General features: G+C 52.5%; 55 protein-coding genes and 3 tRNA genes (2 of these 58 running past the window's edge). 30 read left to right on the top strand and 28 right to left on the bottom strand.

Annotation, left to right across the window (positions count from 1 at the left end; all coding sequences use genetic code 11):
* Both McpCs1_RS06785 and trmY read right to left on the bottom strand, forming a co-directional pair.
* On the bottom strand, positions 1–559 hold the 5' end (the start) of the coding sequence (locus tag McpCs1_RS06785) for a tRNA pseudouridine(54/55) synthase Pus10 (protein WP_338096579.1). 674 nt of this gene lie to the left of the window's left edge; 559 of the gene's 1,233 nt are visible here — the first part of the coding sequence; its start codon is at positions 557–559; its stop codon lies off the left edge, out of view.
* Positions 560–564: 5 nt separating this feature from the next.
* A complete protein-coding gene (gene trmY / locus McpCs1_RS06780; protein ID WP_338096503.1) occupies positions 565–1,134 on the bottom strand; it encodes a tRNA (pseudouridine(54)-N(1))-methyltransferase TrmY in 570 nt (189 codons plus the stop codon).
* 528 nt (positions 1,135–1,662) lie between these two features.
* On the opposite strand from trmY, the gene McpCs1_RS06775 reads away from it, so the two are divergent.
* The 6 genes from McpCs1_RS06775 (at position 1,663) to mcrA (ending at position 7,977) form a co-directional block, all read left to right on the top strand.
* Positions 1,663–2,568, top strand: coding sequence for a hypothetical protein (locus tag McpCs1_RS06775; protein ID WP_338096501.1), 906 nt, complete (start codon positions 1,663–1,665; stop codon positions 2,566–2,568).
* A 474-nt stretch (positions 2,569–3,042) separates the two neighbouring features.
* A complete protein-coding gene (mcrB, locus tag McpCs1_RS06770; protein WP_338096500.1) occupies positions 3,043–4,350 on the top strand; it encodes a coenzyme-B sulfoethylthiotransferase subunit beta in 1,308 nt (435 codons plus the stop codon).
* Positions 4,351–4,390: 40 nt separating this feature from the next.
* Complete coding sequence (gene mcrD, locus McpCs1_RS06765; RefSeq protein ID WP_338096499.1) at positions 4,391–4,864, top strand: methyl-coenzyme M reductase operon protein D; 474 nt, start codon at positions 4,391–4,393, stop codon at positions 4,862–4,864.
* A 3-nt stretch (positions 4,865–4,867) separates the two neighbouring features.
* Positions 4,868–5,491 (top strand): methyl-coenzyme M reductase I operon protein C, encoded by a 624-nt coding sequence (mcrC, locus tag McpCs1_RS06760; RefSeq protein WP_338096498.1) that lies wholly within the window; start codon positions 4,868–4,870, stop codon positions 5,489–5,491.
* 11 nt (positions 5,492–5,502) lie between these two features.
* Complete coding sequence (gene mcrG / locus McpCs1_RS06755) at positions 5,503–6,267, top strand: coenzyme-B sulfoethylthiotransferase subunit gamma (RefSeq protein ID WP_338096497.1); 765 nt, start codon at positions 5,503–5,505, stop codon at positions 6,265–6,267.
* Positions 6,268–6,270: 3 nt separating this feature from the next.
* Entirely contained in the window at positions 6,271–7,977 is a 1,707-nt protein-coding gene (gene mcrA / locus McpCs1_RS06750) for a coenzyme-B sulfoethylthiotransferase subunit alpha (protein WP_338096496.1), read from the top strand.
* On the opposite strand, the gene McpCs1_RS06745 is transcribed toward mcrA, so the two are convergent.
* Positions 7,961–8,257: a hypothetical protein gene (locus McpCs1_RS06745; RefSeq protein WP_338096495.1), complete on the bottom strand. Its 297-nt coding sequence runs from the start codon at positions 8,255–8,257 to the stop codon at positions 7,961–7,963. The genes mcrA and McpCs1_RS06745 overlap by 17 nt on opposite strands.
* A 482-nt stretch (positions 8,258–8,739) precedes the next feature.
* On the opposite strand from McpCs1_RS06745, the gene mtrE reads away from it, so the two are divergent.
* From mtrE to McpCs1_RS06690, 11 genes are all read left to right on the top strand, one after another.
* Positions 8,740–9,636: a tetrahydromethanopterin S-methyltransferase subunit E gene (gene mtrE, locus McpCs1_RS06740; protein ID WP_338096494.1), complete on the top strand. Its 897-nt coding sequence runs from the start codon at positions 8,740–8,742 to the stop codon at positions 9,634–9,636.
* 3 nt (positions 9,637–9,639) lie between these two features.
* Positions 9,640–10,500, top strand: coding sequence for a tetrahydromethanopterin S-methyltransferase subunit D (gene mtrD, locus McpCs1_RS06735; protein WP_338096493.1), 861 nt, complete (start codon positions 9,640–9,642; stop codon positions 10,498–10,500).
* Between the two features lie 10 nt (positions 10,501–10,510).
* A complete protein-coding gene (mtrC, locus tag McpCs1_RS06730) occupies positions 10,511–11,368 on the top strand; it encodes a tetrahydromethanopterin S-methyltransferase subunit MtrC (protein ID WP_338096492.1) in 858 nt (285 codons plus the stop codon).
* Between the two features lie 18 nt (positions 11,369–11,386).
* On the top strand, positions 11,387–11,680 hold the full coding sequence (gene mtrB, locus McpCs1_RS06725; RefSeq protein WP_338096491.1) for a tetrahydromethanopterin S-methyltransferase subunit MtrB: 294 nt from the start codon (positions 11,387–11,389) through the stop codon (positions 11,678–11,680).
* Between the two features lie 5 nt (positions 11,681–11,685).
* Entirely contained in the window at positions 11,686–12,420 is a 735-nt protein-coding gene (gene mtrA / locus McpCs1_RS06720; RefSeq protein ID WP_338096490.1) for a tetrahydromethanopterin S-methyltransferase subunit A, read from the top strand.
* A gap of 2 nt (positions 12,421–12,422) precedes the next feature.
* On the top strand, positions 12,423–12,614 hold the full coding sequence (locus McpCs1_RS06715; RefSeq protein ID WP_338094452.1) for a tetrahydromethanopterin S-methyltransferase subunit F: 192 nt from the start codon (positions 12,423–12,425) through the stop codon (positions 12,612–12,614).
* 11 nt (positions 12,615–12,625) lie between these two features.
* A complete protein-coding gene (gene mtrA, locus McpCs1_RS06710) occupies positions 12,626–13,360 on the top strand; it encodes a tetrahydromethanopterin S-methyltransferase subunit A (RefSeq protein WP_338096489.1) in 735 nt (244 codons plus the stop codon).
* A 14-nt stretch (positions 13,361–13,374) separates the two neighbouring features.
* Positions 13,375–14,394, top strand: a complete 1,020-nt coding sequence (mtrH, locus tag McpCs1_RS06705; protein ID WP_338096488.1) for a tetrahydromethanopterin S-methyltransferase subunit H — start codon at positions 13,375–13,377, stop codon at positions 14,392–14,394.
* Positions 14,395–14,597: 203 nt separating this feature from the next.
* The gene (locus tag McpCs1_RS06700) at positions 14,598–16,757 is read left to right on the top strand and encodes a tetratricopeptide repeat protein (protein ID WP_338096487.1); all 2,160 of its coding nucleotides are present in this window, start codon (positions 14,598–14,600) and stop codon (positions 16,755–16,757) included.
* A 6-nt stretch (positions 16,758–16,763) separates the two neighbouring features.
* Positions 16,764–18,878, top strand: a complete 2,115-nt coding sequence (locus tag McpCs1_RS06695; protein ID WP_338096486.1) for a type 1 periplasmic-binding domain-containing protein — start codon at positions 16,764–16,766, stop codon at positions 18,876–18,878.
* A gap of 661 nt (positions 18,879–19,539) precedes the next feature.
* Positions 19,540–21,972, top strand: a complete 2,433-nt coding sequence (locus McpCs1_RS06690; protein WP_338096485.1) for a heavy metal translocating P-type ATPase — start codon at positions 19,540–19,542, stop codon at positions 21,970–21,972.
* Between the two features lie 436 nt (positions 21,973–22,408).
* Here the strand turns inward: McpCs1_RS06690 and McpCs1_RS06685 are convergent, their stop codons facing one another.
* The 3 genes from McpCs1_RS06685 to McpCs1_RS06675 are packed head-to-tail and all read right to left on the bottom strand — an operon-like array spanning position 22,409 to position 24,372.
* Positions 22,409–23,011, bottom strand: a complete 603-nt coding sequence (locus McpCs1_RS06685) for a DUF2115 family protein (RefSeq protein WP_338096484.1) — start codon at positions 23,009–23,011, stop codon at positions 22,409–22,411.
* A complete protein-coding gene (locus tag McpCs1_RS06680) occupies positions 23,008–23,682 on the bottom strand; it encodes a PEGA domain-containing protein (RefSeq protein ID WP_338096483.1) in 675 nt (224 codons plus the stop codon). The genes McpCs1_RS06685 and McpCs1_RS06680 overlap by 4 nt, the downstream gene beginning before the upstream one ends.
* Positions 23,683–23,712: 30 nt before the next feature.
* Positions 23,713–24,372, bottom strand: a complete 660-nt coding sequence (locus McpCs1_RS06675) for a PEGA domain-containing protein (protein ID WP_338096482.1) — start codon at positions 24,370–24,372, stop codon at positions 23,713–23,715.
* A 101-nt stretch (positions 24,373–24,473) separates the two neighbouring features.
* Here McpCs1_RS06675 and McpCs1_RS06670 point away from each other — a divergent pair, with 101 nt between their 5' ends.
* From McpCs1_RS06670 to McpCs1_RS06660, 3 genes are all read left to right on the top strand, one after another.
* Positions 24,474–25,427, top strand: a complete 954-nt coding sequence (locus tag McpCs1_RS06670; protein ID WP_338096481.1) for a DUF475 domain-containing protein — start codon at positions 24,474–24,476, stop codon at positions 25,425–25,427.
* A gap of 294 nt (positions 25,428–25,721) precedes the next feature.
* Positions 25,722–26,153 carry an FKBP-type peptidyl-prolyl cis-trans isomerase gene (locus McpCs1_RS06665; RefSeq protein WP_338096480.1) on the top strand — a complete coding sequence of 144 codons (432 nt, stop codon included), beginning with the start codon at positions 25,722–25,724 and terminating at the stop codon, positions 26,151–26,153.
* Positions 26,150–26,986 (top strand): DNA-methyltransferase, encoded by an 837-nt coding sequence (locus McpCs1_RS06660; protein ID WP_338096479.1) that lies wholly within the window; start codon positions 26,150–26,152, stop codon positions 26,984–26,986. Before McpCs1_RS06665 ends, McpCs1_RS06660 begins: the two co-directional genes overlap by 4 nt.
* Before the next feature lie 371 nt (positions 26,987–27,357).
* Here the strand turns inward: McpCs1_RS06660 and McpCs1_RS06655 are convergent, their stop codons facing one another.
* Positions 27,358–29,502, bottom strand: a complete 2,145-nt coding sequence (locus tag McpCs1_RS06655; protein ID WP_338096478.1) for a DEAD/DEAH box helicase — start codon at positions 29,500–29,502, stop codon at positions 27,358–27,360.
* On the bottom strand, positions 29,489–29,899 hold the full coding sequence (locus tag McpCs1_RS06650) for a thioredoxin family protein (RefSeq protein ID WP_338096477.1): 411 nt from the start codon (positions 29,897–29,899) through the stop codon (positions 29,489–29,491). The genes McpCs1_RS06655 and McpCs1_RS06650 overlap by 14 nt, the downstream gene beginning before the upstream one ends.
* Before the next feature lie 641 nt (positions 29,900–30,540).
* Here McpCs1_RS06650 and McpCs1_RS06645 point away from each other — a divergent pair.
* From McpCs1_RS06645 to McpCs1_RS06625, 5 genes are all read left to right on the top strand, one after another.
* Positions 30,541–30,615 (top strand) — tRNA-Met (locus McpCs1_RS06645).
* A 69-nt stretch (positions 30,616–30,684) separates the two neighbouring features.
* Positions 30,685–31,908 (top strand): 2,3-bisphosphoglycerate-independent phosphoglycerate mutase, encoded by a 1,224-nt coding sequence (locus McpCs1_RS06640; RefSeq protein WP_338096476.1) that lies wholly within the window; start codon positions 30,685–30,687, stop codon positions 31,906–31,908.
* Between the two features lie 30 nt (positions 31,909–31,938).
* Complete coding sequence (locus McpCs1_RS06635; protein ID WP_338096475.1) at positions 31,939–32,928, top strand: polymer-forming cytoskeletal protein; 990 nt, start codon at positions 31,939–31,941, stop codon at positions 32,926–32,928.
* A complete protein-coding gene (locus McpCs1_RS06630; protein WP_338096474.1) occupies positions 32,925–33,764 on the top strand; it encodes a hypothetical protein in 840 nt (279 codons plus the stop codon). Before McpCs1_RS06635 ends, McpCs1_RS06630 begins: the two co-directional genes overlap by 4 nt.
* A 157-nt stretch (positions 33,765–33,921) precedes the next feature.
* Entirely contained in the window at positions 33,922–37,620 is a 3,699-nt protein-coding gene (locus McpCs1_RS06625; RefSeq protein WP_338096473.1) for a phosphoribosylformylglycinamidine synthase, read from the top strand.
* Positions 37,621–38,000: 380 nt separating this feature from the next.
* Here the strand turns inward: McpCs1_RS06625 and McpCs1_RS06620 are convergent.
* From McpCs1_RS06620 to htpX, 3 genes are all read right to left on the bottom strand, one after another.
* A tRNA-Val gene (locus McpCs1_RS06620) sits at positions 38,001–38,072 on the bottom strand.
* A gap of 24 nt (positions 38,073–38,096) precedes the next feature.
* Positions 38,097–38,167: transfer RNA gene (locus McpCs1_RS06615), tRNA-Gly, on the bottom strand.
* Between the two features lie 73 nt (positions 38,168–38,240).
* Positions 38,241–39,161, bottom strand: a complete 921-nt coding sequence (gene htpX, locus McpCs1_RS06610) for a zinc metalloprotease HtpX (RefSeq protein ID WP_338096472.1) — start codon at positions 39,159–39,161, stop codon at positions 38,241–38,243.
* Positions 39,162–39,256: 95 nt separating this feature from the next.
* Between htpX and McpCs1_RS06605 the strand changes: the two genes are divergently transcribed.
* Positions 39,257–39,931 carry a putative phosphothreonine lyase domain-containing protein gene (locus McpCs1_RS06605; protein WP_338096471.1) on the top strand — a complete coding sequence of 225 codons (675 nt, stop codon included), beginning with the start codon at positions 39,257–39,259 and terminating at the stop codon, positions 39,929–39,931.
* 326 nt (positions 39,932–40,257) lie between these two features.
* Here the strand turns inward: McpCs1_RS06605 and McpCs1_RS06600 are convergent, their stop codons facing one another.
* The 10 genes from McpCs1_RS06600 to McpCs1_RS06555 all read right to left on the bottom strand — a co-directional run bounded on the left by McpCs1_RS06600 (position 40,258) and on the right by McpCs1_RS06555 (position 46,033).
* Positions 40,258–40,401 (bottom strand): 50S ribosomal protein L40e, encoded by a 144-nt coding sequence (locus McpCs1_RS06600; RefSeq protein ID WP_338096470.1) that lies wholly within the window; start codon positions 40,399–40,401, stop codon positions 40,258–40,260.
* 64 nt (positions 40,402–40,465) lie between these two features.
* Positions 40,466–41,008, bottom strand: coding sequence for an XTP/dITP diphosphatase (locus McpCs1_RS06595; RefSeq protein WP_338096469.1), 543 nt, complete (start codon positions 41,006–41,008; stop codon positions 40,466–40,468).
* Positions 41,005–42,582, bottom strand: a complete 1,578-nt coding sequence (locus tag McpCs1_RS06590) for a bifunctional N(6)-L-threonylcarbamoyladenine synthase/serine/threonine protein kinase (protein ID WP_338096468.1) — start codon at positions 42,580–42,582, stop codon at positions 41,005–41,007. Before McpCs1_RS06590 ends, McpCs1_RS06595 begins: the two co-directional genes overlap by 4 nt.
* An 11-nt stretch (positions 42,583–42,593) precedes the next feature.
* A complete protein-coding gene (locus McpCs1_RS06585; protein WP_338096467.1) occupies positions 42,594–42,779 on the bottom strand; it encodes a 30S ribosomal protein S27ae in 186 nt (61 codons plus the stop codon).
* A 4-nt stretch (positions 42,780–42,783) separates the two neighbouring features.
* Positions 42,784–43,077: a 30S ribosomal protein S24e gene (locus McpCs1_RS06580; RefSeq protein ID WP_338096466.1), complete on the bottom strand. Its 294-nt coding sequence runs from the start codon at positions 43,075–43,077 to the stop codon at positions 42,784–42,786.
* 49 nt (positions 43,078–43,126) lie between these two features.
* Positions 43,127–43,528: a GTP-dependent dephospho-CoA kinase family protein gene (locus McpCs1_RS06575; RefSeq protein ID WP_338096465.1), complete on the bottom strand. Its 402-nt coding sequence runs from the start codon at positions 43,526–43,528 to the stop codon at positions 43,127–43,129.
* An 83-nt stretch (positions 43,529–43,611) separates the two neighbouring features.
* Positions 43,612–43,827: a transcription elongation factor subunit Spt4 gene (gene spt4, locus McpCs1_RS06570; RefSeq protein WP_338096464.1), complete on the bottom strand. Its 216-nt coding sequence runs from the start codon at positions 43,825–43,827 to the stop codon at positions 43,612–43,614.
* Positions 43,827–44,399, bottom strand: coding sequence for a DNA-directed RNA polymerase (locus tag McpCs1_RS06565; protein ID WP_338096463.1), 573 nt, complete (start codon positions 44,397–44,399; stop codon positions 43,827–43,829). Before McpCs1_RS06565 ends, spt4 begins: the two co-directional genes overlap by 1 nt.
* A 21-nt stretch (positions 44,400–44,420) precedes the next feature.
* Positions 44,421–44,834: a type II toxin-antitoxin system VapC family toxin gene (locus McpCs1_RS06560; protein WP_338096462.1), complete on the bottom strand. Its 414-nt coding sequence runs from the start codon at positions 44,832–44,834 to the stop codon at positions 44,421–44,423.
* On the bottom strand, positions 44,798–46,033 hold the full coding sequence (locus McpCs1_RS06555) for a translation initiation factor IF-2 subunit gamma (RefSeq protein ID WP_338096461.1): 1,236 nt from the start codon (positions 46,031–46,033) through the stop codon (positions 44,798–44,800). The genes McpCs1_RS06560 and McpCs1_RS06555 overlap by 37 nt, the downstream gene beginning before the upstream one ends.
* Before the next feature lie 175 nt (positions 46,034–46,208).
* Here McpCs1_RS06555 and nikR point away from each other — a divergent pair, with 175 nt between their 5' ends.
* Complete coding sequence (nikR, locus tag McpCs1_RS06550) at positions 46,209–46,628, top strand: nickel-responsive transcriptional regulator NikR (RefSeq protein WP_338096460.1); 420 nt, start codon at positions 46,209–46,211, stop codon at positions 46,626–46,628.
* A gap of 39 nt (positions 46,629–46,667) precedes the next feature.
* Here the strand turns inward: nikR and McpCs1_RS06545 are convergent, their stop codons facing one another.
* Positions 46,668–46,949, bottom strand: coding sequence for a DUF2098 domain-containing protein (locus McpCs1_RS06545; RefSeq protein ID WP_338096459.1), 282 nt, complete (start codon positions 46,947–46,949; stop codon positions 46,668–46,670).
* A 62-nt stretch (positions 46,950–47,011) separates the two neighbouring features.
* Positions 47,012–49,609 (bottom strand): oligosaccharyl transferase, archaeosortase A system-associated, encoded by a 2,598-nt coding sequence (locus McpCs1_RS06540; RefSeq protein WP_338096458.1) that lies wholly within the window; start codon positions 49,607–49,609, stop codon positions 47,012–47,014.
* 107 nt (positions 49,610–49,716) lie between these two features.
* Here McpCs1_RS06540 and McpCs1_RS06535 point away from each other — a divergent pair, with 107 nt between their 5' ends.
* Complete coding sequence (locus McpCs1_RS06535) at positions 49,717–50,844, top strand: glycosyltransferase family 2 protein (RefSeq protein ID WP_338096457.1); 1,128 nt, start codon at positions 49,717–49,719, stop codon at positions 50,842–50,844.
* A gap of 6 nt (positions 50,845–50,850) precedes the next feature.
* Here McpCs1_RS06535 and McpCs1_RS06530 read toward each other — a convergent pair whose 3' ends face one another.
* The 5 genes from McpCs1_RS06530 to McpCs1_RS06510 are packed head-to-tail and all read right to left on the bottom strand — an operon-like array spanning position 50,851 to position 55,256.
* Entirely contained in the window at positions 50,851–52,230 is a 1,380-nt protein-coding gene (locus tag McpCs1_RS06530; protein WP_338096456.1) for a mannose-1-phosphate guanylyltransferase/mannose-6-phosphate isomerase, read from the bottom strand.
* Positions 52,231–52,287: 57 nt separating this feature from the next.
* A complete protein-coding gene (locus McpCs1_RS06525) occupies positions 52,288–52,878 on the bottom strand; it encodes a molybdopterin-binding domain-containing protein (RefSeq protein WP_338096455.1) in 591 nt (196 codons plus the stop codon).
* Entirely contained in the window at positions 52,875–53,465 is a 591-nt protein-coding gene (locus tag McpCs1_RS06520; protein ID WP_338096454.1) for a cyclase family protein, read from the bottom strand. The genes McpCs1_RS06525 and McpCs1_RS06520 overlap by 4 nt, the downstream gene beginning before the upstream one ends.
* The gene (locus McpCs1_RS06515) at positions 53,431–54,540 is read right to left on the bottom strand and encodes a SufB/SufD family protein (RefSeq protein WP_338096453.1); all 1,110 of its coding nucleotides are present in this window, start codon (positions 54,538–54,540) and stop codon (positions 53,431–53,433) included. The genes McpCs1_RS06520 and McpCs1_RS06515 overlap by 35 nt, the downstream gene beginning before the upstream one ends.
* Positions 54,528–55,256: an ABC transporter ATP-binding protein gene (locus McpCs1_RS06510; RefSeq protein WP_338096452.1), complete on the bottom strand. Its 729-nt coding sequence runs from the start codon at positions 55,254–55,256 to the stop codon at positions 54,528–54,530. The genes McpCs1_RS06515 and McpCs1_RS06510 overlap by 13 nt, the downstream gene beginning before the upstream one ends.
* A gap of 130 nt (positions 55,257–55,386) precedes the next feature.
* Between McpCs1_RS06510 and McpCs1_RS06505 the strand changes: the two genes are divergently transcribed.
* Both McpCs1_RS06505 and McpCs1_RS06500 read left to right on the top strand, forming a co-directional pair.
* Positions 55,387–55,542: a hypothetical protein gene (locus tag McpCs1_RS06505; protein WP_338096451.1), complete on the top strand. Its 156-nt coding sequence runs from the start codon at positions 55,387–55,389 to the stop codon at positions 55,540–55,542.
* Between the two features lie 27 nt (positions 55,543–55,569).
* Positions 55,570–56,100: the 5' portion of a ribonuclease H-like domain-containing protein gene (locus McpCs1_RS06500; protein WP_338096450.1), read on the top strand. The gene runs 420 nt beyond the window's last position; the window shows 531 of its 951 coding nt (coding positions 1–531); it begins with the start codon at positions 55,570–55,572; its stop codon lies beyond the right edge, outside the window.

Here is a 56,100-nt window from a genome sequence, read left to right as displayed (position 1 = left end):
CGCGGCATGCGCGGCAGTCCCAGTGTGTCTGGGGAATTCCCCGTTCGAGTTTGAGGTATCTGCCGTAAAAGTAGACTGATGCGATCTGAAGTTCCACGCAGTCGTCTGCGATGTTGAGCACTGCGGTTACTTCGGGATTTTTCGGGTCTCCTTTCTTTCCGGTGAGAGCGGATACTGCTTTTCCGACCTCGCGGTTCATCTCAGACTTCAGCGGTTCTGGTTTTTCAAGAGAGAGGTCAGACCAGATCATCTCTTCAGACTCGGTCATCATGGGGGGAACGCGTGTTCCGATCACAAAGGTTTCGTAGTCGATGTCTTTGAGGGCCACCGCAACTTTTTCCGCCCAGTAGGGAATCTGATCAAAGAGATCATTGCAGATCCAGCAGGTTCCTTTTTCGTAGGGGACGAACGGAATGTTGTAGGCAAGTGCGTGCGCGATGCGCAGCGCGTTGCCGCGCTGTTCGTTGGTGAGACCGAACGATCGTTTTGCAAATAATCTTCCCAGACAGTGATCACAGATGTCTCCGTACTCAAGGATGTTGTGAACGGTTTCCAAAATTTCCGTCACTGTTTCTGCCTCCGGTCGAACTCATTCAGGATGACGGTGATGGTATGGTCTGCATGCAGCACGCGGGGACCTACCGAGTAGCGCGGAAGGTCTGCAAGAAGTGCCTCTTCTTCTTCGGTGAAGTTCATGTGATCACTCAGAATATAATTCTCCGGCAGTGTTTCTGCATCCCTGATGTCTTCGCCGTTTTCATCAAGCACGGCAAACGAAAAATCTGCCAGAAGTTCTGCGAGTCCGCTGCTGCGGATTGCAATGCCGTCGGCAGCTTTTTTGAACTCAGGCTCTGCTGCGGTGGTGAGTCCTTTTTTGATGAGTGCTCCGGCGCTTCTCTCGTCAGGGTTCAGGGACCGGATGGTGTCTCCTGAGAAGCTGAGTGTTTTTGGAATGTCTCCTCCTTTGAGAATAAGATAACATTCGGTATCGCGGCGGAGATCATGGCTGAGGAAGAAGGATGCGTTGACGCAGCGGCAGAGGACGTCCATTCTTCCTGCGGCTCCCGGCATATCATTTAAGGAAAAGTCGGGAGTTGTTACGGCCTTGTGGCCGACAATTGCAAACCGGGGCATGTGAGATCATCTATTGGTAGTTGATTAGCATAAGGAGTTCGCCTGTCTTGGATTTGTATCTTTAATCCTGGTAGCCCACGGAAAAACAGAACACACGGAAATTTCACAGAAAAACATCACGGAGCAGACGAGAACATCACGGAACTCTCATTCGAAAAATATTTTTTTTATCTTTTAGAAAATAATTTTTGAAACTTTTTTTTGCAAAAATATTTTACGAACAGAATCACCAAAAAAATTTCACAGAAAAAACACCACGGAACTTTCATTCAAAAAAATATTTTCGCACTCTTACAAAATTAATCTTTAAAATTTTTTTTGAAAAGTTCCGTGATGTTCACGTCTGCTCCGTGATGTTTTTCCGTGTCTGCTCAGTGTGTTCCTGCGAAGCAGTAAGCAGGCCGAAGGCATGCGTTCCGCTTTTCCGTGGGCTGCTCACGACCGAAGCCCGGTCCATCCCCTCCACTTTGTTCTTTCCGTAAACAATCTATGTAATGAAAACTCATATCCTCGTATTTGAGGAAAATCATGCTATCCAAACGTACACTTCTCATACTGCTGATCGGCATTGTCGCCGTCAGCCTCATCGCAGCTCCTGCGGCTGCCCGCCCTGTAACTTCGGGCACCACCATCTTCGTCTACGAAGACGGCCTTGACTTCACCGGTGATCTTTTCACTATTACACAGCTCCAGTACACCCAGAACAACAATGTCTTAAACACCATTCCGGTACAGGATCCGGCAAACTTCAATCTCCTTGCAGCCTCGGTTGGCACCTACACAGGATCATGGAATGCAGTTGATGCAAGCGGAACTCAGCTTGGCATCGTCATGATCTATTATCCTGAAATTTCCATCGACATCGTCCTTGCAAAAGATGGGTACTCCTCTGTTCAGGAGTACGGATTTGTCGACACCGAGTACTACAAAGTCAAAATCAACGCCCCGCAGGTAGGACCGAGTGGTGTCGGGGCGACTGCCAACGTTGTCTTCAAAGGAATTGACGGCGCAGAGACCACCTATGCCTCAGGCAACAGCTTCGCCGACATTCCAATAGACAGCGCTCAGGTCCTGACCACGCAGTCGTTCCGGCCCGAAGATCTCCGCCAGACCACCACCATCTATGCTGAGTGGAACACCCCTGCATCCTTCCACAACTATGCATCAAAATCCAACTCCATCACCATGAACTATGATGATGTCGGAAACTCAGGAACCCACATCACCTTCAACCCCACCGTGACAAAAACCATAGCTCCGGTAACCACCAGAGAAACTCATATCCCCACCACTGTTCGGACAACTGTTCCGACAACTGAACCAACACTCATCCCCACCACGGAAACCCCGACCCCTGCCCCAACCCAGTCGTCCATTCCATTCGCACTTGCCCCGCTCGCAATCCTTGCTGGAGTACTTCTCCTCCGGAAATAATCTCTTTTTTCCTGTGCGCGGTAATCTGTCCACAGATTGTATCGGCGCATGCGGAATTATCATTTGTCTCGGTCTTAAACGCACGAAGTATTACTCAGTGCCGACTTCCGTCACACTTGGCCAAATCTTTCGCGAAAAATCAGGAGTTATATTTACCAATTTCTAAACTCCTGCCGCCATACACCAAACGAAGCAATTCCCCTGAATATCTCTCATCAAAGAGAATACTTATATCCCGACACAAAGAAACATTTCAATGTCCCGAGAGGGGGACGTGTGAACATTTTCGGAAAGCTTAGGCAATCCATCAGAAACTGTTTGCGCAATGTGCCAAAACGACCGTCACTGACAGTATCAGCAACTTCTATTAGCGACTCTCAGAATTTTCAGTGAAAGTAACGGAAAACCAATGCACCAAATGCAGCAATGCATCTGATGCAAAGCCAATGAACAACATTATTCAGAGGAAACATTATGGCAAAATACAAGGATGTCATTGATCTCTATGATGACAACGGCAAGCTCCTGAAGAGCAACGTTGCACTCGAGAAGATCAGCCCGCTGGTCAACCCGGCAGTAAAGAAGATCATCGACGACACCAAGAGAACCGTCGCAGTCAACCTCGGCGGTATGCAGGATGCACTCAAGACCGGAAAGATCGGCAAACACCAGCAGATCCTCGGCCGTGAGCTCAACCTTGACATCGTCGGCAACGTCGATGCAATCGAAGCAAAGATTAAGGAGTACGTCTCTGTCACCGCAGGCGACGACACCGAAGTCAAGCGCTTCAACGGCGGAAAACTTCTCTTAGTCAAAGTTCCGTCCTCCCGTATTGCAGCAGCCGCAACCTACGACGCAGCACTTACCTCCGTCGCAGCAGCAACCACCTATGCAGTTGTCGAGCAGTTCAACGTTGACATGTTCAACGCAAACACCGTCAAAGCAGCAGCATTCGGTTCCTACCCGGTTACCATGGATATGGCAGGTGGAGCATGTTCTATGATCATGTCCATCCCGCAGAACAACGAGTCCCTCGGTTACGCACTCCGTAACATTCCGGCAAACCAGTCTGTTATGATGACCCACCGCAATGCAATGCAGGGTGCAGCACTCGCAGCAACCTTCGAGCAGGCAGGTCAGTTTGAGATGGGTAACGCAATCGGCCCATTCGAGCGTGCACAGCTTCTTCTCTTCGCCTACCAGGGTCTCAATGCAAACAACATCGTCTACGACCTTGTCAAGAAAAACGGCCAGACCGGAACTGTTGGTACCGTCGTCCAGTCTCTTGTCGAGCGTGCAATTGAAGACAAAGTCATCACCCAGGGTGCTGGCAGTGCAACCTTCAAAGCATACGAGACCAAAGACCCGATGCTGTGGAATGCATACGCATCCGCAGGAACTCTTGCAGCAACCATGGTCAACTGTGGTGCAGGACGTTTCGCACAGGCAGTCTCTTCGACTCTGCTCTACTTCAACGACCTTCTTGAGCACGAAACCGGACTTCCGGGATCTGACTTCGGAAGAACCATGGGTGTTGCAGTCGGTTTCTCCTTCTTCAGCCACTCTATCTATGGTGGAGGCGGACCGGGTATCTTCAACGGCAACCACGTCGTGACCCGTCACGCCGCAGGTGTCGGTATGCCCTGTATCGTTGCAGCTTGTGCACTTGATGCAGGAACTCAGATGTTCTCCCCAGAAGGAACCTCCAAAGTATATGGTGACACCTTCGGTCAGATCGACGAGTTCGCAAACCCGATCCAGGCAATTGCAAAGGCAGTATAAGCCTGGCAATCTTACTACCACCAGAGAGGTGGATGACAGAATGACAGAAGCAACATATCCCCAACTGAGAATCGTACCAACCCGATTCCTGAACCCGGAAACTACCGAGAAACTTCTTGGTGAACTCTGTGGAATAGACGGTATTCGAAGACTTGTACTGAACGGTCCGAACCTTCCCGCACTCATTCCTTATGGTCCTGCACGTGGCATGCCGAACGAAACAAGCTACAGGCGCTCCATACTGGTCTGCGGAGAAGAGTTCGTCCTCCACATACATGTTGGAACAATCCTCGTCGAACTGGAGTCAAAGGAGGTAATTTCCCAGGTGAAATTGGTATGCGATGAAGTGTTTGCCGACAAATTCCCGTACGGAATTTCCGAAGGTACCTATATGCGTTCCAATATGACGACTACTGATTATGCCAAATATGGTATTATCGAGGACGAGCGCATTCTTGGAATGTCCGATCCAAAGAGCAAGCAACGCCCGATCATCCTTCAGGGGAATAGATAACCTATGCCTCTTGGACGTGTTACACAATTAGTCGACTGCAGACAGAGTATGGGTATGGGCAAGGGAGGCTCTCTTGCTCAGAGGGGAACCATCTCTGAATGTAAAAATCCTGATGTCATTATCGTGGGAATGTCTCCCGGCAGGAGGCACATAACAAAACCCGTCTGCGATATCACGTCAGCACTGCGGCAGCAGGGGATCGAATACAGCGTAAGTACCTTGGTGCTGAACGCGGGCAGCGGAGTCCCACCAGACGCAGAAATCGGCGGTGTAGCGCTTGGTTCCAATTTTGGTATATTAGAGCGTGAAATTGAACAAATCGAACGCCACAAAGTGGCAGTTCTTCACCACGGCAACATCCGTTCGCACGTGGTCCACAAATCCCGGAAGATCTTACAGGAATGCAACGTCAACGCCGTTGTTGTCTGTCAGGCACCGGTTGATTATGAGGACCTCGCAAAGGAAGGCGTCAAAACCGCATACGTCATGCCTAAGCCTGAGAAGATCAGAACGAAAGGAACAGTTATGGGGATTGTGACCGGCATTACCCGGGGTCAGACTCCGAGTCGTGTCGCAATGTCTGATGTCATTCATGAAGTACTACGAATTATCAAATCAAACAACTAGGTGAACAAACTATGGCATACAAACCACAGTATGGACCGGGAACGTCCAAAGTTGCAGAAAACCGCCGCAACCAGATGAACCCGACCGTGAAGCTCGAAAAGATTCGCAGCGTCACTGATGAGGACCTTGTCCTTATTATGGGACACCGTGCACCAGGACAGGCATACCCGTCCGCACACCCACCACTCGCAGAGCAGGGAGAACCTGACTGCCCGATCAGAAAGATCGTGAAGCCGACCGAGGGAGCCAAAGCTGGTGACCGCGTCCGCTACATCCAGTTCGCAGACTCGATGCTGAATGCACCGTGTCAGCCGTACCAGAGAACGTACCTTGAGATGTACCGCTACCGTGGTATTGACCCGGGAACACTCTCTGGCCGTCAGATTGTTGAGTGCCGTGAGCGTGACCTTGAAGGATACGCACGCGAGCTCGTTGAGACCAACCTCTTCGACCCAGCAACCTGTGGTATCCGCGGTGCAACTGTTCACGGTCACTCCCTGCGTCTCGCAGAGAACGGCATGATGTTCGATATGCTCCAGCGCTGTATCCTCGACGCAGACGGTATCGTCAAATACGTTAAGGATCAGGTTGGTGTCCCACTTGACCGCAAAGTTGCCGTCGGCAAGCCGATGGACGCAAAGTGGCTCAAGGACAACACTACTATGTTCAACTCTCTCGTCGGCACTGCATTCCGCAGTGACGCAGAGTACGTCAAATACGTCCAGCGCATCCACGCACTTCGTACCAAGTACGGATTCATGCCCAAGGAGGCCTAAACTATGGCAAAAGTAGAGAAGACTCAGAAACTTTTCCTTGATGCACTCAAGCAGAAGTTCCCCAAGCAGGACGTCGAGTCCACCACCACTGAATTCTATAAGTTCAACGGTGTTCGTCAGTCCGCACGTAAGCTGGAGTTCATGAAAGAGAACGAGGCCATCGTCGCAAAACGTGGAATCTCCATGTACGACCCCGAACGCTGCCACCTTGGTGGTATCCCGATGGGTCAGCGTCAGCTCATGACCTACGAAGTCTCCGGAACCGGAACCTTCGTTGAGGGTGATGACCTGCACTTCGTTAACAATGCAGCAATGCAGCAGTTCTGGGATGATATCCGCAGAACCGTTATCGTGTCCATGGATATGGCACACGCAACCCTGCAGAAGCGTCTTGGCAAGGAAGTTACTCCGGAAACTATCTCCGAGTACCTCCACATCGTCAACCACGCAATGCCAGGAGGAGCAGTCGTTCAGGAACACATGGTTGAGACCCACCCGGCTTTAACCGATGACTGTTACGTCCGTGTCTTCACTGGTGACCAGGAACTCGCAGACTCTATCGAGTCCCAGTTCGTTATTGATGTCGAGAAACTCTTCCCGAAGAAACAGGCAGAGGCACTTCAGGCAGCAGTAGGCAAATCCCTGTGGCAGTGTGTCCACATGCCGACCATTGTTGGCCGTACCTGCGATGGCGGAACCACCTCCCGCTGGTCTGCAATGCAGATTGGTATGTCCTTCATTGCAGCATACCGCATGTGCGCTGGTGAAGCAGCAGTCGCAGACCTGTCCTTCGCAGCAAAGCACGCTGGTGTCATCAACATGGCATCCCACCTGCCGGCACGCCGTGCACGTGGACCGAACGAGCCAGGAGGAATTCTCTTCGGCAACTTCGCCGATATGATCCAGGCAGACCGCCTGAACCCGAATGACCCCGCAAAGTCAACCCTTGAGGTTGTCGGTGCAGGTGCAGTCCTCTTCGATCAGATCTGGCTCGGCTCGTATATGTCTGGTGGTGTCGGTTTCACTCAGTATGCAACAGCAGCATACACCGATAACATCCTCGACGACTTCGTCTACCACGGTATGGACTACATCCACGACAAGTACAAGATCGACTGGAAGAACCCGAACCCGTCAGACAAAGTCAAAGCAACTCAGGAAGTTGTCAACGACATCGGTACTGAAGTCAACCTTTACGGTATGGAACAGTACGAACAGTTCCCGACCATGCTTGAAGACCACTTCGGTGGATCCCAGCGTGCATCCGTTCTTGCAGCAGCATGTGGTACAACCACCTCTATTGCAACCGGTAACTCTAACGCTGGTCTCAACGCCTGGTACCTGTCCATGCTTATGCACAAGGATGGATGGTCCAGACTTGGATTCTTCGGCTACGACCTTCAGGACCAGTGCGGTTCCGCAAACTCTCTCTCCATGAGACCCGACGAGGGTTGTATTGGTGAGTTCCGTGGACCGAACTACCCGAACTATGCAATGAACGTCGGTCACCAGGGCGAGTATGCAGCAATTGCAGCAGCAGCTCACCTCGGCCGCGGCGATGCATGGGCACTGTCCCCGCTTATCAAGATCTGTTTCGCAGATCCGGCACTTACGTTCGACTTTGCAAACCCGAGAAAAGAGTTCGCAAAGGGAGCTATCCGCGAGTTCATGCCAGCAGGCGAGCGCTCGCTTATCATCCCGGCACAGTAATTCTGTTCCATGGGTGGTTAAACCCAATTTTTTTCTTTTTCGCTTTCAAAATTTTTGAAAAATTTTCTTTTGCTGATTTTTTTTTCAGATTGAATTCATGTATTTCAGATAGGGTGGCGAAGGCTGTACAGGTATCAGTGCAGCTGATTGGGGTGCTCTCTCCCTTCTCATCCGCGCAGAGAACATTCCCTCCTTTCGAAAAAAATCCCTGACCTATATCAATACATATCCTGTTTTTTCTCCTGACCTCTGCCGCATGCTTTCTTTTCTCTGACGACAAAGGTATTATGCCGGTGCATTTGCGCCAATAAAATTGAGATGAAGTAATGCTTACTTGTGTTATGAATATTTATTGTTTATAATGCAAATTACATTGGCAATTCCGGCAAAAAAACAGGAATAATCTTTGATCAAAGAACGCCTCTTCGACGATTTTCGTATACATTAATATACCTCATGGGGCAAACAAGTTACTGTCCACACTTTGTACTCCATTCTTTAGAGTGGTAACGTTAATCGAACATTCACGCTTATCTCACGTGTGGGTAAAATCGTGAATTGTCCATGAGTCAAAATACGACTCCTGTGACGTCTGCACGGATCTATTTCGTGCGGCTACTTGAGACGCATCCTTCGTTTCAGTTCCACACTGAAACACAACGTTCGTTTCCGAACTGTCGGAAACGTCAGCCTGATGCCTGTGGGGTGTCAGGTTTTGCACGAAAAAAGTTCGTGCACGCTAAACTCAAGGGAGAATCTTACATGCAAGAAATTATCATCGGCATTGGAGTAACTGCCCTTGCGGGAGCTCTCGCAGCGGTTGCAGGTGCAGCCGAGGATACTGAGTCTAACATCGGTTCACAGGGTGACCCGAACTCTCAGGTCCAGCTTGCACCTCAGATGGGTTATACTCACCGTATATACAACAAAGCAATATCCGGTGAACCCCCAGCATACACGCTGTGGGTAACCCTTGCTTGCGGTGTTGCATGGGCATTCATTATGATGAATGTTAATGCAGTACTGGCAATCATCTTCGGCGCAGTTCTCGCAACCTTCGTGCAGGGTATCTATGCTACCACTGCATACCTTGGAAGAACCGCAAGTCTTTCCAAGTTCGGACAGCCGGTCTTTATTGATGTCTTAAAATCAGTAACGACTGTAACCATGGGTCACGCATTCGTTGCAATCTTCACTACGGTAACCGCTTGTTACCTGATGTCAACAGTGCTTCACCACCCGTTCGCACTTCCGCTTCTCGGCGTGGTATGGGGTCTCGCTCTTGGTGCAGCAGGTTCTGCAACCGGAAACCCGTACTATGGTAAGGAGCGTCAGTACCAGAACCAGAAGTTCGGTGCTGGTGTGCCAATCTCTGCATCCGGTAACATCGTTCGTTACGCAGAAGCCGGTCAGAGAAGCTCTATCGACAACGGTTTCTTCACCGCAAAACTCGGCGGACCAGCATCTGGTCTCTGCTTTGGTTTAATTGTGTTCTTTGAACTGTGGCGTACCGTTCTCTTTGAGCCTATCGCAAACGGATGGGGAGCAGTAGTTGCAGGTGTTGTTATCATCCTCATCTTCATGATCATCGATCGCTATGTTGAGGTATGGGCACGCAAGAACTACGGACCCTACACCGCGGCAGCTACGGAGGCCTAAATTATGAGCGCAATCGCAGCAAAACCGGCAGGCAATGCAGGAGCATTCCAGCCTGTCGCATCCGTAATCGCAATTATCCTTGCAATCGTCTTCATTGGCGTCGCCTACCTCCTTGGTAACATGGGAATTTTCTCCGGCGGTGCAATGGTACCGATGATGACCCTGGTTGGTATCATCGTTGGTGCAGCACTGATTGCATTTGGTGTCCACTTCGTTCCAGTCGGCGGTGCGCCGGCAGCAATGGGACAGTCTCCGGGTATCGCAACCGGTGTCGCAATGCTTGCGACCGGTGCAGGTCTCGCAGGACTGTTCGGAGGAGCATGGGCAGCAAGTTTAGGCTTTGGAGTCGCTCTCGCCGGTGGTGCAATCGGCGGCGGTTTAATGATGGCAGTCACCTGTTTAATGGTGAACATCTCCTATGTCTACGGCATGGGTATCCCCGCAGCATCCGGTAAGGTCGCAAAAGACCCGATCACCGGTGACTCTCAGGCTGAGTATAAATCCCAGGGAACCGAAGGTCACGGACTTCCGTTTATCTCTTACGTTGGCGGTGTCATTGGCGGTCTCTTCGGCGGTCTTGGCGGAACACTCATCTACGTTCAGCTTCTGAACTTCTACAACGCAAGTTTCGCAGCTGTCGGAATCGTCGGCGAAGACGCCCCGGTTCTCGCAGTAGGCCTTGCAGGCATCTTTGCAATCGGTATGTTCCTTGTTATCGCAGTACTTTCTGCATACAACATTACCGGAACCATTGAAGGCCCGCACGACCCGAAGTTCAAACGTTTCCCCCGTGCAATCGTCGCAGCAATCTGTGCAAGCGGTATCTGCGGACTCGTTGCAATGCTGGTGGTGGCAGTACTCTGAGGTGTAAAAAATGTCAGTAAAAGTTGAAGCATCACACGATGGCATTCCACACAACAAGGTTATGGCAATGGGCCTGATCCTTGCACTGGTCTCCCTTTACATCGCAGTCGCCGGAGCTTATGCAGGATATGATTACCTTGCATTCTTTGGCGGAATCGCAGCTGTTGGCGCCCTGATCTGGGGTAACAGCACCATCAAGAAACTCTGCAGCTATGGTATCGGTACCGGAGTTCCGTCCGCGGGTATGCTCGCATTCGGTTCTGGTGTTCTTGCAATGCTGTTTGCAGCAAAACTTGCTGTAATCAACGTGTTCCTCGTACCAATCGCAGGATTAATCATCGCTCTGATCGTCGGTCTCGTCCTTGGATGGATCTCTAACTCTGTCCTGAACATGAAGATCCCGGTCATGACCCGCAGTATCGCAGAACTTGCAGCAGTCGGCTGTGTCGCCCTTATGGGTCTCACCGTTGTTGCAACCGGCCACGTTGCCTTCTCTGAGATCACGGCGTTCAACCTTGATATCTTCGGTATCACGGTGAGCTTCTACGATGTGTCCTACATTGGTGCAGGTCTCATTGCAGTCTCATTCATGCTTGGTGCAATCGCACTGCAGCACCCCTTCAATGCCTGTCTTGGTCCAGGCGAGAAGCAGGACAGAACCAACATGCTCGCTATTGAGTGTGGATTCCTTTCCATGATTGTTATGGCAGTCATTTCCTTTGCATTCGTTTCTCTCGTTGCAGCCTGGATCTCTCTCGTCATTGCACTTATCGGATGGTTTGTGTCCTACAAGAAATACTTCGCCTTATCCAAGCGTGATGCAGCAGCATGGCTCGACGCAAAGCCGTTCAGCGATGCGGAGGAATAAGCTTTAGGAGGAATCAAAATGGGATATATATTAGTATTACCTGAATTTGGCCTCGTAGCTGACCCTATCGCAGGCATTGTCACGACCGCAGGTATCTCTTACCAGCCGGTTATTGACCAGGTTGCTGAACTTGAAAAGATTGCAGATGATCTGGTTGGAATGCTCTCCGGAGAAGGAAGCTTCCTCAACAGCTACCCCGGACGTGAGAAGACTCTCCTGTACGCAGGAACCGTCACTTCACTCTGGTATGGTCTCGCTGTTGGACTGTTCATCGCCGGTCTCGTCGCAATCGCGTTACTTGTTGGGATGTGAGATACATGGCAGATAAGAAATCACCAGCAAGCGGATGGCCAATTGTCCAGGGTGACTACCACACCGGTGACGCAAACAGCCCAGTGGCTGTTATCACTATGGGTTCCCACCTTGACGAGTCGGCAATCTGCGCTGCAGGAGCTGCCCTCGCAGGATCCTGTAAGACCGAAAATCTCGGTATTGAAAAGATTGTCGCCAACATCATCTCAAATCCGAACATTCGTTTCGTTCTCCTCTGCGGTACTGAAGTGAAAGGTCACCTCAGTGGTCAGAGTATCGAAGCAATGCACAAGAACGGTGTTGAGGGCGGTAAGATTGTCGGTTCCGGCGGAGCAATTCCGTTCCTTGAGAACCTGACGGCAGAACACATCAAGCGGTTCCAGGAACAGGTTGAGATCGTTAACATTATGGAGAGCGAAGACGTTGGTCAGATCTCTGCAAAGATTAACGAGCTCAAAGCAAAAGATCCGGGAGCATTCGGTGCTGACCCGATCGTCATCCAGATCTCTGATGATGACGGCGGATCCGCCGGAGGCGCAGAAGCCGGCGAGGAAGAACCTCTGACCGGTGAGATGGCACTCATCACTGCCCGCATGAAATTTATCCAGATGATGGTTACCGACATCGGTTACCGCACCAGATTCTCTTCCGGTCTCTACGGAGGTAAAATTGAGGGTCTGATGATTGGTCTTATCGTGTCCTTCGTCATCCTCGGTGCTCTCTTCTATGGAGTGATGTAAAAATGGCAGGTTCAATTATCAGAATGGCTGCCATCGATAAGATGGTAGATGACATCAGATACAAGGGACAGATTCTTGCCCGTACCCACAAAGTCGAGTCCGCAATTATGGACTCCGGTCTTGTCGGATTCGGTGCAGGTCTTGTTCTTGCCCTTGTTATGATCCTTGTCCCGGTACTGGTGCTGATGCCCTGAGGTGAAGAAGAATGGCAGATAAGAAATCACCAGCAAGCGGATGGCCAATTGTCCAGGGTGACTACCACACCGGTGACGCAAACAGCCCAGTGGCTGTTATCACCATGGGTTCCCACCTCGACGAGACGGCAATCTGTGCTGCAGGAGCTGCCCTCGCAGGATCCTGTAAGACCGAAAACCTCGGTATTGAAAAGATTGTCGCCAACATCATCTCAAACCCGAACATTCGTTTCGTTCTCCTCTGCGGTACTGAAGTGAAAGGTCACCTCAGTGGTCAGAGTATCGATGCGATGCACAAAAACGGTGTTGAGGGCGGTAAGATTGTCGGTTCCGGCGGAGCAATTCCGTTCCTTGAGAACCTGACGGCAGAACACATTAAGCGGTTCCAGGAGCAGGTTGAGATCGTTAACATTATGGAGAGCGAAGACGTTGGTCAGATCTCTGCAAAGATTAACGAGCTCAAAACAAGGGATCCCGGAGCATTCGGTGCTGACCCGATCGTCATTCAGATCTCTGATGATGCAGGGGGAAGCGGTGCAGGCTCTACGGTTGCCAGTGCAAACCCGCAGTTCCTTGAGATTGAAAAGCGTCTTGACGCGATCGAGAAGAAGGTCGAGTTCACTGATGCTGAAATCGCAATGCGTGTCGGAAGAAAAATCGGCCGTGACATCGGTATCCTCTACGGTCTCGTAGCAGGATGTATCGCCTTTATGGTGATTATGATGTTCCTCCCGAGGATAATGTAAATTGAGGTGCCAATATGTTCAAGTTCGAAAAGGAACAGCAGGTCTTTGACTTTAACGGAACTAAAATTGGTGGACAGCCCGGAGAGTACCCGCGTGTTCTCGGCGCTTCCATCTTCTACAACAAACACGAGTGTGTTCTTGATGACCACACTGGTAAGATCGACAAGGCGAAAGCAGAAGCACTCTGGAACCGCTGTCAGGAACTGACGGACGAGACTGGAAACCACTTCTTCCTTCAGATCATTGCCGAGCACGGAGAGGCTTTCGAGTCTTACTTCCAGTGGTTCGACAGCATCGACAACAAGACGGCATTCCTGATGGACTCTTCTGCACCGGCAGCACTTGCCCATGCAACGAAGTACGTTACGGAAGTCGGCCTTGCAGACCGTGCAATCTACAACTCCATCAATGGATCCATTGCACCGGAGAACATTCAGGCACTTGCAGAGTCCGACGTTGACTCCGCAATTGTTCTTGCGTTCAACCCGGGAGATGGTTCTGTTGCCGGTCGTGAGAAGGTTCTCTCCGAGGGTGGCGTTGCAGGTCAGTCCAAGGGTATGATTCAGATTGCAGAAGAGTGCGGTATTAAACGCCCGATTCTCGACACTGCAGCAACTCCGCTCGGTCTCGGCTCTGCCGGTTCCTTCCGTGAGATTCTTGCATGCAAGGCAATCCACGGTCTGCCGACCGGTGGTGCATACCACAACATGACGGTGTCCTGGACCTGGCTGAAACGCTGGAGAAAGAACATTCACGAGCAGTACAAGGGTAAGGATGTCCTTGCAGAGCAGATGTTCCACCACCACTATGGTGGTATCGAGGGTATCCGCCAGATTGCATGGTCTTCCCCTGACATTGGCTGTAACATTATGGCAATGACCCTTGGTGCAGACCTTATCATGTTCGGCCCGATTGAGAACATGGAAGGTATCGCAACCGCGGCAGCCTTCTCTGACATCGTTCTGTCCGAGGCCTTAAAGGAACTCGGCGGCGAAGTCGCAGACCACAACGGCCCGCTGTTCAAGCTGGTTTAAATTCGGATTGGAATATATCCGATGCCGCAGAGAAATCTGCGGCGCTATTTTTTTTAGATCGATTTTGTTTACTCTGTCCTGTTTCGTTTTTCCGTGGGTGGAGCAGAACAAGCAGAACCTAGGGGGTATCTCAAACATAATTCTGAAGCATCAGTTCTATCAGAAGGCATACATAGTGTTAACACACAAAATTCTACATAATCATGCGAGTCAGCGAGGGAAATCTGACCCAACAGTATTACACGGATTATCTGACGATTCTTGCCGAAGAGATACTATCTCATCCAGCTACCGACGACGTTCGTCTCGGAGTCCACGAAAATATTGTGTTTCGAAATCTGTTTTTACACCGGATGAGTGTTGACGGCGGATTCCATGCAAGAGTGCTTGCTGCTATTCTTCAGCAGCCTGATGACAGCCGTGTCCTGCTGGATCTTCTCCATGCCGCAGAAAATATCACCGACGATGTTTTACCGGTGGAAGAGTGGCTGAAATCAGAGTATGCATCCGCAGTCGAACATGCAGAACCCTCCCGAAAACTTGCCCTGACTGCCTTGATCAGATCTTACATCTCAGGAACAAATCAGGCAGCAGAGATCATTGCGTCATTCGGTGACGCCCACCCGCAGAGCTGGTGGCAGTTCAAAACCCGTGCCATCACCACGTCTGAAGTCCGCAACTCAGATATGTACTTCGGTGTCGGCCGCCGCCCGTTCTGGCATGAGTTCCCTCTCGACCGGTACGCGGCTGTTCGTGCCGGTGTTCCTTCCCTTCCTCCGCAGGACATCTATGACTGTGTCGTCTGCATTGCCGGAGCATGGTTCTCGTCCCTGACCCGCGAAGAGATGATCACCTGGCTCAATATGCCCCAGCCTTCTCTTACCGAGTGGGACGCTCTCTGCTCTCCCCTGCTGGACTGCGAGACGCCGGATGCGGCTCTCTCCACCGCGAACTGGCTGTATGCCTCGGGAAACAACGAACCTGCTCTTGATCTCTACGCAAATATCACCCTTGCATTCCCTGCAACTCCTGCCGAGACCGCAGCGTTTGAACTGATCGGCACCATCCTTCGCCGCTCCGGAGACTTCGACAACGCGTTTGAAGCATACAAAAATGCCTTCATGGCCTCCCGCGGCGGCTCCTCATACCAGACCGCGATCGGTCTGAAAAATCTCTGCGAAGTTGGCGAGGATTTAGGCGAAGACATGAGCGAGTACTATGCCCGCATTGCAGGCATCGCCGCAATGCTTCCGGTCACCGACAAACTGCGGCTGTATCTGGAACTTGCCGCATCCAGCCGCAGACGCCATGCCTATGAGGATGAGTATCATCACCTTGAACTCATCATCAGTGAAGAGAATGGTGATTCGGAGCTCGTTGACACTGCAATGTCGCGCCTGTCAGAGATGAACTCGCACCTGACCGCAGACGGTCGCCCTGACGCAGCCTCTCTCAAAACATTCGATGATTCGGTTGAGTCTGCGGTTGCCGCAACCCGCGGCAGTGCAGCCTACTTCGGTTTTGATCCATCCTGTGCCCTTGACTGGTACAGCCGTTCTTCCGCGCCCGAAATTATGCAGCTTCAGTTCAAAGCAGCAATGGCCGCAGGCGTTGACGCGGCAGCGTATGCAGAGACCTTTGCAGAAAAAGCAGTTCTCCTTGCAGCTGCCGACGCACCGTCAGCTTTGATCGTCCGCGAACTGAACGCTGCGGTCACTCACGCCTGGCAGAACAATGCTGATATTGCCCCTGTCCTTGAGATGATCCTCCCCTACCTCGACGCTGTAAAACGGTCTGTTGTTCTGACCGACGTCACCAACAGATCCACCCGCGATGACGAGCGTGCCACCGTTTGCTCTGCTGCGTCGCGTGCACTGCTTACCGCAGGGTTTGCAGACGAAGCACGTTCCATGCTCAGGACGGCTCTTCGTGCAAATCCGGGTCGCGAAACACGGTCCCGCCTCTTTGCCGAGCTTGGATGGCTCGAGTATGAGTCAGGTCTCTACTCTGACGCGGTCGATGCCTGCGAGTCTGCACTGAAGATCAATGATCAGTTCCCTGCCGTATGGGGATGCATGGCCCGTGCCCTTACCTGCATGGAAAAGTATGATGATGCCCTTCTGGCCGCAAAACGTGCGGTCGTGCAGAACCCTGCAAACGAATCCTACCAGTACCTGCGCTCCGCTTTGCAGATCGTCTCTTCAGCGCCGGTAGACCCGGTAATCGACCGGCTGTTTGTCCTGCCGGAACCCGGATACCTTGAGGCTGCGGCTGCTGAGTACATGATCAAAAAAACATCTTCATGCCCGCCTGAGGTGTGGAATGTTGCAACACTTGAGGAGGTTGCTTCCTTACGGGTTTAGTGTGATATGAAACAGGTAGTTGCCCTTCTCCTGATAGCCCTCACGCTGGTGGTTGCATTTGCTGTTCTTACCGGAGGCGGGGGAGACGAGGTTCAACCGCCAACGCCGGTGATTGATCCGCCCCAGCACCGCGAAACCATCGGTGTGCTTCTGCCGACCGACTCTGTTGTCGGAACACAGGTGCGAAACGGTATTGATACCGCATACCTCTTGCAGGATGCGGCAACCCGTCCGTCGCTCGTGTACCTCAACAGCACAGAGGATGTTCCTTCTGATATGGTAGCAGTCATTACTGCGACCGACTCTGTCAGCGAAGAATGGGACGCGGCACTTGGCTCATCCAACATTGTGCATCTGGCGGTTGCATCCCCCGGCTATGCCACCGTTGCTCCTGACGGAGTTGTCACGTTCAGCACGCCGCCGTACTATGAGGTCGCCTCGCTGAAGTCGCTCCTTCGTCAGCATGATGCAATCGCGGTGCTTGGCCCGGACAACTCGTACACGGCTGCATATATTCAGGCGCTTGAAGACTCTGTCAGCGGACGTGTGGTCTCCGGCACTTACTCATCACCGTCGGGAGAGCTTGCAAGTCTCCGGTCGCTTCTTGATCAGAAGCCTGGTCTTCTGATTGTCACCGGCGGGTCAGATGTTCCGGCGATTGTTGCAAAGGCCCGTGAGCTTGGTCTGACCGGTCCGGTTCTGGTTTCTTCGTGGGTAGGGGAGGATGCAGGCACTATGAATGATTCCCGAATGGAAGGAGTCTACACGGCAAAACGTATCTCTGACATCTCGTCTCATCCGTTTTACAATGTCTACTCTGTCAGATTCGACACGTCTGCGTCGGTGTATGCTGCGGAAGGGTATGATGCGATGATGACGCTGTCGCGTCTGGTGCCTCAGAGCAACGGGAATACGGTCTACATTTCAGGATGGTACATGGACAAGACCTATGAAGGTGCTGCGGGATCCTATGAGTTTGATATCAGCGGATGCGGACGAATTCTGATGCAGATTGCGCAGTTCCGGTCAGGGTCTGTGGTTCTGGTTGATACGTATGCTCCTCCGCCGTCTGAGGTGGTGATCGGTGTCTACGGCAATGTTGAGGTGGTCAGAGGGGCAACCGCGGCCGCTGAGTTCATCAATACGGCGAACCAGATTGCTCTTCCGGGAGCGGCAACGAGTGGTATCTCCGGTATCTATGGTGCGAAGGTCCGTATTCTGCCGCTTGAGTCCGGTTCTCCGGTTCCAAGCGATGTTGTTGCTGTTATGGGGGATCTGAGCGGTGTTGTCACGAACCGTCCTGCGGTTCAGACGGTGTCGGGCAGTGAGTACCGTGCCGGCGACTGGTCGGTCTCTCTTTCCCCGGACGAAGAGGCGGGAATTGCGCAGCTGGTCACGGTTCTTGATGCGAGAAAGTCATATGGACACTCTACGAACATCACGGTGCTGGCGCCCGAAGGGTTTGTTCTGCCGTCCTCTGCTGCGTCCCTGCTGGAGGAGCACGGCTACTCGGTTGAGACCGTTTCCTATTCACTTCCTCTGACCAAGGCCGGGGCTGATGCTCTCTTCTCCGGTCAGACCCGTCCCGGTGAGGTCATCCTGAGTTTTCCTGACGGTGCAGATGATCTGACGCTCCTTTTGGATGCTGCACGCATGTCAAACTCCCTGCCTTCAGTCTGGTATGTGGCGGGCGATACGATACTTGGCGATCCAAAGGTTGTGCAGAGCGTCCTCATTTATGATTATCTCACGGCATCAGACATCTGGTCTTCTGAGCTTGGCAAGTCAAAGCCTGTAATCAGGGATGTTTCTCTGTTCTATTCCAAGGTTCATCCGGGTCAGTCGATGACCGGTGTTTCGGCGAGATCGTTTGAGGCGGTGGTGATGCTTGCGGATGCGATGAGTGTGTCAGGTTCTACTACGCCGGCCGCGGTCGGTTCGGCTCTGAAGAATCTCCGGTACTCAGCTGATCAGAGTATTTTCTCGGGGTCTGGGATATCTTTTGATGAGTTGGGGAATGCTGTTGGCCCTAACACGATGCTGCTCCAGAGTCAGGGAGGGATAACGAGGGTTGTTCTTGGTGCAGGCGATCTTATCTCGGCAGCCGAGCGGCAGATGTAGCCGCTTTTTTTTTGAAACGCGAATATTCGCGAATAAAAAATCGCCAATGGCGATTTTTCTTTGTTCTGTTCTGTAGAGTGGTGCGTGCAACTCGGATTTTTTTACATACATCAGATGCCTGCGCTGACCTTTGCGCTGACTATGCGCTAACCTTAACGCATTCATTTTCATCCAAATCGAAATTCAACGCAGTATATCGAAAGTTCGTATAGTGCGTATAGTGAAAACGAAAATTCTCTCTATATCTGAATAGAAATTAGTAGCCCATAGAAAATCCAGACAAAATACACTCCAACTATACGCACTATACGAAATAACAACCAAACAGAACAGAATCCAAAAATATGCAAAATACAATGATTTCAACTATACGTAAAACCTCACACATGCATGTGATACCACGAAAAGATTTAGTCTATTTTTTTTCTGGAAAAAGTAAGCGGGTCAGTGGCGAATGGGCATGATGAGGAAAGAAAACCGCAAATCCACGCTCACCACTGATCCGCTTACTTTTCCCAAAAAAAGCGGCTAAATCTTTTCGTGGCATCACATTGTGCGGGTGTAACCATTCATTTCCGTGTGCTCCGTTTTTCCGTGGGCGACTCAGACGAACGCTGCTCCAAACACATTCTATATCCGGTTGGAGAGGTAAACTACCAGTATGGCAACCCGATACCTCCGTTTTTTGGTTGGCGGCATGCACTGCAGCGCATGCTCCGCCCACCTTGAATCCACCCTGAAGCTTCTTCCCGGTGTGTCTGAGGTAACGGTAAATCTCTCTGACGGAACAGCAAGCGTCAATATTGATACGAATATCACCACGCCGAAAAAGATCGATGAAGCAGTTCTCGGCGCAGGATTTACCGTAACACCGGTTCCGATATCTTTTATCGTTGCACCTCCGAATACAGAACTGCTGGAGAAAGGCTCCGCCGCTGTCCGTGCACTCCCGGGAGTTCTGGAGGTCTCAACTGAGGACGACATCATCACCATCAGATACCATCCGCTGCTTGCCGACTCCTCCCAGTTCGTGCCGGTTCTGAAGAAAGTCGGCTTCTCCTCGGTGACGGTGAACAGCGGATTTGACGATCTGTTCTATATCCCTGAATCGGAAAAGGATGAGCTGTCGGGAATTCGCAACAGAACAATCCTCGGATTCGCCGGCTCAATCGTTCTGATGGCACTCATGTTCTTCGGACACTCACTGTTCGGCGACAACATGTTTGCAATGGATTTCACCATGCTCGTCATCGCAACCCCGATTCTGATCGTTTGTGCATATCCGATCTTCAAACAGGGGATTACGCAACTCCGCGGCGGCATGCTCGGCATGGAGGTCATGTACATGCTGGGCATTGCGACATCCTACATCGCAGGCCTTGGAGCGGTTGCGGGAGTTTTACCGTCGCCGGACTTTCTGTTGTTCGAGACCGCAGTCATGCTTACCGCGTTCCTTGGTCTTGGCAGATATCTTGAGACACGGGCCCGGGGGAAGACGTCGGACGCCATCATGGCGCTTTTACACCTGCGTCCGCCGGTTGCAACCGTGATTCGCGGCGGGATTGAACAGGAGGTCAGGGTCGGTGAGTTGGTTGCAGGCGACACGGTTATTGTGAAGACCGGCGGTCAGATTCCGTCCGACGGCATTGTTCTTGAAAATCCGGTTACAGTCAACGAATCGGCGATCACCGGCGAGTCGGTGCCGGTGATCAAGATGCCCGGAACCGGTGTCATCGGCGGCACGGTCGTTTCGCAGGGTGTACTGACCATGGAAGTGGAGAAGATCGGCACCGACACGGTTCTTGCCGGCATCATCAGAATGGTCCGTGAGGCGCAGGAGACCAAACCTTCGGTGCAGCGTGTGGCTGATACGGCGGTCCGGTACTTTATTCCGTTCGTTCTTCTGGTTGCGGTCATCGCATTTGTCTACTGGTACTTCTTCGCCGCAGAGACTCTGCTTGTCGCCCTTTCCAGTTTTATTGCGGTTATTGTGGTGGCATGTCCGTGTGCTCTCGGGCTTGCGACGCCGACCGCGGTCACGGTCGGCATCGGGCGTGCGGCAAGTCTTGGTATTCTGATCAGAAACGGCGAGGTGCTGGAACGTTCCGGCAAGCTGAAGGCGGTGGCTGTGGACAAGACCGGCACGCTGACGCTTGGAACGCCGGCGGTCTCGGGCATTGCGGTTGCCGAAGGAGTCTCTGAGGACGACCTTTTGACGACCGCGTCTGCTCTTGGCCGCAGGTCGCTGCATCCTCTTGACGGGGCGATTGTTTCTGCCGCAGATGCCCGTAGTCTTGCTGATCTTCCGGCGGCCCGGGTCGAGACCATTCCGGGACGGGGAATGACGGCACGGGTGAACCGTCAGGAGATTCTGATGGGCTCGGCTGAGTTCATGAGTGAGAAGAGCGTCTCCATGAATGAGAGCGTGGTTACCGCTGCCGAGACATTCCGCTCGACCGGTGCTTCGGTTGTTTTTGTTGCGGTCGCTGGAATTCTCGCTGGTGCGATCGGTGTGTCTGACACGCTCCGGCCTGATGCGAAGTCGGCGGTCGCGGAGTTTGAACGGATGGGTCTTCCGGTGACGATGCTTACGGGCGACAATGCCCGTGCGGCAGAGGTTATGGCAGCTGCTGCCGGTATTTCTCATGTTGAAGCAGGTCTTATGCCTGATGATAAGCGTTCGTTCATTCAGAAGATGCAGGAGAAAGGAAACGCGGTGGTGTTTGTGGGCGACGGCATCAATGATACTCCTGCGATGACGCAGGCAGATGTCGGTATTGCGGTCGGCAGCGGGACGGATGCTGCGGTTGCGTCCGGCGGCATTGTGCTGCTGAGAAATGATCTGATCGGTGCGGTTGCCGCGGTGCAGCTTGCGAAGAAAGTGTTCGGCAGGATCCGGATGAATCTGTTCTGGGCATTTGCCTACAATGCGGTTTTAATCCCGCTCGCAGCAGGTGTTTTGTATCCTTTTACGCAGGTGATGTTCCGGCCCGAGTATGCGGCTGCGGCAATGGTGCTGAGTTCGGTGACGGTGGTGAGCCTGTCGCTTCTCCTGCGGAGATACACGCCGCCGGCGTTGTCTTTTGGTGAGTGATAAGATTTTATGTAAAAACGCGAATAGCGCGAATCGCATGCCTTCGGCCTGCTCACCGCTTCGCGGAATAAAAAATCGCCAATGGCGATTTTTGAAATATTAATAACGTTGCATCATTCTATGGTGATTATCTATTTCAATAGGAGTTACGCGGTGATGAGTTTCATTGTTTTGGATTTTTCTGTAGGTGGTCTCGCTTGGAGTAACCACGTATCGCATGCCTTTGGCCTGCGATACGTGGTTGCCCCTAATAAAACCAAGGACAGAGAATCCCTTTTTCTTATGCTATTTCATTTCGCGTAAGTCCTATTCAAAAAAAGACTTTTTATTTTCTTTGAAAAATCGCCATTGGCGATTTTTTATTCGCGTTTATTCGCGTTTATTCGCGCAATTCGCGCTATTCGCGTTTTTCTACATAAATCCGCAGACATGCCACTCACCGGTACTCAGAGTCCTGCTCAGCAGGACAGAAATTACACAACGCTGTTGGAAAATCCTTCTCCTTATCGCGGATCGGACAGAGCACATGATTGCCCTCGCGTCTGATAACCGCCCCTCCCGGAAACGGCATTCCTACCGGATGGCCGTATCCCCCTTCAATCAGCATCACATACCCGTAAACCAACCGGTAAAACAGTTTCGTCATCGGATGCTCAAGCTGCGGAAACGGATCATGGGGCGACCGGTGTTTGACAAAACACTGAGCCGGTGTTATATCCCAGTAAATGTGCCAAAGCTCCGGATCTTTGATCCGGGTATCCGCAAAACCGCCGATCCGGTACTTTGTCATGAACGCATGATACTGATTCAGCAGATCAGAACTGAACGGCTGGTAGCACCTCCGGTACGGGTTCGGGAGTTTTCCCACCTCTCGCTGAATGCCGCCGCCGATGTACTGCAGATCAAAAATCGTGTAGCTACCAAGGGCCGAGCCTATCTCTCTTGCTGCCTCTGCAGTCCCCTTTGCCACGATAAGGTCCCGGACCGTCTTCTCAATAAAAAATCTGGACTCGCTGTCCGAGAAGGACAGCAGATTCATCTGCGCACGACTGCTGCTGCTGCACCAAGCAGTGCGAGTGCCGGCAAAAGCACACAGACCGGTGCTTTAGTCGGGGCAACAGGAACCGTTGAGCCGGTCGTTGCGCTCGTGACCACTGCGGAGCTTGTTAGTTTGAGGTCGGCAACAACGTTTGCAGTTGCGAGATTTTTCGGTTTCACATCAACCATCGTCGCATAATCCTCGTACCCGTTCTTCTTCACCTGCACATAATGCAGACCAAGTTTCGTGTTGTCCATGGACAAGGATCCGCCGGAGATCGTTCCGTAATAGCTGTTGTCCATGTAGACCTCGGCATCCTCAACACCTGAGCTGACCACCACAATACCAAACTCTTTGGAGTGTTCCGTCTTCTTGCTGACCGGAACCGTCATGCTGACGTCCTGTCCTGCCGGAACATATGCCGAGCCTCTCCACACATCATACGTGTTCCCCGGAATCTCGACGCGGAGATTGATCATCGCGTCACCCGGGACGATCACTGATACCGGAGCGTATCCCGCGAAGTTGCCTGACACCCAGACATCAGCTCCGTTTGGTTCTGAGTTGATGGTGAGTCTTCCTTCATTGCTTTCCATTGCTGCAACCGCTGCCGTCCCAACGGCAGTCAGGATGCAGAGACAGATTACCATCACAAATATCTGTTTTCTCATACTAACACCTCATCTTTGGATCTATTAAACTCATCGTCTCAGTCCCAGGGCCACTGCTGCAAGCCCGAAGGCTGCCAGACCGATGAGGGGGGCAGGTGTTCTGGTTGGTGCGGGAGGTGCAGTCTCTGTTGTCGGAATCGGCGTTGCGGCTGTTGCAAGCGGTGTTAAGTCTGCTTCAACGGTTGTGGTGGCAATATTTTTCGGCAGCACTTCGACAAGATTGGTGTAGGTGGTGTAGCCTGGTTTTTGCACCAGCACCTGATGCAGTCCGAGCCGGATTTCATCTTTGGCGAGCCTTCCGTCGGTGATCACGCCGATATATCCGTTGTCAAGATACACCTCAGCGCCTTCGGCGTTGGAGGTGACGACTAAGTAGCCGGTGGTGCGGATTTTGTCCTCGGTTTTGTAGAGTTTTGCGGTGTAGGTGACGTGTTCGCCTTTGGGCACATAGACCGATCCCCGCCAGATGTCATAGGATCCCCCATGCCGCTGGATCATGACCGAGACGGTTGATCCTCCGGGGACTTCGACTGTCGTCGGCGTATAGCCGACGAATTGGTCTGATATTCTGAGGTCGGCCCCTCCGGGAATCGAGTCAACGGTAAGTTTGCTGACTGTTTCGTCAGCCATTACGGCTGGTACGGCAAGCAGAATCAGGCAAAGTGTCAGACAGATAAGAGGTAGCTTCATGAAGATTAGATCAGGAGCCTATGCTGATAAAGGGATCGCACGTGACAAGAGGAGGATAAAAGTATTAATTACTCATCAGCCCAAACATGTCCCTATTTACCATGGAGATTGCATATGCCATACTGGTTATTGTCGGTCTTGTTGCCTTTGAGACGGTGGCAAGTATCGATAATGCAATCATCAATGCAGATATTCTGGCCACGATGAAGGCCTGGGCCAGGCGTTGGTTCCTGACCTGGGGTATCATCATCGCGGTTTTTGGTATCCGCGGTGTTCTGCCATGGCTTATCATCTGGTTTTCGACGCCCTCGCTTGGCCCGATCGGTGCACTGACCGCGACGTTTTCAGATGATGCGACCGCTGCTGCTGCGATTGAGCAGAGTGCTCCATTCCTGCTTTTGGCCGGAGGAATTTTTATGATATTTTTGTTCCTCCACTGGCTGATGGCGGAGGAGAAAAACTGTATTGTTCCGGGAGAGCGTGCAATGTCCCGCCAGGGACCATGGTTTTATGCGGTTGCTGCGATCATTTTATTCATTCTCTGCTACAGTGCAGCGCAGATCAATGCTCTTCTGGCGGTTGCTGCGGTGGGCGGGTCTGCGATCTTTTTCATTATGCAGGGGTTCCGGCTGTTTGCCGATAAAAAGTCGGCCGAGCTTGAGAGCGGGACCTCGAATAAATCCGATATCAGTAAGTTGATGCTTCTTGAAGTGATTGATGCGACGTTTTCGATCGACGGTGTTATCGGTGCTTTCGCGTTTACGATGTCGGTTCCGTTGATTTTGATCGGTAATGGTATCGGCGCTGTTATCGTGCGTGAGCTTACGGTCCGCAACATCGACAACATCCGCAAATACGCGTATCTGAAAAACGGTGCGATGTACTCGATCTTTACGCTTGGTCTTATCATGTGCAGTGAAGGATTCGGTATTGATATCCCGATCTGGATTGCTCCGATTCTGACGATCGGTATTGTGTCATTCTTCTTCTGGCTGTCTCTTCGGAGAATCAAGAAGGGCGACTTCGGCGTTTGTGTTGTTCCGAGAGAACAGTAGATATCTGAAATAGAAATTTGAAACGCGAATCGCATGCCTTCGGCGTTATGTAAAAAACGCGAATAGCGCGAATAAAAAATCGCCAATGGCGATTTTTCAAAAAACAATTTGTGCATCTTTTAACGAATAGATATGGCCAAAAAAGTAATTTTAGTAATTTCGTAAAAATCGCCATTGGCGATTTTTTATTCGCGTCATTCGCGTTTTTTACATAAGGCCACATGCATGCTGTTCGCGTTTCGAGATCTCATCCATGCAAAACCTAATTGTACCATACCAGACATACAAATATCCATGACCGGTGTTCTTCCCGACAGTACGTTGCTGCTTCACTTCATCAGCAGGCGTCCGGACGGTGAAGTATTTGAGGATACCAGCTCAAGTGATCCCGTGCAAATCACTCTCGGCAAAAAACAGATCAATCCTGCTTTTGAGGAGGCCTTGCTTGGCAGAGCCGAGGGCGAGATCGTCACCGTCGTCCTGCCGCCGGAGAAAGCCTACGGGAGATATCACCGGAAACTTGTCGTCACCGTGAAGCGAAAAAAGATCAGCCTTGATCATGAACCAATCCCGGGCGAGATCATCAAGGTCGAGGTCATGAACAAGCCATGCCTTGTGACGGTTGTCAGCGTGACCGGCACAAGCGTCACGGTTGATGCCAACCACCCGCTTGCCGGCGAGACGATCACCTATGAGATAACCATCGTAAAAATTCTTGAACCATGAATGAACCAGGGGTAATTCATCTGTGCGACTGCATCACCGGCATGAACAGGCTCCCTGCCGGTTCGGTTGACGTTATCGTCACTTCACCCCCCTACAATATCGGCAAACCCTACACAACCTACGACGACACCGTTCCCCGCAACGGGTATCTTCTCTGGATGGAGGATGTTGCCAGGGCGTCTGCAAGGGTTCTCTCTGATGCCGGATCCTTTTACCTCAATGTCGGCGGGAGTCTCAAAGACCCCTGGATTCCGATGGATGTTGCGATGCAGTTTCGGAACAATGGTTTTGTTCTCCAGAACATGATCCACTGGATCAAATCGATCGCTCTTCCGAAGGCAGACATGGGAAGGTTTTACACCTCAGGCATTCCTGAAAACGGCGTTGCGGTCGGCCACTACAAACCGATCAACAGTCTCCGGTTTCACAACGACTGCCATGAGTTTATCTTCCATTTCACGAAAACCGGCGAGGTTCCAATCGACCGGCTGGCAACCGGCGTCCCTTATCAGGACAAAAGCAATGTGAAGCGGTGGGTGAAGAAGAAACAGGATCTCCGCGATCGCGGAAATACCTGGTTCATTCCCTATGAAACCATCCGCGAGGAACGTCCCCACCCGGCGGTGTTTCCCGTCCGGTTACCGGAGATGTGTATTCTGGATCACGGTACCGACCGGTGCGGTCTGGTGATGGATCCGTTCATGGGAATCGGCAGCACTGCTGTTGCCGCGGTGCGGCTTGGCATTCCCTTCATCGGGTTTGAGATCGATGAGGGCTACAAAAAAATTGCCGAGGAACGGATCGCCGCGGAACTTTCGATACGCTCTCTCTAACGTTTTTTTGTCTGTGGTCTCGCTTTGAGTAACCACGGAATGCACAGAGCACACAGAGCTTCACTGAATGCACGGAGAATGCCTGCGGCGCCGGAATGCACGGAAAGATATCCTAAGATTTTTTTGCTTTTCTTTTATGTTTGAAAAAATGAAAAAATAATTTTCCGTGCGTTCCGGTGCCGCAGGCATTCTCCGTGCATTTTCACGAGATGATGAGCAGGCCGAAACGACTCCTGAAAGGAGGAGTTGAACACGACGGGACGGCGTGTGGAAGGAATGTGATTTCATTTTTCCGTGGAGCTCCGTGAAATTTCCGTGTGATCTGTGGTTACTCCAAACGAGACCACTTTGTGTCTCATAGGAGACAAACCTCAATGACCATCACTCACTCTCACCGAAGAGATCCCGGCAACAACTTCGGGGAGCCGGTAGTACTCATCAGCCGTCATCTCTGCGATCATCTCCTTTGGCAGCATGCTGCCGAACTTCCATGTTGTGTCCGGCAGCTCAGGCAGCTCGGCCGCGAGTGCAGACAAATCAGCCTCTGAAATCTCCAAAAGAATTTTCGCGACTTTCTCCGCGGCGTCCGCTCCCTCCCAGTCAAAGATGCGGATTGCAAACTGATCATAGCGAAGAGTATGGCGCCCGCCGCCGTCAAGCCGGTTCTTCAACAGCCGTGCAAGAACCATGTTGGCCCGTGCGCCAAGGAACGTTGCGATCACCACCGACCATCCGGCGACCTCAGGCTCCGCACGCACGTGAACTATGCCGGGCCCAAAGTCATCAGGCAGCATGCGGATGAGGTCACTGAGCATCTCCTTCTGATCATTTGGCAACGGAAGAATGGTTGCACCCCGCTCAAGAATCCGACATACTGCTCTGCACACCGTGGGCGACGCGTCCCCGGCGCGACCGCTTCCGCTGCCGCTCCAGAACGGCCGCTTTGCATCCCCCGGATGCGCCGCAGGCTCCACAAGGGCACGTTTGTGGACATCGTCACGAAAGAGCAGACGCCAGCTTTTGCCGGTGAAGGAGAATGTTTTTCCCGGCTCACTGCCGACGAACCGCGGGTCCAAGGTCCCGACAACCGTCCCGTCCGGAAGGACGGCAAGAAATCCTCCGGCATCATGGATAACCGAGATGAGTGCTAACCAGTTGGACTTGCCAAGCTCCCGCTCGGCACGGGGGCCTGCAGAGAAGAGATCTCCGTCCCTGCTCAGATAATCTGAGTCTGCAAGGTACTCCAAGAGCTCTGAGATTTTTTCCAGTGGAACCGCTGCAAACGGTGAGAGCGAGTGCAGTGCCGAAAAAATTGTTTTCCTGCTGAGACTGCCGTACCTGCTTTTCAGAAGAAGAAACAGCTGCTGCACCATGACATGGTATGCATGCGCCGGTGCATGCAGCGGTTCTGCCTCATGCAGCATCGCAGACTCGATTGCTGCTGCGCTGATCAGCAGGTCGCATGGTCTTTCCAGCACAAAGGTCATCGTCGCAGGCCGTCCCCGCCTACCGGTGCGCCCCAGCCTCTGCAAAAATGAGGCGACGGTTTTTGGCGGCCCGTACTGCACGACGAGATCGAGATCGCCGATGTCGATTCCAAGTTCCATCGTGCTTGTGCAGATGACGCAGGTTCCGCCGCTCTGATCGAACGCGGCCTCGGCCACAGCCCGGTCATCAGCCGAGACTGAGGAGTGGTGAATATGCACGTTTGGCACCAGCTCTGCAAGAGGGCCCATCAGTCGCTCGGCAAAACTCCTGCTGTCCACAAACACGAGTGCTTTCTTTCCCCGGACAGCTGATGCAACAGCCCTCACCTGTAAGGAGAAATCCTCCTCCACGACAAACGTGAACTGTTTTGGTTTTTTCTCAGACGGGATATGTATCAGCCGCTGTTTTCTTGCAGGGCCTGACATCCATCCAAGGAGCTCCGCAGGGTTGCCGACCGTTGCCGAAAGTCCGATCCGCTGTACACGGTTTTTGGAAAACTCAATCCTGTCCAAAAGGCAGCGGAGGTGAACGCCGCGATCCGTTTCCATGAATGCGTGAATCTCATCGATTATCACAAACCGGACCGCAGAAAATGCGGGCCGCGAGTCAGGGTCGCCGAGCAGTACTTCAAGCGACTCAGGGGTTGTGAGAAGAATGTTCGGCAGGTCGCCTTCGCCGGAAAACTTCCACCGGTCGCGTGCTGCAACATCTCCGTGCTGTGAGGCGACCATGAGGCCTGCACGTTCGCACATCATCCGGATTCGATCCTCCTGATCATTGATGAGTGCTTTGAGGGGCGAGATGTAGATTATCCCAAGGCCCCGGGACCCTGATTTGAGCAGGGCGTCGATTGCCGGTATGAATGCTGACTCGGTTTTTCCTCCTGCGGTCGGCGCGAGCACCACGACGTCTGCGCCGTCAGCTACGGCGCGGCAGGTCTCTTCCTGCACGGGTCTGAGGTCGCTCCAGCCAAGTCCTGAGAGAAGCACCTCCTGCAGTGTCGGGTGAAAGGACTCAAACAGTGTCATCAGTTCTGAATACCTGTATCAGCTCTTCGCGGAATTTTTCCGCAGACATTGCTCCTGCCCGCATCCGAACGGCTGTGCCGTCACGGATGTACATGACGAGGGGGATGTTGGTGATGTGCAGCTGGGTTGCGATGCCGTGATTGCGGTCTGTGTCGCATTTGCAGAACTGAACCTCCGGAAACTCTGTTGACATCTCTTCAAAGATCGGTCCGAAGTACCGGCAGGGGCCGCACCATTCCGCCCAGAAGTCGATCACGATTTTTGGTCTCTGCAGGGTTACCTGATTGAAGTTGTACTCGGTGAGGTGCACTACCGGCCATCCTTCCGGCGGCGGAACCGTTGCCGCGAGTTCCTCGAGCCGTTTTTTTCTCAGCTGTTCCAGTTCGGGATCGTCCATACAGAAAATATGGGCAGATTATCTTAATGAGTGTATGCTAAGATATTTCTGAGTCGCATGCCTTCGTCGTAGCTCCGTTCACGAGGCGTATGCCTTCATCATAGCTCCGCCCACGGAACACACTGAACACACGGAAATTTCACAGAAAAAACATCACGGAGCAGACGTGAACATCACGAAACTCTCACTCAAAAAAATATTTTCGAACTCCCACGAAATAATTTTTAAAACTTTTTTCAGAAATATTTTGTGAATGTGGTAGGTCACAAAATTTCACTGAAAAAACATCACGGAACTCTTACTCAAAAAAATATTTTTAGACTCTCACGAAATAATTTTTGAAATTTTTTTCAGAAATATTTTGTGAGCGTGGGCGACCACAGAACTCTCACTCAAAAAATATTTTCGAACTCTCGCAAAATAATTTTTGAAATTTTTTTTAAATTTCCGTGATGTTCACGTCTGCTCCGTGATGTTTTTCCTTGAAACTCCGTGCGTTCAGTGTGTTCCGTGGGCGGAGCTATGATGAAGGCATACGCCTCGTGAACGGAGCTATGACGAAGACATGCGAATCGTGGGCGACTCATAAAACAGAAACCTATTTATCTGCGCACGGCAGATATGTTATCCCAAGCATTAGAAGCGAGGTGGGGTAGTCAGGAGATCCCGACGGGCTCATAACCCGTAGACCGATGGTTCAAATCCATTCCTCGCTACTGTTTTTTCGAGACACTTTTCACACACAACACAATGCACTTAGTCTTATCCGTCCAACAATTCTGGTAATGACAGCATCCAAAATACTTCTTCTCATCATCGACGGCGTGGGGGACCGTCCCTGCGAATGTCTGGGCGGAAAAACACCGCTTGAGGCGGCTAAGATTCCTAACCTTGACGAACTCGCCGCAACCGGCATCTGCGGCATCATGGATCCGGTAGCCCCGGGAATCCGTGCGGGCTCGGACACCTCCCACTTAAGCATTCTCGGCTATCCTCCCCAACAATACTATACCGGCCGCGGACCTCTGGAGGCGGCAGGCTGCGGCATCAAAATGGAACCGGGCATGGTCGGGTTCCGCGCCAACTACGCGACTCTTGACGATGCGGGCAATGTGATCGACCGCCGTGCCGGACGAATCGCCGACACCACCGAGATATCTGCCGCGGTCCGTGACGGCGTTGACCTCAGCAAATACGGAGTAACCATCGAGTTCGAGCCTGGCACCGGTCACCGTGCGGCCCTTGCCCTCCGCGGCAAGGGTCTTTCGGCTGATGTTTCCAGCAACGATCCGAAGACCACCGGCATCCCGCCAAAAACCATCCATCCCGAAGGTGCGGACACTGATTCTGCACGATTTACCGCAGAGGTCTGCAACGAGTTCTGCCGTCAGGCAGAAAACATTCTGAAGAATCATCCGGTTAACCTTGCCCGCAAAGCCGCAGGAGAGAACCCGGCAAACACCGTTCTCATCCGGGGAAGCGGAGTCATGGGAGCCTACGAGCCGTTCGAGGAACGTCACGGACTCTCCGGCAGCGTTATTGCGGCAGCTGCCCTCATTGCCGGCATCGGAAGCTCGGTCGGTCTGAAACGCGTTCCGGTTGACCCTGACACTCCCCTTAATGATCAGGTTGACCTCGTCCTTGACGAGTTCAAAACTCAGGACTTCGTGCTCTTCAACATCAAAAATGCTGACGAGTACGGCCATGATGGCAAGGCTGCCGAGAAGAAGGACTTCCTTGAAAAGCTTGACAAAGAACTTCGGCCGTTCATGGAGATGCCTAGCCTCATGATCGCAGTCTGCGGCGACCACTCAACGCCGTGCAGCATCAAAGAGCACAGCGCAGACCCGGTGCCGCTGATCATCCGCGGTGACGGCACGAGAGTTGACCGCGTCACCGCGTACGATGAAATTTCCTGCGCTGCCGGTGCTCTGTGCCGGATTTCCGGTGGAGATCTCATGCCGATCCTTCTGGATCTCATTGACAAAACCCATAAGTACGGCGCATAACGATATTACTTACAAGACACTGGTGGAGCAATGGCAGAAGGAAAAAAACGAATCATCGTCGCAGAACCCATTCCTGAAGCGGAGCTTTCCCAGGATGCCGAGATGCCGGCGGCAGAGGAAATTCTTGCAGAGTCCATTCCGGAGCTTGAGATTCCGCACCGTGAGGAGTCTGCGGTTGCGGCGATTGCAACGGCTGAACTGTTCAAGAAATGCATCCTGCCCAATAAGACCGAGCTGCAGGAACGCATTCTCAAGACAAAGAACGATATCCTCGTGGGCGATCACTGCGACATCGGCTACGGCCTTTACGGCAATGACATCGTGATCTGTGAGTTCTGCAAACTCACGGGCGATGTTGTTGCCGAAGGCGATCTCAGGATCGATAACTTCTGTGAGATCAGCGGGACCGTCATCTGCAACGGCGACGCGTATCTCGGCGAGGGCGTGAAGGTTCACGGCAAGCTGACGGTCGGCGGCAATCTTGACATCGGCGATAATGTTTTCATCGAAAAGGAGTTCAAGGCGTTCGGCGACATCAGCATCAGAAATCCGATGCCGGTGATTCTCTACCTTCTGCTGTATGTGATGACGATGCTTCACCTCGACAATGAGGCCGAGGTGGAGAAGACGGTGAATGCGATGATCTCGGAAGCGAACAGCGAGCCGCTTGTGCTTCCGCCGCGGACGACGATGGATCTTCGTTATTTTTCGGTCACAACCCCGATGGAGGTTGGTTCAAGCTCGCGTCTGCATGGAAACATCAAGGCGAAGTCTCTTGTTCTGCACAATGATGTGACGCTGTTCGGTGGTGTTCATGCGATTCGCCGCGTGAAGGTCGGCGAGCGGACTGCGGTCCACGGTGATGTGGTTGCCAACAGTGTTCGAATTGAGCGCGGTGCCGACATCCTCGGCGATGTTTCGGGCGACAAAGTCTGGCTGCATGAGGATGCTCTGGTGAGCGGTATCATCCGCTCTCCCGGGGGTCTCACGATCGGACGGTTTGAGGAGAAGAAGGGATGAAGAGTATTTCTTCGATGCTGGAGCTGGACTCTCTCCGGTTTTTGGAGCCTGACTATGCGTCGCTGGTGAACAACGGGGAGCCGGGCATTCTGATCTGTGAGGCAGAACCGACTTCCGGCGGCGCACGGATGCTGATTGATGATGAGGAGAATCCGGTGCTTTTTGCTGTTCGTGCGGGTGATGAGTGGGTTGGTACGAGCTGGAGTTTCCGGAGCCCGACCGAGCAGGAGTTCGCGTTGTTTTCTGCGACTGACGGGGATATCTATCAGGAACCGCGTTCGGTGATTGATGATGCGCTGCGTGCGCATTTTTCCAATATTCTTGTTGAGGAGGTTGCCCCTGCCCGCGAGGATCTTCCAGCCGACCGGATTGAGAAGGTCCGTGATCTGCTGCATGAGGTCTGGGGAGCTTCTGCTCCCGGGCTGTGTCTTGATGCGTGTGCGGGCTCAGGCATTGGTTCGATGATCATCCGCGAGATGGGCGGCGTTCCTCTTGCGTATGATAATGATCCGGCTCTGCTCGCGCTCGGTCTTTCGTCCGGCCGCCTGACGCCGGAAGGGACGGTCTGTATTGACGGGACGGTTGCGTCTGCGTATCTGCCGGATGCTGACCGGGGCCTTGGAATTATGTTTGGTCAGATGTATGTGTATACGCAGGATCTGTGGCGGCCTATTGTTGAGGAGCTTGCAGGGATTACTGCGGAGACGCTTATTACGGTTGCAACCGAAGAGGAGGCGCAGTGGGTGAGGTCCTGGGCGCGTGAGGTTGATCGCGATCTTGAGATATGGGAGAATGAGCGCGATCCGATCTATGATCGCTGGGTCTGCTTTGGATGAGCGGTTCGTTTTCGAATAATTTTTTCTTCACATTTCTGATTATCATCCTGCCCAAATTTCATTTTTTTCTTTTCCCGCTCCACCCAACAGCAAACAAATAACTCCTCTCTCTCCCAATAATATGTACCATATCGGAGATGAGTGAAGGGATTTCATAATGGTTTTCAGAGTATTCGTTGAGAAAAAACCGGCTCTTGCCAACGAAGCAAATGCAGTTCTTGGCGAGCTTCGCACACTGCTTGGCATACAAAACATCACAACGCTTCGAATCATAAACCGCTACGACGCAGACAACATCGAAAAAGATCTCTTCGAGTACGCCAAACACACCGTTTTCTCCGAACCCCAGCTTGACATCGTCTCTGACGCCGTCACCCTTCGTGACGGCGAACGTATGTTCGCCGTCGAGTTCCTCCCCGGTCAGTTTGACCAGCGTGCCGACAGCGCCGCCCAGTGCATTCAGCTCATCTCCCAGAAGGAACGTGCCATCATCAAAACCGCACGCGTCTACGTCATCGGCGGAAAAATCACCAACGACGACCTCACCGCGATCAAAAAATACGTTATCAACCAGGTTGAAAGCCGCGAAGCATCACTCGAACTCCCTGCAACCCTTGCGCTTGTCTGCGCAGCCCCAAAAAAAGTATCCGTCATGACCGGCTTCTGCAGCCTCGACACCGCAGGCCTTGCAGACTTCGCGAAGTCCTTCGGGCTTGCGATGGATGCAGGCGACATCGCATTTTGCCAGCAGTACTTCAAGACCACAGGCCGCGACCCGACCATCACCGAAATTAAGATGATCGACACCTACTGGTCTGACCACTGCCGCCACACCACCTTCCTGACAACCCTCGACTCCGTAAAAACGAAAAGCCCGCTTCTTCAAAAAGCATTCGACGACTACCTTGCCGTGCGCAAAAAGATCAACCGCACTAAGCCGGTCAACCTCATGGACATCGGCACCATCGCCGTCAAATATCTGCGCTCACAAGGAAAGCTCGAAAAACTTGACGAGTCCGAAGAGGTCAATGCCTGCACCGTCAGGATAACCGTCGCTGTTGACGGCAAAGACGAAAACTGGCTGCTCTTATTCAAAAACGAGACCCACAACCACCCGACCGAGATCGAACCATTCGGCGGTGCTGCAACCTGCATCGGCGGCGCAATCCGCGACCCGCTCTCCGGCAGAGCATATGTATACGCTGCCATGCGGCTCACCGGTGCAGGAAATCCGCTTGCACCAGTCGACCAGACCCTCCCCGGTAAACTTCCTCAGAGAAAAATTGTCACCACTGCGGCAGCCGGCTACAGCTCCTACGGCAACCAGATCGGTCTTGCAACCGGCATGGTGGACGAACTCTATCATCCGGGATATGTCGCAAAACGCATGGAGGTCGGAGCCGTCATCGGTGCGGCACCGGCATCAAACGTCCGCCGCGAGTCCCCTATTCCGAGCGACAAAATAATTCTTCTCGGTGGAAGGACCGGCAGGGACGGCTGCGGCGGTGCGACCGGCTCCTCCAAATCCCACACAGCTGACTCGCTTGAGTCCTGCGGTGCTGAAGTGCAGAAAGGAAACGCTCCCGAGGAGCGAAAAATTCAGCGTCTGTTCAGAAACCCGGCTGCATCTATCCTCATCAAACGCTGCAATGACTTTGGTGCAGGCGGCGTCTCGGTTGCGATCGGTGAACTCGCCGACGGCGTCTCAATCAATCTCAATGCGGTCCCGAAAAAATACGACGGTCTCGATGGCACCGAGCTTGCTATCAGCGAGTCGCAGGAACGAATGGCGGTCGTCGTTGCCGCAGCTGACGCAGAAAAATTCATCGCTCTTTCCCATGCGGAAAATCTCGAGGCCACAGTCGTTGCCGAGGTGACTGCCGAGCCCAGGGTCGTAATGACATGGAACGATGACGTGATCGTTGACATCTCCCGCGAGTTCCTGAACTCAAACGGCGTAGAAAAACACATCTCTGCTGAACTTGCCGCACCGGAACCATTCTCAAAACCGTTCTCCGGAACCTTCACGGAAAACTACTCAGCTCTTGCGGGCGACCTGAACATCTGTTCAAAGCGCGGCCTCTCGGAGAGATTTGACTCAACCATTGGTGCCGGCGCTGTTCTGATGCCGTTCGGCGGAAAATATCAACAGACGCCGGTGCAGGCGATGGTCACAAAGATTTCCGTTGAACACGGAGACACCGATGACTGTTCCTTAATGGCATGGGGCTATAATCCTGCAATCGCAGAGAAGAGTCCGTATCACAGCGCGTACCTCGCGGTCGTCGAAAGTGTTGCAAAGCTTGTCGCAACCGGTGCCGCATTTTCTGATGTCTACCTGTCGTTTCAGGAGTATTTTGAACGATTAGGGCTTGATCCGAAACGCTGGGGCAAACCGGTCTCTGCCCTGCTTGGCGCACTCTCAGCTCAGATGGGTCTTGGCATCGGTGCGATTGGCGGCAAGGACTCGATGAGCGGCTCGTTTGAGCAGCTCAATGTCCCGCCCACCCTGATATCGTTTGCGGTTACCACAGAAAAGATCCAGAACATCATCTCAAACGAGTTCAAAGGCCCGGACCACCGTGTGGTCCTTCTCTCTCCTGCCTATGACTTAGAGGGCGGCCTGCCGCCAACCCCCTCGCTTCTGGAAACATTCTCTCGTGTGACAGAGCTGATGCGAAAAGGTCAGGTCCTCTCCTGCTGGACGCCGGTTGCCGGCGGTATTGCCGAGGGAGTTTTCAAGATGGCTCTTGGCAACAACATCGGTCTTACGTACACAAACGACGTCCCCCTCGATGATCTGTTCTCCTACCGCTACGGATCGTTCATTCTTGAGCTTGACGCTGATGCTGAAGCGGTTGGCACGCTTCTCGGCACAACAACATCCGTTCCCGAACTACGGCTTGGCAGCGAAACAATTTCGCTCGCAAACCTCCGGCAGGTGTATGAGGCAAAGCTTGAGTCGGTGTTCCCCTGCAACATCTCTCAAGAGTCTGCAGCGATTCCAAAGATTACGTTCAGCGACCGAAACACCGCAAAGCCGCGTGTCCGTGTGTCACAGCCCCGCGTTCTTATTCCGGTGTTTCCGGGAACGAACTGTGAGTACGACAGCGCGAAGGCTGTCGCACGTGCCGGCGCTGTTCCCGAGGTTATCGTCATCAACAACATGACCGCAGAAGACATTGCAAATTCTGTTGACGCCATAGCTGACGCCATCCGCCGCTCGCATGCCATCTTTATCCCCGGCGGCTTCTCCGGCGGCGACGAACCGGATGGCTCTGGCAAGTTCATCACTGCATTCTTCCGCAACGCAAAAATCAAGGATGCCGTGCATGACCTTCTCAAGAATCGCGACGGCCTCATGTGCGGCATCTGCAACGGGTTCCAGGCACTGATCAAACTGGGCCTTGTTCCCTACGGCGAGATCGTTGACGTGGACGAGAACTCGCCGACGCTCACCTTCAACACCATCGGCCGCCACCAGTCAAGGATTGTACGGACGCGTGTCGCCTCGGTGAAGTCGCCGTGGCTGTCGCGCGTGAATGTGGATGATGTCTTCGCTGTTCCGATCTCCCACGGCGAGGGACGCTTCCTCGCGGGCGCCGACACTGTCGCAGACCTCATCGCAAACGGTCAGGTTGCTGCGCAGTATGTCGACCTCGACAACCAACCGACATCTGACATTCACTTCAACCCGAACAACTCCTTCATGGCAATTGAAGCGATCACCTCGCCGGACGGTCGTGTGCTCGGTAAAATGGGACACTCTGAACGCGTGGGCGAGGGACTGTACCGCAATGTTCCTGATAAGTTCATGATGCAGCTGTTTGAGTCGCTGGTGGCATACTACCAGTGAAGCGTTTTTCAACACAGCGGCTCGAAGAAAAATAAAATTCAGAATTTTTTTTTGAATAGGAGTTACGCGGTGGGGTTTTGCGACATGTGGTTTTGCTTGAAATAACCACGGAATGCACGAAAAGATTTCCGAGGTAATTTATTTCCTCTTATTCTCTCAAAATATGAAAAAATATATTCCGTGCATTCCCGCGAAGCGGTGAGCAGGCCAAAGGCATGCGATATGGTGCCGCAGGCGTTCTCCGTGCATTTCATTTTTTTCCGTGAAGCTCTGTGTGCTCAGTCCATTCCGTGGTACTCTAAGTGAGATCAAGGACAGAAAAATCTCAAACGATGAAACTCATCACCGCGTAATTCCTATTGAAGAAATATAATATCGAATGGACCCGAGGAGATTCGAACTCCTGACCTTCTCCGTGTGAAGGAGACGTCATACCACTAGACCACGAGTCCAAGAAAAAACCCACAAAAAGGGAGTGCACCGACCGGGATTCGAACCCGGGCTATTGGCTTGGAAGGCCAAAGTCATGCCTCTAGACCATCAGTGCCTTGCGTTATATAGGTGTATATTTGAAGTAATTAAATCTGCCGGATTTTTCTCTCTAAGAGAAAAATGAGGGATTAGTATCCCTGCATCTCCATCTTAACCTTCTCAAGGTTTGCAATCCGCTTCTCAAGAGGCGGGTGAGTGGAGAACAGCTCCATCACCGACTCGCCGGAGATTGCCGGAATAATATAGAATGAGTTCTCTGCTGAGATCTCGCGCTTCTTGTCCGGCGGGATCGTCTCCATCTTGCCCGAGATCTTTTTCAGCGCACGAATCAGTGCGTCCGGGTCGCGGGTGATGTAGGCACTGCCGCGGTCTGCGGAGAACTCGCGGTACCGGGAGATTGCCATCGTAATCATCGTTCCCACAACATACACAATAACAACCACTACCATCGCCACAATAAAGACAATAATGCCGCCGCCGTTCTCGCTGTTGCGGTTGCTGCTCAGAAGTGCCATGATGAAGGCATTGTTGATGATCATTGCTGCGACTGAAACCAGGAAACTTCCGATCGTCATCGTCAGCATGTCACGGTTTTTCACGTGTGCCAGTTCATGAGCAAGCACCGCCTCAAGCTCATCATCAGTCAGGATACCTCTGATCGCCTGGGTCACGGCAACAACCGCATGTTTCGGGCTTCTGCCGGTTGCAAATGCGTTCGGTACCGGCGAAGGCATAATTGCCACGCGCGGCATCGGCAGACCTGCTTCATCGGCGAGTTTCTTCACCATTGCATACAGCTTCGGCTCCTCATCCTCGGTGACAACCTTGGCCTTCGTTGACATCAGCACCAGTTTGTCGGAAAGGAAGTACTGAACAAGCGCCATTACTGCCGCCATACCGATGATCATATACAGGTAGTACGAGCCGAACATGCCGGTTCCGGCAAGCCACCAGCCGATCACGGAGAACAGTACCACGTAGATAAGGCCTATAATGACCCATGCCACGATCTGACGGGCGATGAGACCATAGTCACGCTTCCATATCATTGTATCTAAGTAATAGAACGCTCTGGATAATATGCTTCGTGTCTTCGCAATACGAAATCTAAAGTGTATAGAAATGATACAATAATTCACAAATCATGTTCGAGGACGAAGTCACCGAGACCGAAGAAGAGATCATGACAGAGGAACTGACTGATCTGGCGTTCGGGATGTTTACCATCTTCATGGAGCAGCAGCTGGAAAAGGAACAGACCTGCCTTTACCGTGAGGTAGAGGCCGGCGCGGATCTGACCGACCGCTGTGCATCCTGTCTGCCTGTCTTTGAGGACGCGTATCCTCCGCTTGTTCCGGCGCTCTCCTCTCTTGGAACAGCCGCAGATATTGCTGGACTCTATGCCGCAGGCGAAGGCATCGTTCCAACAAAAACCACTCGGTCCTATTGGATACAGCAGGACCGCCCCGGCGTTGCCACCGGTGTTTCGGGTGCTGAGGAGGCAGGGAAGTGGCTGATCTTTTTACTGCCCGAAGACGTTGACGCCGCATGGCAGAAGGTCCGCAACGCAATGGTTCTCGGGACTCTTGGTATCGGTGCAAAGGTCAGCACTGCAAAAGAGAATGAGGACTCGCGCGACGAACGCAAAGTGATCTATGTGTTCACTGAGAATTGGGCTGACGAGGCGGACGTGATGCGGGTGCGCGAGGAGTTGAAACAGCTCGGTTTTGTTGACCGGATCGGCTACAAGCGCAACCTCGACACGTATGCAGGCGAGTACCGGGAAAAGGGAAAGCGCGTGACCTACTACTCGGTCTAAAATTTTTTTTAATAGGACTTACACGGTGATGATTTTCATTGTTTGGGATTTTTCTGTAGGTGGTCTTGCTTGGAGTAACCACGGAACACACTGAACACACTGAATTCCGTGTGTTCCGTGGTTGCCCCAAATAAAACCAAGGACAGAAAATTCCTTTTCCTTATGTTATTTCATACCGCGTAAGTCCTATTTTAATAGAATTCACTCGAAATAACTACATGCATCAGAATCACGTCGCGTAAGTCCTATTAAAAAAACATTTTCAAAACAGTCTGGAAGAAAAAGTGAACCGGTGACGGAAAAAATCCGCACCGAAATATTGCATATTATGCTTTGCGTTCCTTGTTCTTCGGGCGAAGTGCCTTTGAGCCGCACTTGCGGCAGCTGGTTGCGCGGGAAGCGTTACGTGCGTTGCATTTCATGCAAACTTGTACATTAAGAAGTCTTGCCTCTGCTTCTGGGAATCTCATCTATGAATAACCCCGTTATATTGAGTTCTATAATGTGGGTGCTGGGTCCTATTAACCATTCCGCTCACCGCGAGGTTATGTACCAGTCGCGAAAAGCTGCAAGGGCACGGGCGCGGTGGGAGAGTTTGTTCTTTTCCTCCATGGACATTTCGGCGAGAGTTCGAACGCCTACAGCGAATATCGGGTCGTAACCAAATCCGTCTGTCCCGCGTTCGGCTGCTGTTATCTCCCCCTCCACGACCCCGGAGAATACACTGATGCCGTCCGTATCAGCGTAGGCAACAGCCGTTTCAAAATATGCACGCCTGTCGGCGATACCGCTCATCAGCTGGAGAACACCCGTGTTGCCTATTGTGTCCTGCACATATGCAGCATAGGGTCCGGGAAACCCGGACAGCGCATCGATGAAGAGTCCGGTATCATCCACGATCAACGGTGTTCCAAGCGCGGCGTATGCCTGCTCTGCCTTCGCGCGTGCAATCTCCTCCACTGTTTCGGCCTGCGGCTCAATGCAGGTGAAGTCGACATGCGTCACTTCGGTAATGCCTGCGAAGAATGCCGCGACCTCGGCTGCCTTGTTTTTGTTGCCGGTAACAACCGTAATCACAGGTACCGCCCCCGCAGTTCAATCTCAACCTCGCGTTCGATCACAGCGTCTGCACCGGCAAACGCAGAGCGATATCCATCACAGAACGCCTGCTTCAGCGATGCCGGCGAAGCAGTCGTACTCTCCAGTGTCTGGAACAGCACATGCAGATCAACGCCGCGCGGCTCAATCTCATCGGCCATCTGTGCGAGACCAAAGTCGATGAGATACACGCGTCCGTTCTGCCAGATCATGTTCGAGGTCGTCAGATCTCCGTGCACGATTCCGGTCTTGTGCAGTTTACCGACCGTAACGCCTGCCGCGTATGCGTATGCATCGCTGATCACGTACTTCAGCACATCGCCGTGCAGCTTTTCCATCACAATTGTGCGTTCCGTAACATCACGAATGACCGGCACCGGCACACCCCCTCTGCGCGCGGCAGCAATGCAGCGCGCTTCGGCCCGTGTCCGCTCCGTGATGAGGGCTGCGTCCAGCTTTGGCACGCGGTATCCTTTTGGCAGCCGCGTCTTTACTGCGTCAACGCCGGTCAGGTCCACGGCGGCCTCCGCTCCGCGCTCCGCAGTCTCTGACTGGCCGGGGGCAAACAGCTTCCCTGCATCGCTCCGCCAGGTCACCTCAACCTGATCGGATCTGAATCCGGGATTGACCATCGAGTCTGCAACCGCGATCGTGGAACCTGCCTCCAGCATGATTTTGCCGGTGTAGGCGATCATCGCACCGTTGTCGCCCATGTAGACCCGCGGCGGCGCCATAAACCGTGCCCCGCGTTCCTCGCACATGATTTTAAGCATCTCCTGAAGACGGCTGTTTGCACCGACACCACCAACCAGAATCACCTCGTCTTTACCGGTGTGGGCGAGCGCACGTTCCGTGACCTCAACGCACATCGCAAACGCAGTCTCCTGAAATCCGCAGCAGACATCCTCCATCGACTCGCCGCGCGCGGTAGCCTCCTTTGCCGCGCTCATCAGACCGGAGAAAGCCAGGTCCATTCCTTTCACCGTATAGGGAAGCGGAAGATAGGATCCTTTCTTTGCCATCTCCTCAATGATCGGTCCTCCCGGATGCGGGAGGTCATGGCTGCGGGCAAACTTGTCCAGCGCATTGCCTAGCCCGATGTCCAGCGTCTCGCCGAAGATTCTGTAGCGTCCGTTCAAAAATCCGAGAACCTGCGTGTTCGCACCGGACGCATAGAGCACAATCGGGTCGGCAAACTTTGTGTACCAGCGCCCGATCTCCACATGAGCGACACAATGGTTCACGCCGATTAACGGAACACCGAATTTCAGTGCAAGAGACCGTGCCGCAGTCGCAGCTGTTCGCAGCGACGGGCCAAGGCCCGGGCCGATCGAAAATGCAACTGCATCGATCTCTGGTCCAGCTTTCTCAAGAACTTTTCCGATCACGTCAGCAGCGACCGCTGCATGATGCTGGGCAGCTTCCCGCGGATGAATTCCTCCGTGCGGAGGTACGTAAGGCGAGGATTCGAGACATACCAAATCCTCATCAAAAACAGCGGCACTGAAGTTCCATGCCGTTCCTTCAATGCCAAGGACCCTTGCTTCGGGCATAATAATGTATTTTATTGCTTAAACTCAGTATATCCGCATTTTCCGCAGGCGAAGCGGTCAGAGTGCTCGCCCATAAAGACACCCGGGCCGCAGCGCGGGCAGTGGCGGTGAGTGGTGGTTGCTTTTCCCTGTCCGTCAACTGCATAGAGCTCGCTGCGTTTTGGGGTTTCCTTTGCTACCTTCTTCTTTGCTGCCATGGTTTTACTCCTCCTTTTCTGCCTTTGGCTTTCCGCGGGCAATCAGGAATGCACGCTCAGTTGCGTTCAGTGCGTCAACTGAGTCGTAGATGCGTGCAACGCCGGTAACGGCTTTGGTTCCGAAGCGTCCTTTCAGTGAAGAGAGGATGAGTTTTTCGACCGGGGTATTCTGCATCGCTGCAATTTTTGCTCCGATGTCTGCACGGGCTGGGGTTGCGCCGTCATATACTGCGGTGAACGCAACCTCATTACGGCTTAAAAGCTCGTTTCTGGTATTTGAGGTGATCTTAATCTCCATCGATATCCCACAATTATTGGAATGCAGGATATTTAATACTGGTGCATTCTCAGCAGCGAACAAAACAGGACAGAAGATAATCCGCACGCTGCCGCAGCTCTGGCGTTACTAGGCAGAGCACCACGCCTTCGTTCGGCTGGCCGTAAACCACCAGTGCATCATCAGGCAGGAGCTTTATCAGCGGAAGAACCGCGAGATCCTCCTCGCCGTCCACCATAATCACACACGGAGTGAGTGCCACTGCTTCTTTAAGCGTTGCCACCAGCTCGTCAGTGATCGTTCCGGCAGGATTTTTCACATGAAGGATATGCTGGGAAATCTCCGGCATCGCAAGATATGGTGATCGCATCGTCAGACCATCGATAACTCCGACCGCAGGAATAATTCCGCGCGAAAGTGCGGAGTGCGTCACCACATCGCCGACCGTGCACAGCATTCTGCCGGAAACCATTGGAACAATATCAGAAAATTCGGGAAAAAGGGTTCCAAAAGGCTGTTTGAACAGCCCTCGGTGCTCCGACGGGAGAACAAGCATTATCTGACCTTAAGGGCGTAGCGGCCGTTATAGTCGATATTCATCTTTTTTGCAACATCCGAGTGACGGGAGTCGATGATAACCATATACCCGAACCACTCGGTTGTCAGTGCATTACCCTGACACTCCGGACACTGGACCTTATCGGCCTCCAGCACCTTGTGGCAGTTGCGGCATGCCTGCAGCATCTTCTTCGACGTCCGCTTCGGTGCCATTACTTCCGCTCCTTCTCAGCCTGCTCGCGGTTGTGCTCATCCGCAATCCACGCAAGCGTTCCAAGACCCGGCTGACGCATCGTCAGACCGATCTTTGACTCACGCGGCTCGCGTTCGTTCAGTGACAGAGCAACCACGCGTGCGCGCACCGTGTCGCCCACCGCGAGCGTTCTGCCGGTGTCCTTACAGACAAGCCGGGAGTTCTTCTCATCATAATCGATGTATTCATCGGTTATCTGACTCATGTGCAGCATTGCATCGATCGGTCCAAGCGAGATGAACGCGCCAAAGCTCGTCGTCTCCACGACAATACCTTCGAGAACTTCCTGCAGAGACAGACGAAGCGTCACTGCCTCAAAGTCCACATCATAATACACGCCGCCGTCGCTGTAGATGATCTCGCCGTCGCCGACACGGTTCACACCGGTCACTGCGATGAAGATACCCATCTCCTTGTCAACGCTTCCCTCGAACTGCTCCTGCAGAACATCAAGAATAACGGTGTTCAGATCCTCGCCCATGCGCTCCGGCGGAACTCTGACCTTATCGTTTAATTTCAGCTTATAATACATATCCTTAGCTCCTCGTCGAAATCATTTTCCTATCAGCTCAAGCCTTGTCCGCGACCGGAGTACAACAACCGGAATGCGGAGACTGAGCAGACGGTCTTTTAACTTTCTATCATTGGTCACTACAACAGCATTAAACATCTCTGCTGTTCGGATTATTTTGTCATCCACCGGGATGTCCTCTTCAATCGGAGGAAGGACCGTGCAGCGTCCGGCAACCGTCAGACCAAACCGTGCCGCCGCCGCATTTTTCCCGCATCCCTGCATCAGACCGCGCAGCTCGTACACCACCTCGGCAGGTACGAAGACATCGCATCCTCCAAGCAGTTCGCGCAGACCTTCAAAGAGGTCCACGCCAAACTGTGCAGGCATCATCAGAGCATTGGTGTCCAGAACAACCGTTACTCGGTCAGGATGCCCATGCCGATCAGACGCCATCTGCCACCAACCTGCCGGCTGATTGCAATCCGGGAACCAAGTTCCGCACAAACCGGCCGCTTGAGAATAACCTCTGCCTGATTTTTCTTTGCTGCCATGACAATACCGACGGTGACGGCTGTCCCGACAGACAGCATCAGCGGCTCTTTCAACCGTAGCGGCTCAATGTTCTGCTCGGATGCAGAACCTACCACGCGGTCCATTAACGTCATGTCAAACTTCATCTTCTCCCAGACCGGCGGAAGGGATCCGACCGCTCCGGCTACCTGTCCGACAAGCGTATCGCTTTTCGTAATAGCAGGATCAAGTTTTGTACCAATTGCTGAAAGACCGCCCGGAGTTGCTACGGCAACTTTGTGGGACGCCTTGTTCATGGAGGTAATCTTGGTTGTAATCGGCTCCCATTTTGCCTTGTTCTCAGACATGTACTGTCTGCCCGGACGGATCTCCATATCGTCGCCCTCACGGAACTCACCGCGGATCAAGGACCCGCCAATGACACCGCCTTTGATGTCGCGCCAGGAACTTCCCGGACGGTTGACATCAAAGGATCGTGCGATCAGCATGATCGGCGGAACATCTGCCTCACGTTCCATATCAGGGATCGTGGTGTTCAGCGCATCGATCAAGACACCGAAGTTGATCTTTTTCTGGGCTGACACCGGAATGATCGGTGCGTTTTCCGCAACCGTTCCTTTCACAAACGCTTTGATCTGTTTGTAGTTTTCAATCGCCTGCTTCTGGGGCACCACGTCAATCTTATTCTGAACGATGATGATGTTCTTGATGCCGGTCAGCTCAAGCGCCATCAGGTGCTCTTTTGTCTGCGGCTGCGGGCACGGCTCGTTGGCGGCAATGACCAGCATTGCGCCGTCCATGATTGCAGAACCGGAAAGCATGGTTGCCATCAGGGTTTCGTGACCCGGGGCGTCCACAAAGGAGACGGACCGTACCGGTTCAAGTTTTCCGCCGCAGATTTGGCATGTATCAGTATTCGACCAGGACTCCGGGCCCTGGCATTTCGAGCATTTGTAAAATGTCGCGTCGGCATAGCCGAGGCGGATGGAGATACCGCGCTTCAGTTCTTCACTGTGGCGGTCTGTCCATGAGCCGGTAAGCTGGCTGACCAGGGTGGTCTTCCCGTGGTCAACGTGGCCTACCACGCCGATATTTACGTTTGGTATTGTAGGATCATGCAAAGAAACCAAAACCTCCTCAACCTTATATAATCGACTTTCCAACAGATATATTTGTGTGATAAACCAGTGAATGCCGCATGAGTGACCATCAGCAGACTTCGTATGAAAAAACCATCATCTGCATAAGATTACGTAAGAAGAATAAAATATGAACAGCCCGATATGATAGTATATTATGGTTGGAGACTCGGATCTTTCACGCATAGGAATATCCCTTCCACAGAATCTTCTGGATAAATTCGACGGAATTATCGGACTTCGCGGTTACTCCTCAAGGTCGGAAGGCATCCGCGATGCAATTCGCAGTTATATCACGTATTATGAATGGATGTCTGATGTGAAAGGCGAACGCCAGGGCGTTATCACCATGGTCTATGATCATGATCACCGCGGTCTCATGCAGACGATTACGGAGATACAGCATGAACACCGCGAAACCATCCAGTCCACCCTGCATGCACACGTAAATGACGAACGGTGCCTTGAGGTTATCCTTGTCCGCGGTGACGGTGTGAAGCTCAAAGAGGTCGCAGAGAAGCTGATGGCCCTCAAAGGCGTTGAGTCAGTAAAGCTGACCACCATTCCGGTCAACTAATTAAAAAAATGCACGGGCCAAAAGGCCCTGGCTCCAGTTTTATCCTCCGCCTTCACAACTCTGGTCGGTATTTTGCCAGGCACTTTCATTCATCTCGCGGACTCTTTCCTGTTCCTGTTCGAGATCTTTTCTGAAGTCCCTGCTTTCGGTTTCTTTGTGGACAATATCACTGATTGCAGTGAGCTGGTCGACACGATAGTAGAGTCCGGTGCTGTCAAGCTCGGCAAATGTGGAGTTGTCCTCCTCTATTAGAGCAACAATTTTTCCCACCGTTCCTGTCCTTCCGTATCGCACTGTCTGCCCGATTGCAAGCATGCTCATGATACTATGTTGGATACTTGCGGGGTATAAAGATGTGGTTCTGCGATATTTTTCAAAAAAGATTAGTTGATGGAAAGGCCGTTCATCACGGCTTCCTCAGAGACCTCAAAGGTCTTGCCGGTACCAACAATCGTGTAGGGTCCGGTCGTCTTCACATCGTAGCTGCTGCCGGAGGTGGAGTATGGAACAATGAACTGTCCGTCCACACTTTCCTGACGGTAGGTGAAGGTTCTTCCATTGTTCGTGACAACGTTCACTTCAATGATGCCGTCTCCTTTGATGACAGCTCCCGGCACGTACTCAAAGCTCTTGACCCATGCGTTACCGCCTTCGATCGGCTGGCTTGCGGCCTGACCGTTGGTCATCACATAGGTCGGGGACTCGTGCACGAGGCGGAAATGCTGCAGTGCAGGAACGGTCACACTCGGAAGATATCCTTTGGTCACACTTGACGGGTTTGCAACAACATAGGCATGCTTTGTTGCCGAGGCCGTGACCGAATTGTACTGATCAGCCGCTGCCCATGCATCTGCTGCATTAGTGTATGCTTTCATGTTGGTGATGACCGGGTAGCCGTAGCCTCCTGATGAGTCGGTCTCAACATATGCCACGTCTCCGGGGCTTGTCATGGATCCGTCAAAGTTCTGCAGCCGCACCGTCAGCGTGTTATAGTACTCGGGCGTGTATGCCTGCACATAGGAGAGCTGGCCGTTGCTGTTCTGCAACATTGTGTAGAAGTACGGGCTCAGCTGTGCAACCGAGTCGTTCCAGATTGCCATTGCACCGAATTTGCCGCCTGCCATCTGGTAGTCGGTCATGACGTACCTGGTGCCAAGGTAATCCAGTTTTTCCATGACTGCCGACTCGTTGGTGCTTGTCAGTACTGCTGCAGCACCGTACTCACCGGCAACTCCTGACTGGAAGGGATTGCTGTTTGGAATGCGTTCTGCGATTGTGGTGATGTAATGGCCATAGTCCCACCAGGACATAACACCATAGGACTCTTCAGGGTACACGAAACCGTCTTTTTCATAGATGGTCAGATAATCAACACCGGTCTCTGGAGTTCCATTCAGCATCCAGGTGGTTTCTGAGATCCAGTCCTTCTCGGTTCCACCGTACTTGCCGTAGTTTGAGCCGGTCTGCACCGCGGCTGCGGCTGAGGTTGCCACAAATGCTATGGCAATGACTGCTACAATTGCAAAGACGCCGACTTTGATCCAGTCAGGCCCTGTTGCTGCTTTTGCCGCAGTTTTTTTGCCTTTCTTTGCCGGAGTTTCGTCTGAGGTTTTGCTCTCCTGCTTTCCGACTATCTTGAGAAGATCCTTTTGCGCGAAATCAATTGTCCATCCGACTGCGACTGCTGCAAGAAGTGCAATGTTTGCTGCGACATAATACTCCCAGCGGACATGCTGGATGGTTGCAAAGATCATGAGAATGGACCAGATGAGAACAAACAGTGCTCCTGGCTCCTCATGTTTCCATACACGGTAGAGGAGGTAGATAAATCCGCCTGCTGCGAGCAGGATGCCCCAGTTATAGGAGTTGAATGCTCCTTCCATGGACCAGGAGGCCATCTCGGCGATGGTGGACTGGGCTGCTCCTTGGGAGAAGAACATACTGAGAGATCCCATTGCCGAACTGAAGAGAGTCGGAAGAGCAATTGCCACGATGCCGACTCCGACTATTACAATGGCCGCAAGTGCTGCCGGGAAGTAATACCATGGCATGCTCTTCTTTGCCAGTATCTTCGATATCGCATAGAGGACGATCGTTCCAATGATCAAGCCGATATGAGCACAGAGTACTCCAAGCGAGTATGACACAAAACTGAAACTGGTATCCTGTACTCCATAGATCAGCATGCCAATTACAACAATAGTAAATGCGATCACATTCAGAACAAGCAGATATTCTGTTGGCTTTCCGGCACGATGATCAATAATGAACTGAATCAGGGTGAAGAGTGCAACAAACAGCCCGAACACGACCATGGTTGACATGGTCAACAGACTGAGCAGGTAGGCAATACCGCAGATTATTCCGTACAACACTGGTATTTTCAGGGTCGCATACTCTTTGAAGTCAATTTTATGATCCTTCAGAGCATAGAGGGCGACCACATACAGGAGACAGAACAGTGTTGAAAACAGCGTTTCTGCAATATGGTGGTCCAAGTGTCCGTAAAGAGATCTGGACAGATACTGCCCTCCGATCACGGCAATAAACAGTGCAGAGACAAGTCCTGTCTTCCAGTTGCCGATTCTTGCACCAAACCAGTACATAACCGGAACCATTGCAGCACCCATCAGGGCCGGGACCCATCCGGCTGCATCAATTACTTCTGGGCGCGTTGCTGCTCCTGCAACTGCTGCAACTGCCGCTGCAATCCAAGTGAACAGAGGACCCCAGACGATGTCCTGACCGGTCGGGTACAGGGTCATCGGTTCAAAATGGATAAATCCAAAGTTGTTTGCAAGTGCTGCCTCGATAAGCCGGAGGTTGTACCATGCGTCCGGTCCTGCGATCATATCGCCGGTTCCAGCCAGATCCGGAAACGGCAGTATACGTATCCAGAAGGCAAGTACTGTAAGGATGAGTACTATTCCTCCAAGGATTCCATAACGATATCGACGATCGTTCCAAAAGCTCATATCCATACTTATCACTGAGGGTGAATTATATCTATAATCTGAGTGTCTCATTAGATAAAGTAGTTGGGAAAAGCGGAACAATCATTTCATTCAACCTGCAATAACAATGAGATATGATATCTGTACCCTCCCTCCTCCTGATAATATGCGGACTTGGCATCGGATGTGCTGCAGTATATCCTTACATCTCCTATCTTTTGAAGATCCGAACACTGCCCTCTGTTTCTGCTCCGGAGATCATTGTCTATCCATCGATCAGTGTTGTGATCAATGCATATAAAGAGGGTCCTCTCGTTAAAACGCGTATTGAGAACGTATTTCAATCTCAGTATCCCAAGGACCGGCTTACTCTGTATGTGGTTAATGACGGGGCTGACCCTGCAACAAGTGTTGCCGCAAAAGAGTCCTTGGTACACAGTCCGGTTAAGTCACAGTTGATCGAACCGGAAATGCGACTTGGAAAAATACGATGTCAGAATATGATGCTCTCAGCAATTGAGGATGAGATCATTGTTTTCACTGACGCAGACATCACTACAAAACCTGATGCTCTTGTAAAACTCGTGGCCCATCTCCAGAATCCTGAAGTTGGTGCAGTGTGTGCTGATCTGGTTCCGGTCGGCTCAACCCGGAGTGTGACCGGTTCTGAAGGAGCTTACCGTTCCGTCTACGGAAAAATGTGCGAGTACGACAGTCTGATTGATTCAACATACAACTTCAACGGCCCGTTGATTGCTTTCAAAAAATCTGCCGTGCCGCATATTGAAGAGACTACCGGTGCAGATGATGCAAATCTTGCGCTGACCTGCATTACAAACGGATATCGGGCGATATATGCGGTCGATGCAGTAGCATACGAGTTGCAGCCAGTGTCATTTCGCGAACAGTATCATCAGAAAATTCGCCGTGCTGACGGTCTGATAAACAGCACCCGTCATTTTCAGTCATCATATAGTGAAAAGAGAAAACTGTTCTGGAAACAGATATTTCCTCTTCGACGATGGATGCTGCTCTACTCACCGTTGCTGTTTGTAGTTTCTACAGTACTTCTTTGTGCAGGCTTCTTTCTCTGGTCAGTGTTGTACTGTCTGGCAATTGTAGCACTTGTTATTGCGGTGCTGATGTTTTCTCTGATAAAACCGGACAATCTCCTGAGCAGTTTTGTCCTCAACCAGTTTTACTTGCTGATAGGACTCCTCAGACGGAAAAATATTCAGTTGTGGGATCGTGTTGAAAAATAGAGTAATTTATTCAATATTTTTGGGAGACTCCTCAGAGTATCTCAGGTAATCATCATCACATCTGACAATATCCTCCTCCGTAAGAATCTCACCCAACTGTACCTCAATTACCTCAAGCGGCAAAATTCCCGGATTTGACAGGCGATGCATCGTTCCTGCCGGAACAAAGGTACTCTCGCCGTTTCTGACGAAAAACGTCGTATCTCCGTTCACAACCTCAGCCATACCGCTTACTACAATCCAGTGTTCACTGCGGTGATGGTGGTACTGCAGAGACAAGCGCGCATGCGGCTTCACCGTCAGCCGCTTGATCAGATACGCTTTCCCTTTGAGAAGCACCGAATAGCTTCCCCATGGTCGGTGCACCGTCGTGTGAACAGATGCACGACTGTCGCCGTTTTTCTGCAGAAGCGCCGTGATCTCTCCGACATTCTGGGACTGATCTTTCGGACAGACCAGAAGAACATCAGGCGTGTCGATCACGGCGACATTTGACAGGCCAAGTGTCGCCACCAGCTTGTCGGAAATTATCAGATTGTTTTTGCCGTCCGGAGACAGATACTCGCCTTCCACAACATTTCCGAGCGAGTCCTTGTCCATTACCGAGTAGAGTGCCTCAAAACTGCCGAGATCGCTCCATGACGATATCAGAGGCACAACTGCCGCTTTATCGGTTTTTTCCATGATCCCGTAGTCCATTGAGATCTTCGGTGTCAGGTTGTATGCCTCGTCTGTCGGTTTTTGGAATGCGGCGTAGACTTCCGGACTGAGTTTTTTACACTCCTCAAGAAAGATTGGAACACCAAAGCAAAACATTCCTGCATTCCAGAGATACTTTTCCGCAAGATACCGCTCGGCTGTCGGTGCATCGGGCTTCTCCACAAATGCGTCAACAACGTATCCCTCCTCGAGCGCTGCTCCCGGCCTGATGTATCCGTAGCCGGTGTGAGGGGAAGTGGGAACAACGCCGAAGACAACCAGATGCGTCTTTGCAAGAACACAGGCCTGATCGATCGCCCTTGTATAGCGGCCGTCCGCCTCAATCAGCTGATCTGATGCGAAGACCGCAACCACTGCGTCGGGATCCCTCTTTGCTATTTCAGAGACCACATACTGTATTGCCGGAAGGGTATTTTTTCCGCAGGGCTCTGTGAGGATATGGCAGTCTGCATCCATCTCCTCCAGCTGGTCCCGCACCAGAAACTTATGTGCCTCGTTCGTGACCACATAAATTTCGTCAGGCATGGAATAGAGGCAGGCACGCAGCACCGCCTTTTGGAACAGTGACTCTTTGTCAAGCAGAGGAATGAACTGTTTCGGATACTCACTCCGGCTCAGCGGAAAGAGGCGGGTTCCCGAACCGCCGGCAAGGATTACGGAATACATACGTGATACATCAATGGAACCCGATAAATTATGAAGATTCGGTTTAAATAAGAAATTTTAGGTTCCGTACGGACACCAGTGCTCAAGCCCGAGCAGGCACGCAGCACCTGCCCACTCAGGTCCGAGATACAGCATCTCTTTGCCAAGCGCCCGCGCCTCATCAATCTCGGCCAGTCCCTCATCAGTCAGGAGAGCGTCACCGGTCACAATCACCAGATCGGCCTCTTCGGCGAACAATGCCTGACGAATGCCCGGGATGTCATCGCCGATAACATACACGAGTCGTCCTCCGCAGTGCGCGACGAGTTCCTCCAGACAGTCATCGAAGTTCACCGTTGGGCACGGCCCGAGCTTTCGCGTGATCATCAGAAACCCTGCCGCCGCAGTCAATGCGCCGGCAGCCGCAGCCCGCGTCTTTTCTGACTTCAGGGGAGCATCATAGATATTTGCAAGCATCATTTTCGCGGAAAACGGTTCAGTAGAACTGATCTCAGCAACCCGTCCGCCGTACTCAATGCCAAGACAGCTGCCGCGACAAAACCTACAGATGTGATGCTTCGGCAGAGGAGCATACTGCAAATCCCCGTCTTCACATCCTGCGCCTGCGGAAACCTCCTGTAGGCGCGAAATTGCTTCATGTAAAATCATTCTTCATCCTCCAGCAGAACAACCCGTGCAGGAGCTGCGTCGCCCCCTCGGATTTTCAGCGGCAGGGCAAACATGTGGTACATTCCGTCAGGAACATGGGTCAGGTCCAGCAACTCAATAATTGCAATGCCTGCTCCGAGCAGAATGCGGTGAACTGCATCGCTGCCGATTGAGGGCGTGTCACAGCCGACAACCTTTACTCCGGAGGAGATCAGATACTCTGCCTCCTTCTCGGAAAGTTCAGGATAGGTTTTGTCCGCATCATGATATCCTGAGCGGAACAGAACAGCAGAACTCGTGTGGGAGAAAAGAGCGCCGAACGACACCACCTCTGCAATCGTAATCAGTGAACCAAGCGGCAGTTCATCAACGGTTGTGCCCGCAGGAAAGTAATGCGCTGGGGCATCGATGTGGGTTCCTGTATGCGTGCCGAGCGAGAGAGCCGAGATCGTTGATTCTCCTGCGTGCAACTCTCTTCGCACAAACTCGGGATCGCCGGGATACACATACATTCCGGGCACAAGGGCCCGGGTCACATCGTAAATCTTCATCTTAGAAACCATGATCTGCAGAATCGATCGCATCATCGATCTGCTTCTGCAGTGCGTCCGGGAGTCCTTCGATGCGCACATCAAGGAATCCGCGGATGATCGTTGCCGTCGCCTCTTCCTCTGAAAGACCGCGCGCCATCAGATACTCGATCTCATCGCGGGCGATCTTGCCGACCGCTGCTTCGTGAGAGAGTTCCACATCCGTAACACGGCCGTCGATCTCCGGGATCGCATGCATAATGCCGTCTTTTAAGATAAGGCCGCGGCACTCGATGTGTCCCTTCGTCTGCGGCACATGGGCGATGATAGCGCCGCGAGAGATGATCGTTCCGCCGTTTGTAATAGCGCGAGTGATGAGCTCAGCGCTCGTCTCGGGCGCTTCAAGAACCGCGCGAGATCCTGAGTCGATGTGTGAGCCGGGTCCGGCCACAATCACGCCTGAGAATCTGGCGACCGCTCCCTTACCGCGGAGATAGGCGGTCGGGTACATCTGCACCATCTTTGTCGGCTTCATGCAGACATAGTTTGAGATGAAAGTTCCACCTTCTTCGACGACGGACGCAGTCCGCGGGAACACTTCGATCTGCTCGCCCCATGTGTGAATCATCGTTGAGGTGACTTTCGCGTTCTTGCCGACATAGATCTCATTGATACCATAGTGAGCTCCTTCTTTGGTTGCAAACGAACTTGCGCAGCCTGCAATCAAGTGAACCTCAGCTCCCTCTTCGGCGATAACGATGTTGTGAACTGCCTGGATAGAGTCTCCCTGTAAAAACATGCAGCTCTGGAGCGGGAACGTGGTCTTTGCTCCTTTGCGGGCGATGATGACGTAGCCTCTCTGCGGATGGTCGGCGACATATTGGGTGTACTGGTCTTTGTCTTTTGGAACAATTTTCCAGCAGTATTCCGACAGCCAGGAGTATTTTTCGAGGGCTTTGTCGATCATCATGACTTCAACGCCTTCTGCGTTGGAGCCTGCATGGAGGACATGGTCGTTGACAAGGAGGAAGCTTCCTGCACGTCCTTCGAGTGAATCGGTCTGGATTCCGGTGAGTGCGAGGCGTTCCTTGTCTTCTTTGCTGATGGCGTCAAAGCCGTTCATTTCTGGCATGCGATACACTCCTTGTAGCCGGATGTTTTGACACTCCGGAGAATTTCCCGCGGGTTTCCGCTGCACCGCATCTGTCCGTCGATTAAGACATGGCCGACGTCAGCTTCGATGTAGTCGAGGATGTAGCCGGTATGGGTGATGATAAGGCCGGATTTGGTGCGGTTGATCATGTGCTGGTCTTTTTCGAGGAGGGTTGCTGCGGCGTTGCCGAGCAGTTCCATGTTTTCGACGTCGACACCGCTTTCGGGTTCGTCGAGCATGACAAAGGATGGGTTCTGGACCATGAGCTGCAGGACTTCGCTGCGTTTGATCTCGCCGCCGGAGAATCCTGCGTTGACGTCGCGGTCAAGGAACTTTGTCATGTGCATCCGCTCTGCAAGTTCGGGGATATTTTCTTCGCCTATCTTGGTGGTCGCGTTGAGGAACTTGCCGAGCTTTAAGCCGGAGATGGTGGGCGGCCGCTGGAACATGATGCCCATCCCAAGCTGTGCCCGTTCGTGGACAGGCTTTGCGGTGACATCAATGCCGTTGAAAAGTATTTTGCCGCTGGTGACCCGGGAGCTGCCAAATCCCATTATGGTGCGCAGAAGGGTGGTCTTTCCCGAGCCGTTCGGGCCAAGGAGAACGTGGGTTTCGCCGTCGCTAATCTTTAGACTAACGCCGTGGAGGACCTCGCGTCCGCCAACTTCCACATGAAGATTGCTGATCTCAAGCATGGAAAATCTATTGTAGTGTTGGGTGCGGTGGGTTGTAAAGATACGGGTTTCGGCGATCCACTTCGCACGAAACGGGCACTTTCAGTACGCGCGGTCCGGGGTTTATATTCTCTCATTCTGATGTTTGATCATGACAAGCATGGCATTAGTTTCAATGGCAGAACGTGCAGCACAGTACACAGCAATTCAGCGCAAAAACCAGCTTTCCAAGCTCTGCTGGTATGCTGCGGGAACGCCTGGGAATATGATATCCTCGCTTCGCGACCCGAGCTATCTTATTGCATAAGCTGTCAGAGGTCGGAGAGTCGCGGGAATGATGCAGGTACTGGAACAGGCATTCACGCCGGCCCTGTCGCTGAAAACGACTGCTGCCGGAGGCCGCAGCAGCAGAGCTGAGGTATGGGAGACAGAGACAGCGGACGGCTCCTGCCTTGCTGTTGAGTCAGTGCATCCGATGCCGGATGTTTTTCTCGCTGAAGAGACTCTCCGTGAGCGACTGATGCAGGAGATCAGTCTTGTCCGCGGTATCGGACCGGAACGGGAAAAGATGTGCAGACGCCGCGGCATTCAGACGCTGGACGACCTGCGGCGCACGAACTGGAAGGCAGAAGCGAACGAGACCGCTGGAATCATCAGAAACGGTTCTCCGAAAGAGATCATCCGGCTGTTTACGAACAAAGGCCGCGGTGCAGATCCCCTCCTCACCGGATTTGGTGCGGTTGTTCCGCGGGATGATCTCCTCTTCTTTGACATCGAGACGCTTGGCATGGTGCACTCGCCGATCATTCTCTTCGGCTGCGGTGTGTGCGACGGAGAAAACCTCCGCGTCACCCAGTATCTGCTG

It is taken from the genome of Methanorbis rubei (assembly GCF_032714495.1).
Classification (GTDB): Archaea; Halobacteriota; Methanomicrobia; order Methanomicrobiales; family Methanocorpusculaceae; genus Methanocorpusculum; species Methanocorpusculum rubei.
The sequence above is the reverse complement of the archived record's forward strand: the minus strand, read 5'-3'. Positions and strand labels throughout refer to the sequence as shown.

Excerpts from the sequence above, each read along its gene's own strand:
- McpCs1_RS06690 (WP_338096485.1), top strand. The coding sequence starts at position 19,540 with ATGGCAACCCGATACCTCCGTTTTTTGGTTGGCGGCATGCACTGCAGC.
- McpCs1_RS06605 (WP_338096471.1), top strand. The coding sequence starts at position 39,257 with ATGTTCGAGGACGAAGTCACCGAGACCGAAGAAGAGATCATGACAGAG.
- McpCs1_RS06630 (WP_338096474.1), top strand. The coding sequence starts at position 32,925 with ATGAAGAGTATTTCTTCGATGCTGGAGCTGGACTCTCTCCGGTTTTTG.
- McpCs1_RS06505 (WP_338096451.1), top strand. The coding sequence starts at position 55,387 with ATGACAAGCATGGCATTAGTTTCAATGGCAGAACGTGCAGCACAGTAC.
- McpCs1_RS06650 (WP_338096477.1), bottom strand. The coding sequence starts at position 29,899 with ATGGACGATCCCGAACTGGAACAGCTGAGAAAAAAACGGCTCGAGGAA.
- mcrC (WP_338096498.1), top strand. The coding sequence starts at position 4,868 with ATGCCTCTTGGACGTGTTACACAATTAGTCGACTGCAGACAGAGTATG.
- mtrD (WP_338096493.1), top strand. The coding sequence starts at position 9,640 with ATGAGCGCAATCGCAGCAAAACCGGCAGGCAATGCAGGAGCATTCCAG.
- McpCs1_RS06660 (WP_338096479.1), top strand. The coding sequence starts at position 26,150 with ATGAATGAACCAGGGGTAATTCATCTGTGCGACTGCATCACCGGCATG.
- McpCs1_RS06675 (WP_338096482.1), bottom strand. The coding sequence starts at position 24,372 with ATGAAGCTACCTCTTATCTGTCTGACACTTTGCCTGATTCTGCTTGCC.
- McpCs1_RS06510 (WP_338096452.1), bottom strand. The coding sequence starts at position 55,256 with ATGCTTGAGATCAGCAATCTTCATGTGGAAGTTGGCGGACGCGAGGTC.
- McpCs1_RS06640 (WP_338096476.1), top strand. The coding sequence starts at position 30,685 with ATGACAGCATCCAAAATACTTCTTCTCATCATCGACGGCGTGGGGGAC.
- McpCs1_RS06600 (WP_338096470.1), bottom strand. The coding sequence starts at position 40,401 with ATGAGATTCCCAGAAGCAGAGGCAAGACTTCTTAATGTACAAGTTTGC.
- htpX (WP_338096472.1), bottom strand. The coding sequence starts at position 39,161 with ATGATATGGAAGCGTGACTATGGTCTCATCGCCCGTCAGATCGTGGCA.
- McpCs1_RS06680 (WP_338096483.1), bottom strand. The coding sequence starts at position 23,682 with ATGAGAAAACAGATATTTGTGATGGTAATCTGTCTCTGCATCCTGACT.
- mcrG (WP_338096497.1), top strand. The coding sequence starts at position 5,503 with ATGGCATACAAACCACAGTATGGACCGGGAACGTCCAAAGTTGCAGAA.
- mtrA (WP_338096490.1), top strand. The coding sequence starts at position 11,686 with ATGGCAGATAAGAAATCACCAGCAAGCGGATGGCCAATTGTCCAGGGT.
- McpCs1_RS06520 (WP_338096454.1), bottom strand. The coding sequence starts at position 53,465 with ATGATGCGATCGATTCTGCAGATCATGGTTTCTAAGATGAAGATTTAC.
- McpCs1_RS06700 (WP_338096487.1), top strand. The coding sequence starts at position 14,598 with ATGCGAGTCAGCGAGGGAAATCTGACCCAACAGTATTACACGGATTAT.
- McpCs1_RS06530 (WP_338096456.1), bottom strand. The coding sequence starts at position 52,230 with ATGTATTCCGTAATCCTTGCCGGCGGTTCGGGAACCCGCCTCTTTCCG.
- mcrB (WP_338096500.1), top strand. The coding sequence starts at position 3,043 with ATGGCAAAATACAAGGATGTCATTGATCTCTATGATGACAACGGCAAG.
- McpCs1_RS06590 (WP_338096468.1), bottom strand. The coding sequence starts at position 42,582 with ATGCCCGAAGCAAGGGTCCTTGGCATTGAAGGAACGGCATGGAACTTC.
- McpCs1_RS06580 (WP_338096466.1), bottom strand. The coding sequence starts at position 43,077 with ATGGAGATTAAGATCACCTCAAATACCAGAAACGAGCTTTTAAGCCGT.
- McpCs1_RS06575 (WP_338096465.1), bottom strand. The coding sequence starts at position 43,528 with ATGGTTTCCGGCAGAATGCTGTGCACGGTCGGCGATGTGGTGACGCAC.
- McpCs1_RS06625 (WP_338096473.1), top strand. The coding sequence starts at position 33,922 with ATGGTTTTCAGAGTATTCGTTGAGAAAAAACCGGCTCTTGCCAACGAA.
- McpCs1_RS06685 (WP_338096484.1), bottom strand. The coding sequence starts at position 23,011 with ATGAATCTGCTGTCCTTCTCGGACAGCGAGTCCAGATTTTTTATTGAG.
- mcrA (WP_338096496.1), top strand. The coding sequence starts at position 6,271 with ATGGCAAAAGTAGAGAAGACTCAGAAACTTTTCCTTGATGCACTCAAG.
- McpCs1_RS06560 (WP_338096462.1), bottom strand. The coding sequence starts at position 44,834 with ATGGCGTCTGATCGGCATGGGCATCCTGACCGAGTAACGGTTGTTCTG.
- spt4 (WP_338096464.1), bottom strand. The coding sequence starts at position 43,827 with ATGGCACCGAAGCGGACGTCGAAGAAGATGCTGCAGGCATGCCGCAAC.
- McpCs1_RS06585 (WP_338096467.1), bottom strand. The coding sequence starts at position 42,779 with ATGGCAGCAAAGAAGAAGGTAGCAAAGGAAACCCCAAAACGCAGCGAG.
- mtrC (WP_338096492.1), top strand. The coding sequence starts at position 10,511 with ATGTCAGTAAAAGTTGAAGCATCACACGATGGCATTCCACACAACAAG.
- McpCs1_RS06715 (WP_338094452.1), top strand. The coding sequence starts at position 12,423 with ATGGCAGGTTCAATTATCAGAATGGCTGCCATCGATAAGATGGTAGAT.
- McpCs1_RS06655 (WP_338096478.1), bottom strand. The coding sequence starts at position 29,502 with ATGACACTGTTTGAGTCCTTTCACCCGACACTGCAGGAGGTGCTTCTC.
- mtrB (WP_338096491.1), top strand. The coding sequence starts at position 11,387 with ATGGGATATATATTAGTATTACCTGAATTTGGCCTCGTAGCTGACCCT.
- McpCs1_RS06775 (WP_338096501.1), top strand. The coding sequence starts at position 1,663 with ATGCTATCCAAACGTACACTTCTCATACTGCTGATCGGCATTGTCGCC.
- McpCs1_RS06535 (WP_338096457.1), top strand. The coding sequence starts at position 49,717 with ATGATATCTGTACCCTCCCTCCTCCTGATAATATGCGGACTTGGCATC.
- McpCs1_RS06545 (WP_338096459.1), bottom strand. The coding sequence starts at position 46,949 with ATGAGCATGCTTGCAATCGGGCAGACAGTGCGATACGGAAGGACAGGA.
- McpCs1_RS06540 (WP_338096458.1), bottom strand. The coding sequence starts at position 49,609 with ATGGATATGAGCTTTTGGAACGATCGTCGATATCGTTATGGAATCCTT.
- mtrA (WP_338096489.1), top strand. The coding sequence starts at position 12,626 with ATGGCAGATAAGAAATCACCAGCAAGCGGATGGCCAATTGTCCAGGGT.
- mcrD (WP_338096499.1), top strand. The coding sequence starts at position 4,391 with ATGACAGAAGCAACATATCCCCAACTGAGAATCGTACCAACCCGATTC.
- trmY (WP_338096503.1), bottom strand. The coding sequence starts at position 1,134 with ATGCCCCGGTTTGCAATTGTCGGCCACAAGGCCGTAACAACTCCCGAC.
- McpCs1_RS06515 (WP_338096453.1), bottom strand. The coding sequence starts at position 54,540 with ATGCCAGAAATGAACGGCTTTGACGCCATCAGCAAAGAAGACAAGGAA.
- McpCs1_RS06695 (WP_338096486.1), top strand. The coding sequence starts at position 16,764 with ATGAAACAGGTAGTTGCCCTTCTCCTGATAGCCCTCACGCTGGTGGTT.
- mtrE (WP_338096494.1), top strand. The coding sequence starts at position 8,740 with ATGCAAGAAATTATCATCGGCATTGGAGTAACTGCCCTTGCGGGAGCT.
- McpCs1_RS06525 (WP_338096455.1), bottom strand. The coding sequence starts at position 52,878 with ATGATTTTACATGAAGCAATTTCGCGCCTACAGGAGGTTTCCGCAGGC.
- nikR (WP_338096460.1), top strand. The coding sequence starts at position 46,209 with ATGGTTGGAGACTCGGATCTTTCACGCATAGGAATATCCCTTCCACAG.
- mtrH (WP_338096488.1), top strand. The coding sequence starts at position 13,375 with ATGTTCAAGTTCGAAAAGGAACAGCAGGTCTTTGACTTTAACGGAACT.
- McpCs1_RS06670 (WP_338096481.1), top strand. The coding sequence starts at position 24,474 with ATGGAGATTGCATATGCCATACTGGTTATTGTCGGTCTTGTTGCCTTT.
- McpCs1_RS06565 (WP_338096463.1), bottom strand. The coding sequence starts at position 44,399 with ATGTATTATAAGCTGAAATTAAACGATAAGGTCAGAGTTCCGCCGGAG.
- McpCs1_RS06665 (WP_338096480.1), top strand. The coding sequence starts at position 25,722 with ATGACCGGTGTTCTTCCCGACAGTACGTTGCTGCTTCACTTCATCAGC.
- McpCs1_RS06635 (WP_338096475.1), top strand. The coding sequence starts at position 31,939 with ATGGCAGAAGGAAAAAAACGAATCATCGTCGCAGAACCCATTCCTGAA.